Consider the following 57,671-nt stretch of genomic DNA (forward strand, 5'->3'; position numbering starts at 1 on the left):
AACCGGACGGGTAGGCCCGTCACAGCCGTCAGCGAGTGGTCGCGCGCGACCCGGCACCCCCGGGCAGCGAACGGCAAGCGGGGTGGTACCGCGGTGTCACCGGGTCGCAGGGCCCGGGGTCGTCGTCCCCGTGGGTCCGCCACGCACCGCGCCCGCACCCCGGGTGCCGACCACAGGAGAGCCAGTCGTCATGGCCTACCCGCTGCACCGCACGCCCTCCGGCAAGCACGCCGCGCCCACCGCCCCCGGCGCCTCGTTCGGGCTGCCCGCGTCGCCCGACCTGCCGGCGCTGGAGAAGGACGTCCTCGCCTACTGGGACGCCGACGGGACGTTCCAGGCGTCGATCGACGCGCGGGAGACGGGCCAGGACGGCGCGAACGAGTTCGTGTTCTACGACGGCCCGCCGTTCGCCAACGGCCTGCCGCACTACGGGCACCTGCTGACCGGGTACGCGAAGGACATCGTCGGCCGCTACCAGACGCAGCGCGGCCGCCGGGTGGAGCGCCGGTTCGGCTGGGACACCCACGGGCTGCCGGCGGAGCTCGAGGCGGAGCGGATCCTCGGCATCACGGACAAGTCCCAGATCGAGGAGATGGGCATCGAGGCGTTCAACGACGCCTGCCGGACCTCGGTGCTGCGGTACACCGACGAGTGGCAGGTCTACGTGACCCGCCAGGCGCGCTGGGTGGACTTCGAGCGCGACTACAAGACCCTGGACCCGACGTTCATGGAGTCGGTGATCTGGGCGTTCAAGCGGCTCTACGACAAGGGCTGGGCGTACGAGGGCTACCGCGTGCTGCCGTACTGCTGGAACGACCAGACGCCGCTGTCCAACCACGAGCTCAAGATGGACGACGACGTCTACTCCGACGTCCAGGACCAGACGGTCACGGTGACGTTCCCGCTGACCGGCGCGCGCGCGGACGAGCTCGGCCTGACCGGCGTCGCGGCGCTGGCGTGGACGACGACCCCGTGGACGCTGCCGACCAACTCGGCGCTCGCGGTCGGGCCGGACGTCACGTACGTCGTGCTGCCCGCGGGCCCGGACGGGACCAGCGCCGCCGCCACGCAGCTGCTGATGGCGCGCGAGCTCGTGAAGGGCTACGCGAAGGACCTGGGCTACGCGTCGGCCGAGGACGCGCTGGCGGCCGTGACCCGCGAGGTGCGCGGCGCGGACCTCGCGGGCGTGCGCTACGAGCCGCTGTTCGACTACCTGGCGGACCAGCCGGGCATGGCCGAGCACGGGTTCCAGGTGCTGCTCGCCGAGTACGTGACCACCGAGGACGGCACCGGTGTCGTGCACCAGGCGCCCGCCTACGGCGAGGTGGACCAGGAGACCTGCGAGGCCGCGGGCATCCCCACGGTGCTGAGCGTGGACGAGGGCGGGAAGTTCACCGTGCTGGTCCCGGACTTCCAGGGCCTGCAGGTGTTCGAGGCGAACAAGCCGATCACCCAGCGGCTGCGCGCCGACGGCCGGCTGCTGCGCCAGGCGTCGTACGTGCACTCGTACCCGCACTGCTGGCGCTGCCGCAAGCCGCTGATCTACAAGGCCGTGTCGTCCTGGTTCGTCAAGGTGACGGCGTTCCGCGACCGGATGGTCGAGCTGAACCGCGACATCTCCTGGGTGCCGGACCACATCAAGGACGGCCAGTTCGGCAACTGGCTCGCCGGCGCCCGCGACTGGTCGGTGTCCCGCAACCGGTACTGGGGCACGCCGATCCCGGTGTGGGTGAGCGACGACGACCGGTACCCGCGGATCGACGTCTACGGCTCGTTCGCGGAGCTGGAGGCCGACTTCGGCCGGCTGCCGCTGAACGCCGCCGGTGAGCCGGACCTGCACCGCCCGTACATCGACGACCTGACCCGCCCGAACCCCGACGACCCGACCGGCGCGTCCACCATGCGCCGCATCCCGGACGTGCTGGACGTGTGGTTCGACTCCGGGTCGATGCCGTACGCCCAGGTGCACTACCCGTTCGAGAACACCGAGTGGTTCGAGCACCACTACCCGGGCGACTTCATCACGGAGTACATCGGGCAGACCCGCGGCTGGTTCTACGTGCTGCACGTGCTCGCGACCGCGCTGTTCGACCGGCCGGCGTTCCGCACGTCGGTGTCGCACGGCATCGTGCTGGGCTCCGACGGCCGCAAGATGAGCAAGTCGCTGCGCAACTACCCGGACGTGTCCGAGGTGTTCGACCGCGACGGCTCCGACGCCATGCGCTGGTTCCTCATGGCGTCGCCGATCCTGCGCGGCGGGAACCTGGTGGTCACCGAGGAGGGCATCCGCTCCGAGGTGCGCCAGGTGCTGCTCCCGCTGTGGAGCACCTGGTACTTCTTCGCGCTGTACGCCAACGCGGCGGACGGCGGGGCCGGGCTGACCGCGGGGCGCGTCACCGCGAGCACGCCGCTGAGCACGATGGACCGGTACGTCCTGGCCCGCACGCGTCGCCTCGTCGAGCAGGTCACCGCGCAGCTCGACGCGTACGACGTGCCCGGCGCCTGCGAGACGGTGCGCGTGCACCTGGACCTGCTGACCAACTGGTACGTCCGCACCCAGCGGGACCGGTTCTGGGACGAGGACCCCGCGGCGTTCGACACGCTGTGGACCGCGCTCGAGACGCTCACCCGCGTGATGGCGCCGCTCGCGCCGCTGCTGTCGGAGGAGGTCTGGCGCGGCCTGACCGGCGGGCGCTCGGTGCACCTGACCGACTGGCCGACCCTCGGCGACGGGTCGGCGGACGACGTGGCGCTCGCGGCCGACGACGACCTGGTCGCCGCGGTCGACGGCGTGCGCGAGGCGGTGTCCGCGGCCCTCGGCCTGCGCAAGGCGAACGCCCTGCGCGTGCGGCAGCCGCTGCGCGAGCTGCGGGTGGCGACGGCCGACCCGACGGCGCTCGCGCCGTTCGTGGACCTGCTGGCCGCGGAGCTCAACGTCAAGCACGTCGTGCTGTCCACGGTCGAGGAGGCCGCCGCCGGTGGTGTCGCGGTCCGCCGCGACCTCGCCGTGAACGCCCGCGCCGCCGGCCCGCGCCTGGGCCGGGGGGTGCAGGCCGTGATCCGCGCCGCGAAGGCCGGTGCGTGGTCGACGGACGCCGAGGGCACCGTGGTGGTCCGGACCGACGACGGCGACGTGCCGGTGCTGGCGTCCGAGTACGAGCTCACGACGGCGATCGACGTCGTCGGCGGCGCGGACGGGACGCTCGCCGCGGGGGTGCTGCCGTCCGGCGGGTTCGTCGTGCTCGACCTGGAGCTGGACGACGCGCTGCGCGCCGAGGGCTACGCCCGCGACGTGGTCCGGGCCGTGCAGGACGCGCGCAAGGCCGCGGGCCTGGCCGTCACCGACCGGATCCGGCTGACGCTGACCGTGTCGGCGGCCGACGAGGCCGCGGTCCGCACCCACGAGCAGTTCATCGCGTCCGAGACGCTGGCCACCACGGTCGACGTCCGGACCACCGAGCAGGCGGGGACGCTGGACGTCGCCGTGGAGAGGACGGACGCGTGAGCCGCCAGGACCGGCACGAGCACGACGACGACCAGCAGGACGACCAGCGTGAGGACGAGCCCCAGGACGTCCGCGAGCGCGAGATCACGGGCGAGCACGACGGCGTCCGCACGGGCAGCGGCTCCGACCGCGACCAGCCGGGCACGAAGGCGCCCAGCGGCGCGGCGCACCTGAAGGACGAGGCCGCGCGCGCGGCCCGCCGTGCGGCGGACGAGGTCTACGCGGGCATCCTCGAGCGGGCGCCGGAGCACGACATCGACCCGACCCTCGACCGGGTGCGGGCGGTCTGCGAGCTGCTGGGCGACCCGCAGCGCGCGTACCGCGTCGTGCACGTCACCGGGACCAACGGCAAGACGTCGACGGCCCGGATGATCGAGCGCCTGGTGCGCGAGCACGGGCTGCGCACCGGTCGGTTCACCAGCCCGCACCTGACCCGGGTGACCGAGCGGATCGCGGTCGACGGGGAGCCGATCTCCGACGAGCTGTTCGTCGCGACCTGGCAGGACGTCGCCCCGTACGTGCACATGGTCGACGTGCAGGAGCAGGCCGCGGGCCGGCCCCGGCTGTCGTTCTTCGAGGTGTTCACGGTGATGGCGTTCGCCGCGTTCGCGGACGCCCCGGTGGACGTCGCGGTGATCGAGGTCGGCATGGGTGGCCGCTGGGACGCGACCAACGTCGCCGACGGCGAGGTCGCGGTGATCACCCCGGTGGCCTACGACCACGAGCGCTGGCTCGGTCACACCCTGGTGGAGATCGCGGGGGAGAAGGCGGGCATCGTCAAGGACGGCGCCACGCTGGTGCTCGCGACCCAGGACGAGGACGCCGAGGGCGTGATCCTCCAGGCGGCCGCCGAGCGCGGGGCCCGGGTGATCCGCGAGAGCATCGACGTCGACGTGGTCGAGCGCCGCGTCGCCGTCGGCGGCCAGCTGCTGACCCTGCGCGGCACCGGTGGCGTCTACACCGACGTGTTCCTGCCGATGCACGGCGAGCACCAGGCGCACAACGCGCTCGCGGCGCTGGTCGCGACGGAGGCGCTGATGGCCGGCGGCGCCGCGCTGGAGGGCGGGATCGTCGAGGTCGCGTTCGCCGACGTGGACTCCCCGGGCCGGCTCGAGATCGTCCGGACCAGCCCGACGATCCTGGTCGACGCGGCGCACAACCCCGCGGGCGCGCAGGCGCTGGTCACCGCGGTCGAGGAGGCCTTCGCGTTCCAGCGGGTCGTCGGGGTGTTCGGCGTGATGGCCGACAAGGACCCCGAGAACATCCTCGCGGTGCTCGAGCCGGTGCTGGACGAGATCGTGCTCACCCGGGCGTCGACCCCGCGGGCGATGGAGGTCGACGACCTCGCGGAGATCGCCGAGGACGTGTTCGGCGAGGACCGGGTGCACGTGCGCGAGCGCCTGGACGACGCGGTGACGCTCGCGGCCGACCTCGCGGAGCGGGACGTCGAGCGCGGCGCGGCCGTGCTGGTGACCGGCTCGATCCTGCTCGTCGCGGAGGCGCGGACGCTGCTCGGCCGCTCCTGACGGACTTCGCCCGGCGGGCCTGCACCGATGTGCAGGCCCGCCGCACGTCTGCCCCTTGACGCCCACGACCTGCGGGGCGAGTGTGAGGTCTGCGCGGCGAGGGCGCCGCGCACCGCCCCCGCCGAAGGGAACCACCGACGTGAAGAAGCTCATCAACGACCCGCACACCGTCGTCGCCGAGTCCGTCGAGGGGTTCGGCCTCGCGCACGCCGACGTGGTGCAGGTGCACACCGACCCGCTGTTCGTGTCCCGGGCCGGGGGCGTCGTCGCCGGCAAGGTCGGCCTGGTCTCGGGCGGCGGCAGCGGGCACGAGCCGCTGCACGCCGGGTTCGTCGGCGACGGCATGCTCGACGCCGCGGTCCCCGGCCCGGTGTTCACCTCGCCCACGCCCGACCAGATCGCCCCGGCGTTCGCGGCCGCGGACGGCGGCGCGGGGGTCGTGGCGATCGTCAAGAACTACACCGGTGACGTGCTCAACTTCGAGACGGCCGCCGAGCTCGCGGACGCCGAGGACCTGACCGTGCGCACCGTGCTGGTGAACGACGACGTCGCCGTCGAGGACTCGCTCTACACCGCCGGGCGGCGCGGCGTCGCGGGGACGGTCGCGGTGGAGAAGATCGCCGGGGCCGCGGCCGCGCGCGGCGACGACCTGGACGCGGTCGTCGCGGTGGCCGAGAAGGTGGTCGCCAACGTGCGGTCGATGGGCGTCGCCCTGACGGCGTGCACCGTCCCGCACGCCGGCAAGCCGTCGTTCGACCTGCCGGACGACGAGATCGAGATCGGCATCGGCATCCACGGCGAGCCGGGTCGGCGACGCATCCCGCTGGCCGGCGCGGACGAGATCACCGAGCTGCTGCTGACGCCCGTCGCCGACGACCTGGCGCTCGCCGCGGGGGAGCGGGTGCTGCTGCTCGTCAACGGCATGGGCGGTACGCCGCTGTCCGAGCTCTACGTCGTCTATCGTCAGGCACGCAGGCTGCTCGAGGGCCGCGGGGTCGAGGTGACCCGGTCGCTCGTGGGCAACTATGTGACATCACTGGAGATGCAGGGTGCGTCGGTCACCGTCCTCCGGTTGGACGACGAGCTCACCGCGCTCTGGGACGCGCCGGTGCGCACGGCCGCGCTGCACTGGTAGCCCGGCCGGGTCCGACACCGGGGGCGTGACCGTTCGGCTCGACGGCGGAGGTGGGAACGCAGGATGACCGGATCCCTGGGTGCGGCGTGGGCGGTGGCCTGGACGCGGCGGACGGCCGAGGTGGTGACCGAGCACCGCGAGGAGCTCGATCGAGCTCGACCGGCAGATCGGCGACGGCGACCACGGCGAGAACCTCACGCGGGGGTTCACCGCGGTCGTCGCGAAGCTCGACGCGCTCGAGGAGCAGCCCGCCGACGTCGGCGCGGTGCTCAAGCTCGTCGCGACCACCCTGATGTCGACGGTCGGCGGCGCCGCCGGGCCGCTGTACGGGACGGCCTACCTGCGCGCGGCGAAGGTGACCGGGCTGCCCGAGCTGGACAGCGCGGCCGTCGTCGCCCTGCTGGAGGCCGCGCTCGAGGGCATCGTCGTGCGGGGCAAGGCGTCCCCGGGCGAGAAGACGATGGTCGACGCGTGGACCCCCGCGGTCGAGGCGGCGGTCGCGGCGGCCGACGCGGGCGCGTCCCCGGCGGCGGTGCTCGCGGCGGCGGCCGAGGCGGCGCGCGGCGGCGCGGCGGCGACGATCCCGCTGGTCGCCACGAAGGGCCGGGCGTCCTACCTCGGCGAGCGGTCGGCCGGGCACCAGGACCCGGGGGCGACCTCGACGGCGCTCCTGCTCGAGGCCGCGGCGGCCACCGCGGCGCAGGCGTCCGCATGACCGCGCCGGTCGCGCTGGTGCTGGTCTCGCACTCGGCGCGGCTCGCCGACGGCGCCCGGGAGCTCGCCGCGCAGATGGCCCCGGACGTGCTGATCGTGGCCGCGGGCGGCAACGGCACCGGGGAGCCGGGCGACGCGGGGCTGGGCGCCAGCTTCGACCTGGTGGAGTCGGCGCTCGTCGAGGCCACGGCGGAGGGCCGGTCCGCGGTGGTGCTGACCGACCTCGGCTCGGCGGTGCTCACCACCGAGTCGGTCGTCGAGATGCTCGACGAGGACGTGGCGGCGCGGGTGCACCTCGCGGCGGCCCCGTTCGTCGAGGCGGCGGTCGCGGCGGCCGTGACGGCGGCGGGCGGCGCGCCCGTGGGCGAGGTCCTCGGCGCCGCGACGGCCGCCGGCGCGACGTTCGCGCACGACGCCGGGGCCGGCCCGGGTGCGGGCGCGGGCGGTGGGGTGGTCGGCGGCGAGGGCGAGGGCGCTCCCGAGATCCCGACCCCGCACGCCGCGGGGGACCAGGCGACCGTCATCACCGCCCACGTCCTGGTGCGCAACCCGATGGGCCTGCACGCCCGGCCCGCGGCGGTCCTGGCGCGGATGATGGCGGGCTTCGACGCCGCCGTGCAGGTCGACGGCGTGAACGGTGCGAGCGTGCTCGAGCTGATGCAGCTCGGCGCCACGCAGGGCCGGACCCTGGAGGTCTCCGCCACGGGCCCCCAGGCGCGCGTCGCGGTGGACGCGTTCGTCGGCGCCGTCGACGAGGGCTTCGGCGAGCTCTGACCCGCCCCACCCACCGCACCCGCACCCGCACCCGCAACCCGCCACCCCGCCGGGCGCGAGGGCGTACGAGACACCGCGAGGGCGTATTCCGCGGAGTGCGCCCTGGCGGCGTCTCGTACGCCCTCGCGGACCTGGGAGCGGGAGCGGGTGCAGGGGCGGGTGAGAATGCTGCGCGGTGTGCAATAATGCATGGCGTGCAGGAATCCACCGGTCAGGACGAGGGGCTGCGGGCCCGCAAGAAGCGCGCCCGCCTGGAGGCGTTCGTCGACGCCACCCACCGCCTCGCGGGGGAGCACGGCCTCGACAACGTCACCGTCGAGCAGATCTGCGCCGAGGTCGGTGTCTCGGTGCGCACGTTCTTCAACTACTTCGACTCCAAGGACGACGCCGTGCTCGGCCTGGAGCACTGGCGCATCGAGGGCGCCGCCGCCGAGGCGTTCGCCACCGGCGGCCCGACCGGCGACCTGCTGCCCGACATGCAGGTCCTCGTCGCCAGCGCCCTCGACCACCCGCCGCTCGGCAAGGAGCGGATGGCCCGCGCGTTCGAGGTCGCCAAGGGCAACCCCGACCTGTTCCTGCGCGCCTACACCCACGTGCAGGGCCTGCACGACGAGATCGAGGCCCTGGTCCGGCGCCGGCTCGGGGACTCCGCCGACGAGGCGGTCCTCCTCATGGTCGGCGCCCTGCTCGTCGTGCTCTCGCACGCGAGCTTCCTGCGCTGGGACGCCGCCGGCGGCGAGGGCGACGTGCACGCGCAGCTGCCGTCCGTCGTCGCCGACCTCGCGCAGGTCCTCGCCCCGCGGACCTGACCGACCCGTCCGCGCCCGCCCCACGCCCCCGCGCGGTGGCTCTGCCCGCCCCGCTCCCGCACCAGACGCACCACCGCCGACGACGGCGCCACCGGCGACCGACCGTCGCGCGTGGCGGCGCGCCGGCCCGACCCGAGAACGGACCACGCCCATGGCGACCACCGCCCCCGCCCCCGACAAGCCGCTGGTGGAGCTGAACCAGCGCACCATCTGGACGATCTTCGGCGCCCTGCTCGCGAGCATGCTGCTGTCCTCCCTCGACCAGTCCATCGTCGGCACCGCGATGCCCACCATCGTCGGCGAGCTCAACGGCGTCGAGCACCAGGGCTGGGTCGTGACGATCTACATCCTGGCGATCGCGATCGTCATGCCGCTGTACGGCAAGTTCGGCGACCTGTGGGGACGGCGCTGGCCGTTCCTCGTCGCGATCAGCCTGTTCACGCTGGCCTCCGCGGGCGCGGGCTTCGCGCAGTCGTTCGGCGAGCTCGTCGCGTGGCGCGGCGTCCAGGGCCTCGGCGGCGGCGGGCTCATCATCCTGTCGCAGGCGATCATCGCGGACATCGTGCCCGCCAAGGAGCGCGGCAAGTACATGGGCCCGATGGGGGCCATGTTCGGTGTCGCGGCCGTCGCCGGCCCCCTGCTCGGCGGGCTGTTCACCGACCACGCCGACTGGCGCTGGTGCTTCTGGATCAACATCCCGATCGGCATCGCCGCGTTCGTCACGGCCTGGTTCACCCTCAAGCTGCCGAGCCACCGCTCGGGCCGGCGGCTGGACGTCGCGGGCATCGTGCTGCTGACCCTGGCGACGTCGGGGATCGTGCTCGTCACCTCGTGGAGCTCGATCTCCGGCGAGGCCGGCTACGACTGGTCCGACGGCCGCCTCATCGGCCTGCTGGTCGGCACCGTCGTCGCCGCCGTCGCGTTCGTGCTCGTCGAGCTGCGCGCCCAGGAGCCGATCCTCCCGCTGCGCCTGTTCAAGAACCCCACGTTCACGCTGGCCACCGGCGTCGGCCTGGTCATCGGCATGGGCATGTTCGCCTCGCTGGCGTTCCTGCCGACGTTCCTGCAGATGTCGACCGGCTCCGGGGTCACCGAGTCCGGCCTGCTCATGCTCCCGATGACCGTCGGGGTGATGCTGACCGCGATCGGCTCCGGCATCGCGATCACGAAGACCGGCCGGTACAAGGCGTTCCCGATCACGGGCATGGGCATCGCGACCCTCGGGCTCGCGTGGCTGACCACCATCACCGGCGACATGTCGATGGTGCTGTTCGGCGTGATGATCTTCGTGCTCGGCGCCGGCCTCGGCCTCGTGATGCAGACGATCGTCCTGGCGGTGCAGAACTCGGTCGACCCGCACGAGCTCGGCACCGCGACCTCCGCGAACAACTTCTTCCGCGAGATCGGCGCGGCGGTCGGCACGGCGCTGTTCAGCACGATCTTCACCAGCCGGCTGTCCGAGCGGCTCGAGGGTGTGTTCGCCGGTGCCCCCGCGGGCGTCGACCCGACGGGCAGCGCCGAGTCGCTGACGCCCGCCCTGGTCGCCCAGCTGCCGCAGCAGCTGCACGACGGCGTGGTGACCGCCTACACCGAGGCCCTGGCCCCGGCGTTCTGGTACCTGGTGCCGCTGCTGGCGCTCGGGTTCGTGCTCACGCTGTTCCTGCGCGAGGTCAAGCTTCTCCGACGTCGCCGGCATGGTGGCGCGCGGCGAGGCCACGGCCGGCACGTCCGCCGACCCCAGGTAGCCTCGGCGCGTGAGCATGCACGCCGGGCGGCCCCCACGCAGGAAGCGTCCCGCCAAGCCCCAGTTCGCCTCGATGATGCTCGTCCTCGAGGGCGTCCTGGTGCTGTTCGCGGCGCTGACCGCGTACGGGCTGCGGTCGGCCCCCCCGATGACGCTCTGGGTCGTCGCGGGCTCGATGTTCCTGGTCCTCGTGGTGCTGTCCCGCCTCGTGACCGCCCCCGGCGGCTACGTGGCGGGCAGCGTCGCGCAGGTCCTGGTGATCGCGTGCGGCGTCGTGATCCCGCTGATGTACGTGCTCGGCGCGCTGTTCGCGGTGCTGTGGTTCGTCTCGCTGCGGCTCGGCGGGCGGATCGACGCGGAGCGGGCGGAGTTCGACGCCGCCTACCCCGACCAGACGCCGCAGGGCGGCCTGCCGCCGCGGGCCCTGCCGCCGACGGCCGAAGCGCCCGGGAACGACGGTCCCGCGGAGCCCGGCGCCGCCCGTTAGGGTCGTCCGCATGAGCGACATCCAGCGCACCCTGGTCCTGGTCAAGCCCGACGGCGTGAGCCGCGGCCTCTCCGGCGAGGTCCTGCGCCGCATCGAGGCCAAGGGCTACACCCTGGTGGCCGTCGAGCTCCGCACCGCGGACGACGCCCTCCTGCACGCCCACTACGCCGAGCACGAGGGCAAGCCGTTCTTCCAGCCGCTCGTCGACTTCATGAAGTCCGGCCCGGTGCTCGCCGTCGTGGCCGAGGGGCACCGCGTCATCGAGGGCTTCCGGTCGCTGGCCGGCACCACCGACCCGACCGTCGCCGCGCCGGGCACCATCCGCGGGGACCTGGGCCGCGACTGGGGCCTGAAGGTCACCCAGAACCTCGTGCACGGCTCGGACGCCGAGGAGTCCGCCGCCCGCGAGATCGCGCTCTGGTTCCCGAACCTCCCGGCCTGACCGCCGTCGTCCCGGGGCACGGGCCGCAGCCGCACTAGGCTGCGGCCCGTGCACCTCAAGACGCTCACCCTGCGCGGGTTCAAGTCGTTCGCCTCGGCGACGACGCTGAACCTGGAGCCCGGGGTGACCTGCGTCGTCGGGCCGAACGGGTCGGGCAAGTCCAACGTCGTCGACGCGCTCGCCTGGGTGATGGGGGAGCAGGGCGCCAAGTCGCTGCGCGGCGGCAAGATGGAGGACGTCATCTTCGCCGGGACCGCCGGCCGCCCGCCGCTGGGTCGCGCCGAGGTGTCGCTGACCATCGACAACACCGACGGCGCCCTGCCGATCGAGTACACCGAGGTCACGATCTCGCGGACGCTGTTCCGCAACGGCGGCTCCGAGTACGCGATCAACGGCCGGGCGTGCCGGTTGCTGGACATCCAGGACCTGCTGTCCGACTCCGGCCTGGGCCGCGAGATGCACGTGATCGTCGGCCAGGGGCAGCTCGACGCCGTGCTGCGGGCGACGCCGGAGGAGCGCCGGGGCTTCATCGAGGAGGCCGCGGGCGTCCTCAAGCACCGCAAGCGCAAGGAGAAGGCGCTCCGCAAGCTCGACGCGATGCAGGCCAACCTGACCCGGCTGACCGACCTCACCGGCGAGCTGCGGCGCCAGCTCGGCCCGCTCGGCCGGCAGGCGGAGGTCGCGCGGCGGGCGCAGACCGTGCAGGCCGACGTGCGCGACGCCCGGGCCCGGCTGCTCGCCGACGACCTCGCGCAGCTCACCGCGACCCTGGAGCAGGAGGTCGCCGACGAGACCGCGCTGCGGGCCCGGCGCGCGGAGGCCGAGCAGGCGCTCGACTCCGCGCGGGCCCGGCTGGCGCACCTGGAGCGGGAGGCGGCCGAGGCGGCGCCGGCGCTGGGCGAGGCGTCCGACGTCTGGTACCGGCTGTCCTCGTTGCGCGAGCGGCTGCGCGGCACGGCCTCGCTGGCCACCGACCGGGCGCGGCTGCTCGGCTCGGCCGCGCCGGAGCGCACCGGCGGGCAGGACCCGGCGGACCTGGAGCGGCAGGCCGAGCGGGTCCGCGTCGCGGAGGCCGAGCTCGTCGCCGAGGTGGACCAGGCCCGCGCCCGGCTGGAGTCCGCGCAGGCGGCGCGCCAGGAGGCCGAGCAGGCCGCCGCGGCCGCGGAGAAGGCGCTGGCGACGGTGCTGCGCGGCGCAGCGGACCGTCGCGAGGGCCTGGCCCGGCTCGCCGGCCAGGTCGCCGCGCGCCGCAGCCGGCTCGAGGCGACCGAGGCGGAGATCGGCCGGCTCCGGGACACGCTGACCGAGGCGGAGCGCCGCGGGCAGGACGCGTCGGTCGCGTTCGCCGCGCTGGAGTCGCAGGTCGCCGGGGTCGAGGAGGGCGAGGAGGGCCTGGACGCCGCGCACGAGGCCGCGACCGAGGCCGTGGAGTCCGCGGCCGCGCGCGTCGAGGAGCTGGCTGCCGCGCTGGGTGCGGCCGAGCGCGACGGCGCCGCGCTGGCGTCCCGGATCGAGACCCTCGAGCTCAGCCTGACGCGCAAGGACGGCGCCGGGGCGCTGCTGGCGTCCGACGAGGTCGCGGGCGTCGTCGGCTCGCTGGCCGCGCTGATCGGCGTCGCGACGGGCGACGAGGACGCGATCGTGGCGGCGCTCGGCGCGTCCGCCGACGCGGTGGCGGTCGAGTCCGTGGGCGCCGCCGTCGACGCGATCCGGTACCTGCGCGACCAGGACGCGGGCCGCGCCGGCCTCGTCGTGGCGGCGGGGGCGGACGCCGGTGGGGGCGCGGACGAGGCCCGCGGCACCGCCCCCGACGGCGCCGCCTGGGCGCTGGACCTCGTGCAGGCGCCGCCGGCCGTGCTGCCCGCCGTCCGCCGCCTGCTGCGGGACGTGGCGGTCGTCGACGACCTCGTGGCCGCGCGGGCGCTGGTCGCGGACCGGCCGGACCTGGTGGTGGCGACCCGCGCGGGCGACGTCCTGGCCGCGCACCGGGCGTCCGGCGGCTCGGCGACCGCCCCGAGCGCCCTGCACCTGCAGGCCGCGCTCGACGAGGCCCGCGCGGGCGCCGCGGACGCCGACGCGCGCGCCGCGGCGGCCCGCGAGGCGCTGGTCGGGGCCCGTGAGGCCGCCGCGACCGCCCGCGCGGAGCACGAGCGCACCCTGGAGCAGCTGAACGAGTCCGACGCCGCGCTCGCCGCCGTCGCGGAGCAGCTGGGTCACCTCGGCGCCACCGCCCGCGCCGCCGGGGCCGAGGCCGACCGGGTGCGGGCGTCGCTGGCGACCGCCGAGCAGGCCCTCGCCGCGGGGGGCGCGGAGCTCGCCGAGCTGACCGAGCGGCTCGCCGCGGCGGAGGCGGAACCCGCCGACACCGACACCGCGATCGAGGACCGCACCCGGGAGCGGGACGCCCTCGGGGAGGCCGCCGCCGCCGCGCGCGGCCGCGAGACCGAGGCGCGCCTGACGCTGCGCACCGCCGAGGAGCGCGCCCGCGCCCTGTCCGGCCGCGCGGAGTCGCTGGACCGCGCAGCCCGGACCGAGCGCGCCGCGCGCGAGCGGGCCGCCGAGCGCGAGCAGGCCCGGGCCCGGCACGCCGCGGTCGCCACCGCCGTCGCCCTCGGCGCCGGTCAGGCGCTCGGTGCCCTCGACCGTGCCCTGGCGCAGGCCGCCGACGAGCGCGACGCCGCCGAGGCCGCCCGCACCGAGCGGGAGGCGGCCCTGACGGAGGTCCGCGCGCAGGTCGACCAGCGGCAGCGCGAGGTCGCCCAGCTCACCGACGCCGCGCACCGCGACGAGGTCGCCCGCGCCGAGCAGCGGCTGCGCATCGAGCAGCTGCAGACCCGCTCGGTGGAGGACCTCGGGATCGACCCCGCGGTGCTCGTCGAGGAGTACGGACCGCACCGGCCGGTCCCGGTGCTCACGGCCCCGCCGAAGGGCGCCGCACCCGATCCCGACGCCGAGCCGGAGCTCGCGCCCTACGTCCGCTCCGAGCAGGAGAAGCGCCTGCGGTCCGCGGAGCGGGCCCTGTCGCAGCTCGGCAAGGTCAACCCGCTGGCGCTCGAGGAGTTCGCGGCCCTGGAGGAGCGGCACCAGTTCCTGGTCGAGCAGCTGGCCGACCTCAAGAAGTCCCGCGCCGACCTGCTGGAGATCGTCCGCGACATCGACGAGCGCGTCGAGCAGGTGTTCACCGAGGCGTACCGCGACACCGCCGCGCAGTTCGACCTGGTGTTCCCGCGGCTGTTCCCCGGCGGCGAGGGCCGCCTGGTGCTGACGGACCCCGACGACATGCTCACCACGGGCATCGAGATCGAGGCGCGGCCGGCCGGCAAGAAGGTCAAGCGGCTGTCGCTGCTGTCCGGCGGGGAGCGGTCGCTGACCGCGGTGGCGCTGCTGGTGTCGATCTTCAAGGCCCGGCCCAGCCCGTTCTACGTGATGGACGAGGTCGAGGCGGCCCTGGACGACGCGAACCTCGGGCGGCTGCTGGAGATCTTCACCGAGCTCCAGCGCGACTCGCAGCTCATCGTCGTGACGCACCAGAAGCGCACCATGGAGATCGCCGACGCGCTGTACGGCGTGACGATGCGCGGGGACGGCGTGACGACCGTGATCAGCCAGCGGCTCCGGGACCCCGCGGGCGTCTGACGGGCCGGCTGACGCCCGGCCGACCCCCTGCTGACGCCCCGCTGGCGCCCCGCACCGCGGCCCGGTGTGAAGGTTCGGTGCCGGTTCGGCACAGTTCCGCCCGGACGGGTGCGGCGCCGTGCGCCGGGCCCTCCCGGCGGCGGAAGATGGGACCCATGGGCGTGGGTTTCGTGGTGGTGATCGGGGTGGCTGTGCTGGCGGCGCTGGGGGTGCTCGCGGTCGCGGGCCGCGGCGGGGGGCGGCCGGACGTCCGGACGTTCCTGACCGACTTCCGCAACGGCGTGCGCCGCCGGGACGACGCCGCCCCGGCCGCCGACGCCGAGCCCGACCCGGTGGACGTGTCGTTCGCGCAGTTCTTCGCCGAGGCGCCGCAGGTCGACGACCGCGGCGGCTACCTCCGGCTCGACGAGCTCGCCGGGGTCATCGAGCGGACGGGGGAGCGCGCGGGCCGGATCCGCGAGCACCTGCCGCACCCGCGTACCGGGTCGACGGGCGCCGACGCCCCGCACGACGACGCGGCCACGCCGGCCCCCACGACCACGCCGGCCCCCACGACCACGCCGTCCGCCGCGCGTCGCACCGGCCACGTCCCGGTCGGCACCGTCCCCGCCCCGCCGGCCGTGCCCCCGCGGCGCAGCGACGGCTGACGCAGGCTGACACACTGTCCCCGTGGACTCGAACGACCTCCTGAACCTGCTGTACGTCGCCGTCCCGGCCCTCGCGGTCCTGGGCGGCGGCGCCGCGCTGCTGCGACGCCGCTCCGGCGGCCGGCCCGAGGACCCCGCGGGACGCGGCACGGGCACCGGCACCCTGGACCGCCCGGACGCCCCGACGGCCGAGGCGCCCGCCGCCCCCGGCGCCACGGAGCCCGCCACGGCGCCGGACGGGGCCCCGGACCTGGTCGACGACCCCGCGGCCGCCCCGGCGCTCGAGGTCCCCGCGCCCGCGACCGGCCGCCTGGCCCGGCTGCGCGACCGCCTCGCCCGGTCCGGCTCGCCGCTGGGCGCGCGGATGCTCCAGGTCCTGTCCCGCGACCACCTCACCGAGGACGACTGGGACGAGCTCGAGGAGACGCTGCTGCTCGCCGACGTCGGCGCCGGCCCGTCGACCGAGCTGGTCGAGGCGATCCGCACCCAGGCCCGCGTCCAGGGCCTGAAGGACCCGGCGCAGGTCCGCGCCCTGCTGCGCGAGCAGCTGCTCGCCCTCGTCGACCCGACGCTGGACCGCTCCCTGGCCACCGCGCCCGGCACCGCCGAGGACGGCAGCGCCGTGCCGTCGGTGGTGCTGGTCGTCGGGGTCAACGGCACCGGCAAGACGACGACGGTCGGCAAGCTCGCGCGCGTGCTCGTCGCCGAGGGCCGCACGGTGCTGCTCGGCGCGGCGGACACGTTCCGCGCCGCCGCGGCCGACCAGCTCGAGACCTGGGGCTCGCGGGTCGGCATCCGCACCGTGCGCTCCGACCGGGACGGCGCGGACCCGGCGTCGGTCGCGTTCGAGGCCGTCCGCGAGGGCGTCGCCGGGGGCGTGGACGTCGTGCTGGTGGACACCGCCGGCCGGCTGCAGAACAAGGCCGGCCTGATGGACGAGCTCGGCAAGATCACGCGCGTCATCACCCGCACCGCCCCGCTGGCCGAGGTGCTGCTGGTCCTGGACGCGACCACCGGGCAGAACGGCCTCAACCAGGCCCGCGTGTTCGCGGAGGTCGCCGGGGTCACCGGCATCGTGCTGACCAAGCTCGACGGCACCGCCAAGGGCGGCATCGTCGTGGCGGTGCAGCGCGAGCTGGGCGTGCCGGTCAAGCTCGTCGGGCTCGGCGAGGGCCCTGACGACCTGGCGCCGTTCGACGCCGCGGAGTTCGTCGACGGCATCCTCGGCTGAGACCGCCGCGACCGCGGGCTGAGACACCGGGGCGTCGGCAACACAACGTTTACCCCGCGCGGCGGCCCGTCACACGCGTGTAACGCGCGCCGTCACGCCCCGAAATCCCCGACCACGACGCTGATCACCGATCCGGCCGCACGGCTGGCGAGGGGAGAGGCGTTCCACATGGATCTGGACACCGGAGCCACAGCCTGGATGCTGATGTCAGCGTCCCTGGTGCTGCTCATGACGCCTGGTCTGGCGTTCTTCTACGGCGGCATGGTGCGCGGCAAGTCCGTGCTCAACATGATGATGATGTCGTTCATCAGCATCGCGGTCGTCGTGGTCGTGTACGTGTTCTGGGGCTGGTCGATGTCCTACGGCAGCGACGTGGGCGGGCTGTTCGGCAACCCGTTCGACCAGTTCGGGCTCGCGGGCACGATCTGGGACGACAACGGCGAGTTCCTGATCGACGGCTTCGGCGTGCCGGTCGTGGTCGGCGTCGCCTTCCAGGTGACGTTCGCGATCATCACCGTCGCCCTCATCAGCGGCGCCATCGCGGACCGCGTCAAGTTCGGCACCTGGGTCGCGTTCACCGCGCTCTGGGCGACCGTCAGCTACTTCCCCCTGGCGCACATGGTCTGGGGCGGCGGCCTGCTCAGCGGCCTCAACGAGAACGGCGTCGCCGCGCTCCTGTTCGGCTGGGACGCGGAGGCCGGTGCCGCGGTCGTCTCGCCGATCGACTTCGCCGGTGGCACGGTCGTGCACATCAACGCCGGTGTCGCGGGCCTGGTGCTCGCGCTGATCGTCGGCCGTCGCAAGGGCTTCGCCAAGGAGCCGATGCGTCCGCACAACCTGCCGTTCGTCATGCTCGGCGCCGCCCTGCTGTGGTTCGGCTGGTTCGGCTTCAACGCGGGCTCGGCGTTCACCGCCGACGGCAACGCGGGTCTGGCGTGGGTCAACACGACCGCCGCCACCGCCGCCGCCATCATCGGCTGGCTCGTCACGGAGAAGATCCGCGACGGCCACGCCACGTCGCTCGGTGCCGCGTCGGGCATCGTCGCCGGCCTGGTCGCGATCACCCCGGCGGCCGGCGCCCTGCGCCCGGTCACCTCGATCATCCTCGGCGTCGTCGCCGGCGTGCTCTGCGCCCTGGCGGTCGGCCTGAAGTACAAGTTCAACTTCGACGACTCGCTCGACGTCGTCGGCGTGCACCTGGTCGGCGGCCTCGTCGGCACCATCGGCATCGGCTTCCTGGCCGCCGACGGTGGTCTGTTCCTCGGTGACGGCGTCAAGCTGCTCGTCGTGCAGATCGTCGTCGCGCTGCTGGCGCTGGTGTTCTCCGGTCTGGTCACCGCCGTGATCGGCTTCATCCTCAAGGCCACGATGGGCTGGCGGGTCAGCGAGGAGGCGGAGGTCGGCGGGATCGACCTCGCCGTGCACGGTGAGACCGCATACGAGACGCTGGGCGGCGCCCGCGTGGTGACGGAGGTGAAGTGATGACGAAGCTCGTGAGCGCGGTCATCCAGCCGCATCGGCTGGACGACGTGAAGTCGGCCCTGGAGGCCGCCGGGGTCCGCGGTCTGACCGTGAGCGAGGCCAGCGGCTACGGCCGCCAGCGCGGCCACACCGAGGTCTACCGCGGTGCGGAGTACACCGTGGACCTGGTCCCGAAGGTCAAGATCGACGTCCTGGTCGGCGACGAGGACGCCGCGACGGTCACCGAGGTGATCGTCAAGGCCGCGCAGACCGGCAAGATCGGCGACGGCAAGGTCTGGGTCGTCCCGGTCGAGGACGTCGCCCGGGTCCGGACCGGCGAGCACGGGGTCGACGCCCTGTGACCGTGGTCCCCACGCTCCGTGGCTGACAGCCCCGAGGTCCCGCACCCCCACGCCAGCGTGGGGGTGCGGGACCTCCGCTCTGAGCGGATGGACCTCGCGGCCCGGCTGTCGGGGCCCGAGCGGGACGGGGCCACCCGCCGCCGGGCGATGTCGGACCTGGTGCTGCTGCGGCTCGTCGAGCTCTGGGAGCAGGCGACCGAGGGGCAGCAGACCCCGGGCATCGGGCTCGGCGCGGTCGGGAGCGTGGGGCGCGGCGACGCGAGCCCCGCGAGCGACCTCGACCTGCTGCTCGTGCACGACGGGCGCGGCCACACCGCGGACGAGCTGACCCGGCTCGCGGAGCGGCTCTGGTACCCCGTCTGGGACGCCGGCCTGGACCTCGACCACGCGGTGCGCTCGCTGGCGCAGTGCCGGCAGGTCGCGTCCAAGGACCTGCCCGCCGCCGTCGGGCTGCTGGACCTGCGACCCGTCGCGGGCGACCCGGGGATCGTGCACCGGGCCCGGTCCGCGCTGCTCGCCGACTGGCGTTCCGCGGCGCGCCGCCGGCTCCCCGAGCTGCTCGCGTCCACCCGGCAGCGCGCCGACCGGCACGGCGAGCTCGCCTATCTCATCGAGCCCGATCTCAAGGAGGCCCGCGGGGGCATCCGCGACGCCGTCGTGCTGTCCGCGCTCGCCGCCACGTGGCTCACCGACCGCCCGCACGGGGCGGTCGACCGCGCCCACGCGCACCTGCTCGACGTGCGCGACGCGGTGCAGACCGTCAGCCGGCGGCACACGAACCGGCTGCTGCTGGCCGACCAGGACGAGGTCGCGGAGCTGCTGGGCATCGGTGACCGCGACGACCTGCTCGCGAGCCTCGCCGAGGCCGGGCGGGTCGTCTCCTACGCCCTCGACACCACGGCCCGCAACGCCCGGCAGGCGCTCGCGCGGCCCGCGCGCCGTCCGGTGCTGGTCCGTGGCCGCCGGACCCCGCCGCGCCTGCGGACCGTCGGGGAGGGCCTGGTCGAGCACGACGGCGAGCTGGTGCTCGCGGCGGACGCCCAACCGGCGACCGACCCGCTGCTGTCCCTGCGCGCCGCCGCGACCGCCGCCCGCACCGGCCTGACGCTGTCGCCGATCACGATCGCCAGCCTCACCCGCACGCCGCCGCTGCCCGAGCCCTGGCCGCGCGCGGCCCGGACCCTGCTGGTGCAGCTGCTCGCCACCGGACCCGCGCAGGTACCGGTCTGGGAGGCGCTCGACCTGGCCGGGGTCGTCACCACCTGGATCCCCGAGTGGGCCGGGGTCCGCAACCGCCCGCAGCGCTCGCCGATCCACCGGCACACCGTCGACCGGCACCTCGTCGAGGCCGCCGCGCGGGCCGCGGGGCTGCGGCGTGGCGTCGAGCGGTCCGACCTGCTGCTGGTCGCGGCGCTGCTGCACGACATCGGCAAGCGTGCGGGCGCGGGGGACCACTCGGTGGCCGGCGCCCGGCTGATCGGGCCGATCGCGCACCGGATGGGGTTCGGGGCGCAGGACGCCGCCGACCTGGAGCTGCTGGTCCGGCACCACCTGACGCTGTCCGAGCTGGCCACCGGCGCCGACCCGGACGACCCCGCGACCGTCGACGCGCTGCTCGACGCGGTCGCGCACCGGGCGGACCTGCTGGCCCTGCTGCGGGCGCTCACCGAGGCCGACGCGTCCTCCGCCGGGCCCACCGCCTGGACCTCGTGGCGCGCACAGCTCGTCGACGACCTGGTGGCGCGGGCGTCGGCTCGGCTGACAGGTACCCTGGGACGTCACTGACCGCCGAGAGAGCGTGAGGATCGCGCGGTGTTCGCCACCCTGTCCGACCGACTGACGTCGACCTTCAAGAACCTGCGCTCCAAGGGGCGGCTGTCCGAGGCGGACATCGACGCCACCGTGCGCGAGATCCGCCGGGCGCTGCTCGACGCGGACGTCGCCGTGCCCGTGGTGCGCCAGTTCACCGGTGCCGTCCGGGAGCGGGCGCTGTCCGTCGAGGTCTCCGGCGCCCTCAACCCGGCGCAGCAGGTCGTCAAGATCGTCAACGACGAGCTCGTCGCGATCCTCGGCGGCGACAACCGCCCGCTGCACCTCGCGAAGAACCCGCCGACCGTCATCCTGCTCGCCGGCCTCCAGGGCGCGGGCAAGACGACGCTGGCCGGCAAGCTCGCCCTGCACCTCAAGGGCCAGGGCCACACGCCGATGCTGGTCGCCGCGGACCTGCAGCGGCCCAACGCCGTCACCCAGCTCCAGGTCGTCGGCGAGCGCGCGGGCGTCCCGGTGTTCGCCCCGCACCCCGGCAACCAGGGCAGCGAGGCCGACGTCGTCGTCGGCGCCGACCCCGTCGCGGTGGCCCGCGAGGGCCTCGCGACCGCGACCTCCCGGCAGCACGACGTCGTCATCGTCGACACCGCCGGCCGCCTCGGCGTGGACGCCGAGCTCATGCGCCAGGCCGCGGACATCCGCGACGCCGTCGACCCCGACGAGATCCTGTTCGTCATCGACGCGATGATCGGCCAGGACGCCGTCGCCACCGCCACGGCGTTCCAGGAGGGCGTCGGGTTCACCGGCGTCGTCCTGTCCAAGCTCGACGGCGACGCGCGCGGTGGTGCCGCGCTCTCCGTCGCGTCGGTCACCGGCCGGCCGATCCTGTTCGCCTCCACGGGTGAGAAGCTCACCGACTTCGAGGTGTTCCACCCCGACCGGATGGCGTCCCGCATCCTCGACATGGGTGACGTCCTCACCCTCATCGAGCAGGCCGAGAAGGCGTTCGACGCCGACGAGGCCGAGGCGATGGCCGGCAAGCTGGCCTCGGGCCAGGGCTTCACGCTCGCGGACTTCCTGCAGCAGATGCAGCAGCTGAAGAACATGGGCTCGATGAAGAAGATGCTCGGCATGCTCCCCGGCATGGGGCAGATGCGCGAGGCCATCGAGAACTTCGACGAGCGCGAGGTCGACCGCGTCGAGGCCATGATCCGCTCGATGACGCCGGGGGAGCGCGACAACCCGAAGATCATCAACGGCTCGCGCCGCGCGCGCATCGCCGCGGGCTCCGGGATGCAGGTCTCGGACGTCAACGGCCTGCTCGAGCGGTTCGCCGCCGCGCAGAAGATGATGCAGCAGATGGCCAAGGGCGGGGGCATGCCGATCCCCGGGATGGGCAACCTGCCGGGCACGGGCAAGAAGGGCCGCGGCCGCGTCGCCCCCGCCAAGAAGTCCAAGGGCAAGTCGGGCAACCCGGCCAAGCGCGCCCTGGAGGAGAAGGCCGCGGCCGACCGCGCCGCCGGCCTGACCCCCGCGGCGGCCCCGGCCCCGAAGGGCTCCGCGTTCGGCGTGGGCGGCGGCGCGCCGCAGCAGCAGCCCGACGCCTTCGATCCGTCGTCGCTCGAGGACCTGCAGAAGTTCCTCGGGCGCTGAGGTCGGCGGACCCGCGCGTGACCGACGTCCTGCACCTGCGGGGCCCGGTCGTCCTCGACGACGACCGGGTCGTCGGCGAGGCGTGGGTAGTCGGCGGGCGGCTGACGCTGACCCGGCCCGCCGGGGGAGGCGGCACCGCCGTGGACGGCTGGGTGCTGCCCGGGCTGGTCGACGTGCACTGCCACATCGGGCTCGCTGCCGAGGGCGCCGTCGACCGGGCGACCGCCGAGGCGCAGGCCGTCGCCGACCGCGACTCCGGCGTGCTGGTGGTCCGGGACGCCGGGTCGCCCGCCGACACCGGGTGGGTGCACGACCGCGACGACCTGCCCCGGCTGATCCGCGCCGGCCGGCACCTCGCCCGGCCGAGGCGGTACCTGCGGCACTACGGCCGCGAGCTCGACGCCGTGACCGACCTGCCGCGCGCGGTCGGCGAGGAGGCGGCGCGCGGCGACGGGTGGGTCAAGCTCGTGGCCGACTGGATCGACCGCGACCTCGGGCCCGACGGCGACCTGCGACCGCTGTGGCCGGACGACCTGCTCGCCTCGGCCGTCGCGACCGCGCACGCCGCGGGGGCCCGCGCCACCGCGCACACGTTCGCGGGGGAGGCGCTCGACGGGCTGCTCGACGCCGGGGTCGACTGCCTGGAGCACGCGACGGGGGCCGACGCCCGGCAGGTCGAGCGGATCGCCGCCGCGGGGATCCCGGTGACGGCGACGCTGCTCCAGGTCGCGCAGTTCGGTGCCATCGCCGACCGGGCGGACCGGTACCCGGTCTACGCGGCCCGGATGCGCCGGATGCACGCCCGGCGGTACGCCCACGTCCGCGACCTGCACGACGCGGGGGTGCCGCTGCTGGTCGGCACCGACGCCGGCGGGACGATCGCGCACGGCCGGATCGCCGACGAGGCCGCCGAGATGGTGGCCGCCGGCCTGCCCGCGCGGGAGGTCGTCGCCGCGGCGTCGTGGCGCACCCGAGAGTGGCTCGGCGTCCCGGGCCTCGACGAGGGGGCGGACGCCGACCTGGTCGTCTACGACGCCGACCCGCGCGCCGACGTGCGGGTGCTGGGCGCACCGCGGGCGGTCGTGCTGCGCGGCCGGCGGGTCGTCTAGCGGGCGCCGAGGCGTCCACAGGTGCAGCGGCCGCGCGTCGTCCCCAGGCCGCCGGGGTCCGGCCGAGGGCGTGTCGGTGGAGGCGTCTACGGTGGTCGTATGCCTCCTGACCAGCACGGACACCGTCCCACGACGCCCCTCGGCGCCGTGCGTCCCGGTGCCGTCGCCGCGTCGACCCCTGGCCGCCGCGGGATGGGCCCGGCACGGCGACCGGTGCCCGCCGTACCGGTTCCCGCGGAGCCCGCTGCGCTGGTGCCCGGCGTGCCCGGCGTGCCCGCGCCTGCCGCGTCCGGCGTGCCCGCGCCTGCCGCGTCCGGCGTGCCCGCGCCTGCGGCGTCCGGCGTGCCCGCGCCTGCGGCGTCCGGCGTGCCGGTCCGTGAGTCGTTCGGTCCGGGCTCGAGCCTGGGCGCGCGGTCGGCCGCCCACGCGGGGGCGGGCGCGCCCGACTGGGAGTCGCTGCCGGTCCCCGCGGACGTGCGGGCCCGGTGGCGCGCGGCCGTCGCGGCGGTGCCGTCCGAGTCGCGGGACCGCATCGGCGTCGACCGGTTCTGGGAGGTGGCGCTGCTGGAGTCCGCGGTCGTCGGGCCCGAGCTGGCCGCGTGGCTCGACGCGGTGGACCCCGCGTCGCTGACGGTGACCGGGCTCGTGGAGGCGGTCGCCGCGTCCGCCCGGGTCGAGGCGTGGGCGCACGCGCGCACCGCCCGGTGGGCGGGCCTGCTGGGGCGCGACCCGGAGATGGACCCGCAGTGGAACCGCCTGGCCGGTCCGCCACCCCGGCAGCGCTCCGTGGCGGGCGACGAGATCGCGATGCGGCTCGGCCTGTCGGGGGCAGGTCGACGCGGCCCGGGCGCGCCTGCTGGTCGACCGGCTCGCGGACGTGCCGTGGGAGGTCGCCACCCGGGTCGAGGACGAGGTGCTGCCCGAGGCGGCGCGGTGGACGGTGACCCGGATGGACCGGGAGATCGCGCGCGTGCTGCTCGAGGTCGACCCCGACGGCGTCGGCGACCTGCACGACAGGGCCGTCGCGGACCGGCGGGTGCAGCGACCGCGCGCCCTGCCGAACGGGATGGCGTCGCTGTCCGTGCTGCTCGAGGCGCAGGACGCGCTGCGGGTCGACGGAGTGCTCCACCACCAGGCCCTGGCGGCGAAGAACGTCGGCGACCCCCGCACGATCGACCAGCTGCGCGCGGACGGTCTCCGCGACCTCGTGGTCGGTGTCGACGTGCCCACGAGCGGGCCCGTCTGGGAGGTCGGCGCCGACGAGGTGCGCCTCGACGGGCAGCAGGTGGCGGTGACGGTGTACCAGCGTGTCCGCGCCGGCGACGCACCCGGGTCCGACGTGGCCGACCACGCGGACGACCCCCGTGACCTCTCGGACGAGGAGCCCGACCCCGGCCCAGACCCCGACCCCGAACCCGGAGCCCCCGACCCGGACGCGGACCCCGACCCAGCCCCCGACCCCGGAGCCCACGACCCGGCCCCGGACCTCGGTGCCACCGCCACCGACGACCTCGAGCCCAGCGGTGCCGCCGCGGCCCAGGACGTCCTCGTGGTCGACGCGTCGGGCGCCGGTGCGGTCCTTGCGACCACCGTCGCGCCGCGACGCCCAGGAGCGCGGGCCGGCGCGCAGGTGCACGTCACGATCTCGGCCGCGACCCTCCTCGGCCTGGACGACCGGCCCGCGGAGCTGCACGGCTACGGCCCTGTCGACGCCGTGCGTGCGCGCGCGATCGCGGCGGGCGGTACCTGGCGCCGGATCGTGACCGACCCTCGGTCCGGTGCGGTCCTGGACGTCGGTCGCACCCGCTACCGGCCGACAGCGGCCATCGCCGACCACGTGCGCGCACGCGACCGGACCTGCGTGCGCCCGGGCTGCACCGTGCCCGCCGAGCACGGGGAAGCTCGACCACACCGTCGAGTTCCACCGCCGGTGCGGCCACCCGCCCGGCCGGCTCGGGACGACCTGCGTGGCGAACCTCGCCCCGCTGTGCGGCCGCGACCACCGGCTCAAGACCGACGGCGGACACACCCTGCACCAGTACGCCCCGGGACGGTTCGAGTGGATCACCGCGGCGGGGCACCGGTACCGGACCAGGCCGGGGACCGGCGAGCAGGTCCGTACCACCGCGTGGCTCGACGACGACCCGCCACCGTTCTGACGTCGGCGCCGTCCTGACGACGGACGTCCGCGGTCGTCCCGGACGACGCGGACGTCCGTCGCTCGCCCCCGCCGGGTGTGACCCACGACTGGTCGCACGCACGCGCCCGCATCTGGCAGAATGACCCGCTGTACTCGGCGCGCGCGGCCCCTCTACCCGCTCGATGCCGTGTCCTTCAGGTCCGACCGCACCGCATGCCCCACGTGCGAACCGCGAGGACCGCCCCGTAGACACCCAGGAGAGACCACACTGTGGCCACCAAGATCCGCCTGAAGCGCCTCGGCAAGATCCGGGCGCCGTACTACCGCGTCGTCGTCGCGGACTCCCGCACCAAGCGTGACGGCCGCGCCATCGAGGAGATCGGGAAGTACCACCCGACCGAGGAGCCGTCGCTCATCGAGATCTCCTCCGAGCGTGCGCAGTACTGGCTCAGCGTCGGCGCGCAGCCGTCCGAGCAGGTCCTCGCGCTCCTCAAGGTGACCGGCGACTGGCAGAAGTTCAAGGGCCTGCCGGGCGCCGAGGGCACCCTGCGCACCAAGGCCGCGCCGGCCGACGTCAAGGCCGCGGTCGAGGCCGTCGCCGCCGACGCCGAGAAGGCCAAGGCCAAGGCGTCCGAGAAGAAGGCCGCCGCTGCGTCCGCCCCGGCCGCTGACGAGGCGCCGGCCGAGGACGAGCAGGCCTGATGCTCGCCGACGCGCTGGAGCACCTGGTCCGGGGCATCGTCGACCACCCCGACGACGTGCAGGTGGACGCCCGCACGCTCCGTCGTGGTGACCTGCTCGAGGTCCGGGTGCACCCCGAGGACCTCGGCCGCGTCATCGGCCGCAACGGCCGGACCGCCCGCGCGCTGCGCACCGTCGTCGGTGCGCTGTCGGCGGACGGCCCGGTGCGTGTGGACGTCGTGGACGTCGCCCGGCGGTGAGCCGCGCGTCCGGGCCGTCACCCTCGGGTGACGCCGCCCGGTAGATCAGCCGGTCGCAGGCCCGGTCTCCCTCGGGGGACCGGGCCTGCGCCGTGCCACCCCTGCGCCGTGCCACCCCTGCGCCGTGCCACCCCTGCGCCGTGCCACCCCTACGCTGATCCGGACAGACCCGGACGCCCCGAGAGGAACCCCATGCTGCTGACGGTCGCCCGGATCGGCCGCGCGCACGGCCTGCGCGGCGAGGTCGCCCTCGACCTGCGCACCGACGACCCGGCCGGCCGGCTGCCGGTCGGCGCCGTCCTGCCCACCGGTCCGCAGGGGCCCGGCTCGCTCACCGTCGAGCGCACCCGCGAGGCCCAGGGTCGGTGGTACGTCACGTTCGCCGAGGCGCCCGACCGCACCGCCGCCGAGGCCCTGCGCGGGGTCGAGCTGCTGGTCGAGGTCGCCGAGGACGACACCACCGACGACGACGAGGACGCCTGGTACCCGCACGAGCTCGCCGGTCTGCGCGCGGAGCACGTCGACGGCCGCGTCCTCGGCGAGGTCGTCGGCCTCGAGCACCTGCCGGCCCACGACGCGCTGGTGCTCCGCGAGCCCGACGGCGCGCGCACCCTCGTGCCGTTCGTCCGCGCGATCGTCCCCGTGGTCGACGTCCCCGGTGGCCGCGTGGTGCTCGACCCGCCGGGCGGCCTGCTGGCGGCCGACGCGGCGAACCTCGTCGTCAGCGACGAGACCACCGGCGTCGCGCCGAGCGGGGACGACGACTGACGTGCGTATCGACATCGTCTCGATCTTCCCGGACTACCTGAGCCCGCTGGCGCTGTCGCTCGTCGGCAAGGCCCGCACGACCGGCATCCTCGACCTGCGCGTCCACGACCTGCGGGACTGGACGACCGACCGGCACCGCACGGTGGACGACACGCCCTTCGGCGGCGGGGCGGGCATGGTCATGCGCCCCGACGTCTGGGGGACCGCGCTCGACGACCTCGTGGTCGACGGCGCGCACCTGCTGCTGCCGACGCCCTCGGGCGCCCCGCTGACCCAGCGGCACGCCGAGCAGTGGGCTCAGGACGAGCACCTGGTCATCGCGTGCGGCCGGTACGAGGGGATCGACGCGCGCGTCGCCGAGCACTACGCGACGCGACCGGGAGTGCGGGTCAGCGAGTACTCGATCGGCGACTACGTGCTCAACGGCGGCGAGGCCGCGGCGCTGGTGCTCGTCGAGGCCGTCGTGCGGCTGCTGCCCGGCGTCGTCGGCAACCCCGAGTCGCTCGTCGAGGAGTCGCACGGCAGCGCGGGGCTGCTCGAGTACCCGGTGTACACGAAGCCGCCCGCCTGGCGGGAGCTCGAGGTCCCCGAGGTGCTGCTCTCGGGCCACCACGGCCGGGTCGCGCGCTGGCGCCGGGACCAGGCGCTGGCCCGGACCGCCGCCCGGCGCCCCGACCTGCTGCGCCTCCTCGACCCCGCCGGCCTCGACCGTGCGGACCGCACCGCGCTGGCGGAGCTGGGCTGGGCCGTGGGCGACGACGGCCTGGGCCCGAGCACCGACGGCTGACGGCACCCGGGGCCCGGACCGCAGCGCCCGTGTCGCCCATCGGTCCGCGGCTGTGGCAGACTTGTGCGCTGGTGCGCGACGGTCGCGTCTCTGCCACAGGGGAGACGACCCACGACCTGCCGAGCTTCTCGGCCGCGGACCACCCACTGCCATCCCGGCGCCGCAGGGTGCCGACGACGACGCGCGTGACCTGTGGCACGGCGAGAAAGCGACACACGATGTCCCACATCCTCGACCACGTCGACGCGGCTTCGCTCCGCTCCGACATCCCGGACTTCCGCGCCGGTGACACCCTCAAGGTCAACGTCAAGGTCGTCGAGGGCAACCGCTCCCGCGTCCAGGTCTTCCAGGGCGTCGTGATCGCCCGCCAGGGCGACGGCATCCGCGAGACCTTCACGGTCCGCAAGGTGTCGTTCGGCGTCGGCGTCGAGCGCACGTTCCCCGTGCACTCCCCGACGCTCGAGTCCGTCGAGGTCGCCACCCGCGGTGACGTCCGTCGCGCGAAGCTCTACTACCTGCGCAACCTCCGCGGCAAGAAGGCCAAGATCAAGGAGAAGCGCGACGCGGTCCCGGCCAAGAAGGCCTGAGACAGCACCCGCTGCACCCCCGACGGGCGGCCCCGGTTCACGCCGGGTGCCGCCCGTCGGCGCGTGCGGGGAGGAATCGTGCACGCCCGCCGCGGTGGTGGGCAGCGGGTCGACGACGTGGGAGAGTGATGCGGTGACGGACCAGGACGCGGCACCCGCCAGCCAGGAGGCGCGCTCCGGCGGCGCCCGCAGCGACGACCGGCGGCGCGGTCCGGTCGCCTCGTTCCTCCGGGAGACCGCGATCATCCTGGTCAGCGCCGTGGTGCTGTCCTGGGTGGTCAAGACGTTCCTCGCGCAGGCGTTCTTCATCCCCAGCGCGTCGATGCACGACACCCTCCTCGAGGGCGACCGGGTCCTGGTGAACAAGCTGGTCCCCGGCCCGTTCGACCTGCACCGCGGCGACATCGTGGTGTTCTCCGACCCGGGCGGCTGGCTCGACCAGCAGACCGTCCCGGAGACCAACGTCGTCCAGGACGCGCTGATCGCGATCGGGCTCATGCCCCAGCAGTCCGAGGACCACCTCATCAAGCGCGTCATCGGCCTGCCCGGGGACCGGGTCCGGTCCGCGGGCGACGGCTCCCCGCTCACGGTCAACGGCCAGCCGATCGACGAGACCACCTACCTGGCGCCGGGTTCGAGCCCGAGCGGGCTGACGTTCGACGTGACCGTCCCCGAGGGCTCCCTGTGGGTCATGGGCGACAACCGGCAGCAGTCCGCCGACTCGAGCTACCACCTCGGCGACCCGGGCGGCGGGTCCGTGCCGGTGTCCGACGTCGTCGGGACCGCCTTCGTCACCCTCTGGCCGGTCGACCGCATCGGCGCCCTGCGCAACCCCGGCGACGTGTTCGACGCGGTGCCCGACCCGTCATGACGCCGCTCCACGGCGCAACGAACCCCGACGGCGCCCCGGACGGCGCGGCTGTCGAGCGGGACGCTGCTGTCCCGGCGGGCAGTGCTGTCCAGGCGGGCACTGCTGCCCCGGGAGGATCCGCTGTCCCGGAGCGCACGGAGGCCGTCGCGGTGCCGGCGCTCACCGTGGGCGCTCCGGGGACCGTGCGGTCCCGCGTGCCCCGCTCGGCGGCACCCCGCCGGTCCGCACGGCCGGTGCCGCACCTGCGCCACGAGCGCGCACTGCTGCGCGACGGCGCGCTGCGGGTGGCGGGGATGGACGAGGTCGGGCGGGGTTCGCTGGCCGGCCCGGTCAGCGTCGGCGTCGTGGTCGTCGACGCGACGACCCGCAGCGGCCCGCGCGGGGTGGCCGACTCCAAGCTGCTCACCCCGGCGGCGCGCACGGCGCTCGTGCCCGCGCTGCAGCGGTGGGGCGTCGCCCGGGCCGTCGGGCACGCCAGCGCCGCCGAGATCGACGCCCTGGGCATCATCGCCGCGCTCCGGCTCGCGGGTCAGCGCGCCCTCGCCGCCGCGGCTGCGGTCGCCGGCCCGGTCGACGTGGTGGTGCTCGACGGCGCGCACGACTGGCTGACGCCGCCGGCCCAGGCGTCCCTGTTCGACGACGCGCTGCTCGACGCCCCGCTGCTCGACGCCCCGCTGCGGGCCGCCTCCCCGCGCGAGGACGCGCCCTCGGCAGCCCCGTGCGTCGACGGCGCGCCGGACCTCGCGCTCGTGGGCGAGCCGCGCGTGCACCTGCGGGTCAAGGCCGACCAGTCCTGCGCGTCGGTCGCGGCGGCGTCCGTCCTGGCCAAGTGCGAGCGCGACGCCCTCATGGTCGAGCTCGCGGCGGAGCACCCGGAGTACCGCTGGGACTCGAACAAGGGCTACGCGTCCGACGACCACGTCGCCGCGCTGCGCGCCCTCGGTCCGAGCCCCTGGCACCGGCGGTCCTGGCGCCTGCCGGTCGGCACCTGAGCACGGTCCTGCCCCCTGCCGGTGGGGTGTGCGGTCCGCTCACGCCGCCGGACGTCCCGGGATGGGGGATGATGGTCGGGTGAGCGCGGAGGACCTGGAGAACTACGAGACCGACATGGAGCTCGCGCTGTACCGCGAGTACCGCGATGCCGTGGGGCTCTTCTCCTACGTGGTCGAGACGGAGCGCCGGTTCTACCTGGCGAACCACGTCGACCTGCAGGTGCGGTCCGCGGCGGGCGAGGTCTACTTCGAGCTGACCCTCGCGGACGCCTGGGTCTGGGACGTGTACCGCTCGGCGCGGTTCGTGAAGTCGGTGCGCGTCGTGACGTTCAAGGACGTCAACGTCGAGGAGCTGGTCAAGGCGGACCTCGACCTCGGCAGCGGCAGCGGCTTCGCCCGCTGACCTTCGCCTGGTGACTCCGGCGGGCCCTTCCGCGCCCTGAGCGGGCACCGAGCCCTCCACAGGCACCACTGCCGCGCGTCGTCCCCAGGGCGGGCGCCGCGGGCCCCCACCTCCCCGGCCCTCCCCGGCAGCCTGCTGCCAGGAGGTGACGCGGATGCGATCACGGCAGGAGGTCGGGCGGTCGGGGGAGGACCTCGCCGTCACGTACCTGGAGCAGCGCGGCTGGCAGGTCCTCGACCGGAACTGGTTCGGGCGGGGCGGGGAGCTCGACGTCGTCGCGCTCGACGTCGCGTGCGACACCGTCGTCGGCGTCGAGGTGAAGACCCGGCGCAGCACCGCGTACGGGCGGGCGGCGGAGGCGGTCACCCCGGTCAAGCTTCCGGCGGATGCGCTCGCTCGTCGCCCAGTGGCTCGACGCCCACGACCTGCGCTGCGACGGGGTGCGGCTCGACGTCATCGCGATCGAGCACCTGCGCGGCGCCCCGCCGCACCTCGAGCACCTGCGAGGTGTCTGATGGCGCTGGGCCGCACGTTCGCCGTCGGGCTGGTCGGTCTCGCGGGGACGCTCGTGGAGGTCGAGGCGCACCTCGCGGCGTCCCTGCCCGCGTTCGTCCTGGTGGGCCTGCCCGACGCCTCGCTCGCCGAGGCCCGCGACCGGGTGCGCGCCGCCGTCGGGTCGACCGGCCTGGCCTGGCCGAACCGGCGCGTCACGGTGAACCTGTCCCCGGCGGCGCTGCGGAAGTCCGGGCCTGCGTTCGACCTGGCGGTCGCGGTGGCGGTGCTCGCCGCGGCACAGGCGCTGGACCCTGAGCGCGCAGCGCGCACCGTCCACCTGGGGAGCTCGGGCTCGACGGCCGCCTGCGCCCCGTGCGGGGGGTGCTGCCCGCGGTGGCGGCCGCCGTCGCCGCCGGCCGACCCGATGTCGTCGTGCCCGCCGCGGACCTCGCCGAGGCGTGCCTGGTGCCCGGCGCGCGGGCGACCGGGTGCGCGACGCTCGCCGAGGTCGTGGCGCGGCACGGCGGGACCGTCGCCGTGCCCGACGTCGCGCCCGTCGCCCCCGACCGACCGTCCGGCGCGCGCCGGCACGACCCCGGCGACCTCTCCGACGTCCTCGGCCAGGACGAGGCGCGCTGGGCGGTGGAGGTCGCGGCGGCGGGCGCGCACCACGTCCTGCTCCTGGGCCCACCCGGGGCGGGCAAGACCATGCTCGCGTCGCGGCTGCCCGGGCTGCTGCCCGACCTCACGGAGCCCGAGGCCGTCGAGGTGACGGCGGTGCACTCGGTCGCGGGCGTCTTCGACCCGGCGGGCGGGCTGCTGCGCCGGCCCCCGTTCGAGGACCCGCACCACACGGCGACCCCGGCGAGCATCGTCGGCGGCGGGTCCGGCATCCCGCGCCCCGGTGCGGCGTCGCGGGCGCACCGCGGCGTGCTGTTCATGGACGAGGCACCCGAGTTCTCCTCGGCGGTCCTCCAGACGCTGCGTCAGCCGCTGGAGCACGGCGAGCTGGTGATCCACCGCACGGGCGGCGCCGCGCGCTACCCCGCGAGGTTCCAGCTGGTGATGGCGGCGAACCCGTGCCCGTGCGGGTACGCGTTCGGCAAGGGGCTGCTGTGCCGGTGCACGGCGCTCGATCGTCGTCGCTACCTCGGCCGCCTCGACGGGCCGCTCCTCGACCGGGTGGACGTCCAGGTCGAGGTCCCGCCCGTGCGCCGGACTGCGCTCACCGGTGAGGCGGGTGAGACGACCGCCGAGGTGGCTGCCCGGGTCGGAGCAGCACGGGCGGCGCAAGCCGATCGGTGGCGGGGGACGCCGTGGCGTGTGAACTCCGACGTCCCCGGCCGGGCCCTGCGCGAGCGCCTGCGGGCCCGCGCCGGCCTGCTCGCGGACATCGACGGCGCCGTCGAGGCTGGTCGGCTGACCCTGCGCGGCGCGGACCGGGCCCTGCGCCTGGCGTGGACGGTCGCGGACCTGTCCGGCCGGGCCGCTCCTGACCGGGACGACGTGGGCCGCGGCGTCGCGCTGCGCACCCGAGGGCAGGGGGGAGCATGAACGGCACGGGGGACACAGCCGGCGCGGGAGGCGCTGGTGACACGGCTGGCCCGGGTGGCGCGCACTGGCTCGCCGGCTCTGGAGGCGCCGAGGAAGCGGCTGGTGCTGGCGGCGCAGCGGCACCGGGTGGGCCCGGCGATCGGTGTCCCGACGACCCGGAGGTGCTCGCCCGTGCGGCCTGGAGCCTCGTGGCCGAGCCCGGCGACGCGACGGCGGGGGCGGTCGTCGCGGCGCTCGGCGCGCCGGCCGCCCTGCGCTGGGCCGCCTGGGCGGTCGGGGTCCCGACCGAGCAGGCCGCGGCGCGGCTCCGGCGGCTCGCCGGGGAAGCGTCGTCGACCCGGGGTGGTAGGGCTCCGACTCGTGCCGCGGAGCCCGACGCCCCGGTCATGGCCCGGGTCCTCGCCCGCGCGCTGCCCCGGTGGGCGCCGAGGCTGGCGGTGCTCGACGTGCGACCTGCGCTCGACGCGCTGGCGGCGTGCGGTGGGACGCTGCTGGTGCCCGGGCAGGCCGGGTGGCCCGCTCGGCTCCCGGACCTGGGCGCCGCCGGACCGCTGTGCCTGTGGGTGCGTGGCGCCCCGTCGCTCTCCGTGCTCGCGCGGCGGTCGATCGCGGTCGTCGGAGCACGCGCCGCGACCTCCTACGGCGAACGGGTCGCCGCGGACCTCGCCGCGGGCGTCGTCGACCAGGGCGTGACCGTCGTGTCCGGCGGTGCGTTCGGCATCGACGTCGCGGCGCACCGGGCTGCGCTCGCGGCCGACGGCGCGACGGTGGCCCTGCTGGCCGGCGGGGTCGACCGTCCGTCTCCCGAGGGGAACCGGAACGTGCTGGAACGGCTCCTCGACCACGGCGGGGCGCTCGTCGCGGAGAGCCCACCGGGGACCCCGCCGACGCGCTCACGCTTCCTGCAGCGCAACCGGCTGATCGCCGCGCTCACCGGGGCGACCGTCGTGGTCGAGGCCGCGTGGCGGTCCGGTGCCCTGAGCACCGCGACGCGCGCCGCCGAGCTGCTGCGCCCGGTCGGAGCCGTTCCCGGGCCGGTCACCTCGATGGCCTCCGCAGGCTGCCACCGGCTCCTGCGGGACGGCGCGGCGGTCTGCGTCACCGACGCGGCCGAGGCGCTGGAGCTGCTCGGGCCGGCTCCGGGCCGCGGGGACGACGGCCCGCTCGGGGTCGACGGCCCGCTCGGGGACGCTGGACGCGACGCGTCCGGTGGACCGGGGTGGCGCGACAGGTCCGACGGCGTCCCGGCCCGGGTGCTCGACGCACTGCCCCGCCGCGGCGGAGTGCCGGTCGACGAGATCGCCCGTCGCGCCGGGCTGGCGGTGCGGGAGGTCTCCGGCGCGCTCGGGCGTCTGGAGCTCGAGGGTGCGGTGCGCCGGGAGGACCGGCTCTGGGGGCGCGGGGGCGGCGGGCGTGCGGGGGGCGGTCGGCCGTCGTGATGCACATTCCGGGCGCCGGCGGGGTCGCGGAAACCGCATTCACACCCACGGCCCACGCCGGGCGGGGCCGGGAGCCGTCCAGCAGGCGGACGCGGGGGCCGGCCCGGGGCCCGGAAACAGGGGCGAAACCGGACATCGAATCGGACATATCCCCGTGATTCGTACAGGGGTGGGTGAAACGCGCCACAGACGCCTTGTCGCCCGGAGGGGTGACAGGCGACCGTAGTCCCGTGCAGACGGGGGCTGAGGCGCAGACGGTACGGGGGGACACCCCCGAGACCGACGCGTTCGCACTCCACCTGCGGGCTCAGCGCGGACTCTCGGACCACACCGTCCGTGCCTACCTCGGCGACCTCGAGGACCTGGCCGGGTACGCGCGGCGGCACGGCGTGGCCGACCTCACCGGGGTCGACATCACGGTCCTGCGCGGGTGGCTGGCCGCGATGGCCGCCACGCAGCGCAGCCGCGCGACGATGGCGCGCCGGGGTGCGGCGGTCCGCACGTTCTTCGCCTGGGCAGTCCGCACCGGTCGCGTGGCGCAGGACCCGGCGCTCCGGCTCGCCAGCGCCCGGCCGGCGTCGCACCTGCCGACCGTGCTGGACCAGGCGTCGGCAGCGGCGCTGCTCGACACGGCGCGGGTCCGCGCGGACGACGGCGACCCGGTCCACCTGCGCGACTGGGCGGCCCTGGAGCTGCTGTACGCCACGGGTGCGCGCGTCGGCGAGCTGTGCGGCGCCGACGTCGACGACCTGGACCTGGGCGAGCGCCTGCTGCGCGTCACCGGCAAGGGCGACAAGCAGCGCGTGGTCCCGGTCGGTGAGCTCGCGGTCGAGGCCGTCGAGGCGTGGCTGACCCGGGGTCGTCCTCGGCTCGCCACGGACGTCTCCGGTCCGGCGCTGCTGCTCGGCCGCCGCGGTGGCCGGGTCGACCAGCGGCAGCTCCGCGAGGCGGTGCACGCCGTCTCGCGCCTCGCGGACGTCGAGGACGTGGCCCCCCACGCTCTGCGACACTCGGTGGCGACGCACCTGCTGGAGGGCGGCTCCGACCTCCGCAGCGTGCAGGAGGTGCTCGGTCACGCGAGCCTCGCCACCACCCAGCGCTACACCCACGTGACCGCGGACCGCCTCCGCGCGTCCTTCGAGCAGGCCCACCCCCGCGCATGACGTCCGAGATGGAGAGCTCCATGTCAGTTCCGGCTGAGGACACGGTCCAGCTGGCTGCCTCGCAGCGCCGCGCCACGAGCGCGCCCCTCGGTGTCATCCCGCGGCAGCAGGCGCTCGACCCGCAGCTGGAGTCGGAGCTCGAGGCGGTGGCCGCGCTCGTCGAGGCCGAGGTCGACGCCGACGGCGACGCCACCGGGCTCGACGGCGCCGCCGCGGTGCTCGCAGCGGTCCCCGACCTCGAGGTCGAGGCGGACGAGGTCGACCTCGCCGAGGCGCCGGTCTCCCCGGTGGCCGAGGACTGGCGGCTGTTCAAGGCCGGCGGCGACCGCCTGGTCCGCGAGCGGCTGATCCTGCACTACGCCCCGCTGGTCACGTCGGTCGCGGCGCGGGTCGGCATGCGCCTGCCCGCGATGGTCGAGCAGGCCGACCTGGTCTCGTACGGGATGTTCGGCCTCATCGACGCCATCGAGAAGTACGAGCCCGGTCGCTCGGTGAAGTTCGAGACCTACGCGAGCTCCCGCATCCGGGGCGCGATCATCGACGAGCTGCGCGCCATGGACTGGATCCCGCGCTCCGTCCGCACCAAGGCCCGTGCCGTGGACCGCGCGTACGCCGAGCTCGAGAGCGAGCTGCACCGCGTGCCCACGGAGTCCGAGGTCGCCTCGCGGCTGCAGATCGAGGTCCGCGAGCTGCGCGCGCTGTTCACGCAGCTGTCGACCGTCAACGTCGCGGCGCTCGACGAGCTGCTGGGCGGCGGCGAGGACCGCGGTGACCGGCTGTCGCTCCTGGACACGCTCGGCGACGACCGGACTCCCGACCCCGAGACCTCGTTCGAGGCGCAGGAGACGAAGTTCCTGCTCGCCCGCGCGATCGACCAGCTCGGCGAGCGCGAGAAGCTCGTGCTGGTCCTCTACTACTACGAGGGCATGACCCTGGCGGAGATCGGCCGGGTGCTCGGGGTGACCGAGTCGCGGATCTCGCAGATGCACACCGCCGCGATGCTCCGGCTCCGCGCCCGTCTCACCGAGGCCGACCGGGGCTGACGCCTCCGCGCCGAGCCGGTCCGGCGGCGGCGCCCGGGACAGCAGCACCACCGGCCCGCCGCGCAGCAGCAGCTCCGGGTCGAGGTAGACCTCGCCGTCCCGCACGCCCCAGTGCAGGCACGACCCGGGGTCGCAGTGCGTCCGGGCCCCCGCGACGACCCCGACCGGGTGCCCGGCCCCGACCCGGTCGCCCACGGAGACGCCCGGGTCGACGGGTTCCAGGGAGCTGCGCAGCCCGTCGTCGTGCCGGACGGTCAGGACCGGGCGGTCCACGACGACCCCGGCGAACGTCACGGTGCCGGCGCGCGGGGCGAGGACCACCGAACCGGCGGGCGCGTCGAGGTCGAGCCCTCGGTGGCCCGCGAGCCAGGGCTGCGCCGGCCCGTCGAACGGCTGGACGACGTGCTCCGGCTGGACCGGCGCGGTCCAGGGGTCGGTCGAGGCGGCGGCGGGCAGGGGAGGAGGGGTGCCGCGCGCGCCGGGGGCCGGCCTGGCGAGCGCGGGCGCGAGGACGACAGCCAGCACGGCGATGATCACGGCGGCGACCACCCGGGGAGTCCGGGGTGCGCCGTCCGTGCCGGACGTCGGGTGCGCGAGGCGCGTGCGGTGCGGTGCCATGCGGCGAGCGTGCCGTGCGCCGGGTCCGCGCAGCGCGTCGCCGCGGGCGCGGCTGGGGACGACGCGCGGGGGAGCGGCCTGGGGAGGGCTCGGTGCCCGCTCGTGGTGCGGTGCCGGTCGAGGGGGGCGAGGCGGGTCGTGCGACGTGCCCGTGGTCACGTGCGGGACGTGTCCGGGGGCTCGCGCCGGTCCGGTAGACTCCTTCCTGCGACCGGTGCGTGCCGGTCGACATCGCGCGTCACCACCAAGGTGGTCGCCCGTGGTCCTCTGCGAGGGCCGGGGCGCCGTCGAGGGCCGACGTCGGCAGCGGTCCGGGTTCGTCCCGGCGTCGACGTGGGCGTGGCGCCAGGGGTGCCGCCCGTCCCGGGAGGCGCCGACAACCGGACGAGCGGACCTGCCCCGGCGGGCCCGTGAACATGCGCGCGCCCCTCGCGGGGCGCGTCGGAAGGACGTGCCATGGCCGTCGTGACCATGCGCCAGCTGCTCGAGAGCGGTGTCCACTTCGGGCACCAGACCCGCCGCTGGAACCCCAAGATGAAGCGCTTCATCTTCACCGAGCGCAACGGCATCTACATCGTCGACCTCCAGCAGTCGCTGTCGTACATCGACCGCGCCTACGAGTTCGTCAAGGAGACCGTCGCCCACGGCGGCACCATCCTCTTCGTCGGCACCAAGAAGCAGGCGCAGGAGCCCGTCGCCGAGCAGGCCGCCCGCGTCGGCATGCCGTACGTGAACCAGCGCTGGCTCGGTGGCATGCTCACCAACTTCCAGACGGTGAACAAGCGCCTGCAGCGCCTCAAGGAGCTCGAGCTCATCGACTTCGACGACGTCGCGGGCAGCGCCTTCACGAAGAAGGAGCTCCTCATCATGCGTCGCGAGAAGGACAAGCTCGCGAAGACGCTCGGTGGCATCCGGGACATGACCCGCACGCCGTCCGCCGTGTGGATCGTGGACACCAACAAGGAGCACCTGGCCGTCGACGAGGCGCGCAAGCTCGGCATCCCGATCGTCGCGATCCTCGACACCAACTGCGACCCCGACGTCGTGGACTACCCGATCCCGGGCAACGACGACGCGATCCGCGCCGTGCAGCTGCTGACCCGCGTGATCGCGGACGCCGCCGCCGAGGGCACGATGAAGCGTCACTCCGCCCGTCAGGGTGGCGGCGCCGAGGCCGCTCCGGCCGACGCCGAGCCGCTGGCCGAGTGGGAGCGCGAGCTCCTGGCCGGTGCCGAGGAGTCGGTGGCCGCCGAGGCCCCCGCCGCGACCGAGGCGCCCGCCGCCGAGGCCCCCGCCGCGACCGAGGCCCCGGCCGAGGCCGAGGCGCCCGCCGCTGCCGCCGAGACCGCCGCGACCGAGGGCGACGCCGAGTCCAAGTGACCCGGTCCGCCACTCCCACGCACTGACGAGAAGGACGGAAGCACAGATGGCAAACCTGGCTGACATCAAGGCGCTGCGCGAGAAGACCGGCGCCGGCATGCTCGACGTCAAGAAGGCCCTGGAGGAGGCGGGTGGCGACGCCGACAAGGCGCTCGAGATCATCCGCGTCAAGGGCCTGAAGGGCGTCTCCAAGCGCGAGGGCCGCTCGGCCTCCGACGGCCTGGTGGCCGCCGAGGTCGTCACCACCGCCGACGGCACCGACGAGGTCGGCGTCATCGTCGAGGTGAACTCGGAGACGGACTTCGTCGCCAAGAACACCACCTTCATCACGCTGTCGGAGAAGGTCCTCGCGACCGCCGTCGCCAGCGGTGCCCGCGACGCCGACGCGCTGCTCGCGGCCGACGTCGACGGCAAGTCCCTGCAGGAGGTCGTCGACGAGACCGCCGCCGTGCTGGGCGAGAAGGTCGTCGTCCGCCGCGTGGCCCGCGTCGCCGGCGAGAAGGTCTCGGTCTACCTGCACAAGGTGAACAAGGACCTCCCCCCGCAGGTCGGCGTGCTCGTCGCGACCGACGCCAAGGGTGCCGAGGTGGCCCGGGACATCGCGACGCACATCGCCGCGTTCTCCCCGGCCTACCTGACGCGCGACGAGGTCCCGGCCGAGACGGTGGAGAACGAGCGCCGCATCGCCGAGGAGACCGCCCGCAACGAGGGCAAGCCCGAGGCCGCCCTGACGAAGATCGTCGAGGGTCGTCTGACCGGCTACTTCAAGGACGTCGTCCTGCTGGACCAGCCGTTCGCGAAGGACTCGAAGAAGTCCGTCGCGCAGGTGCTCGCCGAGGTCGGCGGCACCGTGACCGGCTTCGTGCGGTTCCGCGTCGGCGCCTGACGACGCACCACCCGGTGGCCCCGGCCCGCGAGGGCCGGGGCCACCGGCGCGAGATCGTCTCGCACCATCCCCGCCGACGACCTGGAGGTTCCCCGTGACCGACGAGACCCATGCCCGCCGGGTGCTGCTGAAGCTCTCGGGCGAGGCGTTCGGCGGCGGCTCGATCGGCCTGGACCCGCACGTGGTCCGGCGGGTCGCGGCCGAGATCAGCGCGGCGGTCGCCGACGGCGTCCAGGTCGCGATCGTCTGCGGCGGCGGCAACTTCTTCCGGGGCGCCGAGCTCGCGCAGAACGGCCTGGACCGGGCGCGTGCCGACTACATGGGCATGCTCGGCACGGTCATGAACTGCCTGGCGCTGCAGGACTTCCTGGAGCAGGCCGGCGTGGACACGCGCGTGCAGACCGCCATCACGATGGGCCAGGTCGCCGAGCCGTACATCCCGCTGCGTGCCATCCGGCACATGGAGAAGGGCCGCGTCGTCATCTTCGGCGCCGGCGCCGGCATGCCGTACTTCTCGACCGACACCGTCTGCGTGCAGCGCGCCCTCGAGACGCACTGCGACGAGGTGCTGATGGGCAAGAACGGGGTGGACGGCGTCTACTCCGCGGACCCGCGCACCGACCCGACGGCGGTCAAGCTCGACCACCTGACCTACACCGAGGCGATCGTCCAGGAGCTCGGGGTCATGGACTCGACGGCCCTGTCGATGTGCCGCGACAACGGCGTGCGGATGCGCGTCTTCGGGCTCGAGGAGCCCGGCAACGTCACCCGCGTCCTCCGGGGTGAGAAGATCGGCACGCTGGTCACCGAGGACTGACGAGCCAGACGCCAGCACCCAGCAACGCTAAGGAGCAACCGTGATCGACGAGATCCTCCTCGAGGCCGAGGAGAAGATGGACAAGGCCGTCGAGGTCGCCAAGGAGGACTTCGCCGCCATCCGCACCGGTCGTGCGAACGCGGCGATGTTCAACAAGATCACGGTCGACTACTACGGCAGCCCGACGCCGCTGCAGCAGCTGGCGTCGTTCAACGTGACCGAGGCGCGCACCATCCTCATCACGCCGTTCGACAAGTCGGCCATGCAGGGCATCGAGAAGGCGCTGCGCGACTCCGACCTGGGCGTGAACCCGACGAACGACGGCAACGTCATCCGGGTGAGCCTGCCCGCGCTCACCACGGAGCGCCGCAAGGAGTTCGTGAAGCTCGCCAAGACCAAGGCCGAGGACTCGCGCGTCTCGCTGCGCAACGTCCGTCGTCGGGCCAAGGACGAGCTCGACCGCCTGGTCAAGGACGGCGAGGCCGGCGAGGACGAGGTCACGCGCGCCGAGAAGGAGCTCGAGGCCCTGACGAAGCGGCACGTCGACCTGGTCGACGCGCTGCTCTCCTCCAAGGAGAACGAGCTGCTCGAGGTCTGATGTCGTCCCACCCCGCCGTCGCCCCGGCGCCCGGCACCTCGCGTGCCGGGCGCGACCTCCCCGTCGCCGTCGCCGTCGGCGTCGCCCTGCTGATCGCCGTCGCGGCGTCCCTGTTCCTGCGCAAGGAGCTGTTCGGCGTCGTGGCGGTCGTCGCCGTCGGCGCCGGGCTCTGGGAGCTCGCGAACGCCTTCGCCCGTCGCGGCGTCGGGATCCCGGTCGCGCCCCTGATCGTCGGTGACGTCGGGATCCTGGTCTCCGCGTACGTCGCGGGCATGGAGGCGCTGTTCGTCGCGTTCGTGCTCACCGTGGGCGGCATCGTCGTCTGGCGGGTGCTGGACGGGAGCGGGCCGCGTGCGGTGCGCGACGCCACCGCGGGGGTGTTCGCCGCGGCGTACCTGCCGCTGATGGCCGGCTTCGTGATGCTGCTGCTCGCGGAGGAGGACGGCGCCCTGCGCGTCGCCCTGTTCATCCTGCTCTGCGTCGCGAACGACACCGGCGGCTACGTGGTGGGCGTCCTGATCGGACGGCACCCGCTGGCGCCGTCCGTCAGCCCGAAGAAGACCTGGGAGGGTCTGCTCGGCTCGGTGGTCCTGGCGTGCGTGATCGGCGTCCTCGGGATCCACTTCATGTTCGACGGGGACCCCGCCCTCGGTGCGCTGCTGGGCGTCGCGACGGTCGCCGTCGCCACCCTGGGCGACCTGGGGGAGTCGATGATCAAGCGGGACCTCGAGCTGAAGGACATGGGCACGCTCCTGCCCGGCCACGGCGGCGTGCTCGACCGGATCGACTCGATGCTGCTCGCCGCCCCCGTCGTGTTCCTGCTGCTGCACACGCTCCAGCCCGTCGTCTCCTGACGGCCACCCCGCACCACCCGCACCCACCCGCTCGAACCACCCCGAGGAGGACCGCGTGAGCGCCACGCCCGTCGCACTCAACCTGTCGGCCCCCACCCGGGGAGCCCGCGGCAAGCCGCCGAAGCACTTCGTCGACCTCACCCCCGAGGAGCGCATCGAGGCCGTCACCGCGCTCGGCGAGAAGCCGCTGCGCGCCAAGCAGCTGGCGACGCACTACTTCAGCCACCTGACCGCGGACCCGGCGGCGATGACCGACCTGCCCGCGGCGAGCCGCGACACGCTCGTCGAGGCGCTGTTCCCCGAGCTGCTGACCGCCGCCCGGACGATGCAGGCGGACGGCGGCACCACCGTCAAGACGCTGTGGCACCTGTTCGACGGCGCCAAGGTCGAGTCGGTGCTCATGCGGTACGCGCATCGTTCGACCCTGTGCGTGTCCAGCCAGGCGGGCTGCGGGATGGCGTGCCCGTTCTGCGCGACCGGCCAGCTCGGCCTGACCCGTAACCTGTCGACGGCCGAGGTCGTCGAGCAGGTGCGCCGAGCGGCGGCGTCGCTCGCGGCGGGGGAGGTCCCCGGCGGCGAGACCCGGCTGTCGAACGTCGTGTTCATGGGCATGGGGGAGCCGCTCGCGAACTACAAGACCGTGATGGAGACCGTGCGCCGCATGGTCGCGCCGGTGCCCGAGGGCTTCGGGATGTCGGCCCGCAACATCACGGTGTCGACCGTCGGCCTGGTGCCCGCGATGCGCAAGCTCGCGAAGGAGGGCATCCCCGTCACCCTCGCGCTGTCGCTGCACGCCCCCGACGACGAGCTGCGCAACGAGCTCGTGCCGATCAACACGCGGTGGAGCGTCAAGGAGACGATCGACGCCGCCTACGAGTACTTCCAGGCGACCGGTCGCCGGGTGTCCATCGAGTACGCGCTCATGCGGGACATCAACGACCAGGCATGGCGCGCCGACCTGCTCGGCACGGAGCTCAACCGCCGGGGCCGCGGCTGGGTGCACTGCAACCCCATCCCGCTGAACCCGACGCCCGGCTCGAAGTGGACCGCGAGCGATCCCGCGGTCGAGGCCGAGTTCGTGGCACGCTTGCGCGCACACGGGATCCCGACCACCGTCCGCGACACCCGTGGCAGCGACATCGACGGTGCATGCGGCCAGCTGGCCGCGGAGGAGGACGCATGAGCGGCGGGGCCATGTTCCGGCGGGTGACCGGGGTGCGGACGGGCTACCACCCCGAGGAGGTCGACGACTTCTTCACGCACGCGCGGACCGTGTACGAGCAGGGCCCCGCCGGCGCGCTGTCCAGCAAGGACGTGCGCACCGTCGCGTTCGACCTGGTCCGGCACGGCTACTCGACGACCGCCGTGGACGCGGCGCTCGACCGGCTCGAGGCCGCGTTCGTCGCGCGCGCCCGTGCCGACTTCATCGCCGAGCGCGGGCGGCAGGCCTGGCTCGAGCACCTCGCCGAGCAGGCCCGCACCCTGTACGGCCGGCTGACCCGCGCCGACGGCGAGCGGTTCGACGCGCCGAAGGGTCGGCAGGCCGGGTATCTCGCCTCCGACGTGGACGCGCTGTGCCACCGGCTCGTCGCGTACTTCGACTCGAACGCGCCGCTGGCCGCGCAGGACGTGCGCTCGGCGGTGTTCGCGCGGAAGAAGGGCGCGGGCGCGTACGCCGAGGCGCCCGTGGACGCGTTCCTCGAGCGCGCCGTGGACGTGCTGCTCGCCGCCGAGTAGCGAACCGTCCGGCAGGATGGGGCGGATGAGCCCCCGTACTGTCGTCCTGCTCGGCTCCACCGGATCGATCGGCACCCAGGCCGTCGACGTGATCGCGCGGAACCCCGAGCGGTTCCGGGTCACCGGCCTCAGCGCCGGCGGCGCCGACCCCGCGGCCCTCGCGCGGCAGGCGGTGGCGCTCGGCGCGCAGACCGTCGCGGTCGCCGACCCGGACGCCGCAGGCACCGTGTTCGCCGAGCTGGTCCGCGCCTCCGCCGACGCGGGGCTGCGGCAGATGGGCGTCGAGGTGCTGACCGGGCCCGACGCCGCCGCGCAGCTCGCCGCCCGGGGCGCGGACGTGGTGCTCAACGGCATCACCGGGTCGGTCGGTCTGGGCCCGACGCTCGCCGCCCTCGGCGCGGGCAGCACGCTGGCGCTGGCCAACAAGGAGTCCCTGGTCGCCGGCGGGCCCCTGGTGCGCGCCGCGGTCCAGCGCCCGGGCCAGGTCGTGCCGGTCGACTCCGAGCACTCCGCCCTGGCGCAGGCCCTGCGCGGCGGCACCCGCGGGGAGGTGCGCCGGCTCGTGCTGACCGCGTCGGGCGGGCCGTTCCGGGGCAGGACCCGTGCCGAGCTCGCCGACGTCACGCCGGAGCAGGCGCTCGCGCACCCGACCTGGTCGATGGGCCCCGTGGTCACGGTGAACTCCGCGACGATGGTGAACAAGGGGCTGGAGCTGATCGAGGCGCACCTGCTGTTCGACGTGCCGGTCGCGGACATCGAGGTCGTCGTGCACCCGCAGTCCGTCGTGCACTCGATGGTCGAGTTCGCCGACGGGTCGACGATCGCCCAGGCCTCGCCGCCGGACATGCGGCTGCCGATCGCGCTCGGGCTGTCCTGGCCCGAGCGGCTGCCCGACGCGGTCCCGGCGTGCGACTGGACGCGGGCGGCGTCGTGGACGTTCGAGCCGCTCGACGAGGACGTGTTCGGGGCGGTCGCGCTCGCGCGGGCCGCGGTCGCCGCGTCGCCGACGCACCCCGCGGTCTACAACGCCGCCAACGAGGAGGCGGTCGCGGCGTTCCTCGACGGCCGGCTCGGGTTCCTGGACGTCGTCGCGACGGTCGAGGCGGTGCTCGCCGAGCACGACGGCGGCCCGGTGCGGGACCTCGCCGACGTGCACGCGGCCGAGGACCGCGCGCGGGCCCGGGCCCGGGAAGCTCGTCGCGGCGCGCTGACGGACCCGGCCACGCCGGGCGCCTGCGTCCGCGGGCAGCGGGTGATCCGGGGCTGGCACCCTGCCGACGGCGCCCGCACGGCGGTACCGTGCGTGCACCTGCCGACCGAGAGCGCCTCGCCCATGACCGCCTCGCCCACGCCCGCCCCGCCGAGCACCGCCACGCCCGGCACGCCCACGCCCGGCACCGCCACGCCCGGCACGCCCACGCCCGGCACCGCCACGCCCGGCACCGCACCCGCCCCGCCGCACCGCGAGCTGCCCCTGGCCCGCCGGTCCGGGGACCCGACGACCGGGCTGATCCGGCGGGTGCTGCTGGCGTGCCTGGGGCTGGGTGCCGTCGCCGTGGTCGCCGTCCTGGTGCTGCGGTGGGACGACGCGCTGCTGCGGGGTGTCTCGCCGTTCCTGCTCGCGGTGGTGCTGCTGTTCGGGTGGCTGGTGCTGCGCCGGCCCGAGGCGACCGTCGTGGTGTCGCGGCTGGTGCTCGCGGGCCTCGACACGCTGTGGCTCGCGGTGATGGCCGCACGCCTGCTGAGCAGTGCGGACGGGTGGGCCGCGCTGTTCCCGACGACGTTCATGGGGTTCGCCCTGTTCGTCGTGATCGGCTACCTCGTCTACCCGACGCGGTTCGCCGTGCTGCACGCCGGGGCCCTGGTCGCGCTCGCCGTGGTCGCCGGGCTGGTCGGCCTGCTGCGGGGCCCCCGGACGGCCGCGAGCGGTGACCACGTCGTCGACCTGCTGCGCTACGCGGTGTACCTCGCGGTGCTCGCGGCGATGGTCTGGGTGCTGTCCCGGACCAAGGAGCACGCGGCCCGGGCGTTCCTGGTCGCGGAGGTCGCCAGCGCGGAGGCCGCGTCGATGCGGGAGATCGCGTCGCGCGACCCGCTGACCGGCGCGGCGAACCGGCGCCGGCTGGAGGACGAGATCGCCTACCAGGCGCGGGTCGTGGGCTCGGGGCTGCCGGTCGCGCTGGTGTTCCTCGACCTCGATCGGTTCAAGGCGGTCAACGACCTGCACGGCCACGCCGTGGGGGACCGGGTGCTGGTGGCCGTCGCGCAGGCCCTGGAGGGGCAGGTGCGCTCGGGCGACCTGGTGGCGCGGCTCGGTGGCGAGGAGTTCCTGGTCGTCGCCCCGGGCATGGCGGTGGCGGACGGTGCCGTGCTGGCCGAGCGGCTCCGCGCCGCGGTGCCGGTCGCGGTCCGGCGCGAGGTGCCCGTCGACGTGACCGCGAGCCTCGGCGTCACCGCCCTGCGCCCGGGGGAGGACCCGCGCGCGGCGATCGCCCGCGTCGACGCGCTGATGTACCGGGCCAAGCGCGCCGGGCGGGACCGCGTCGAGGTCGAGCCCGACGAGCCCGATCACGCGGGCCCCGCCGATCACGCGGATCACCCGGAGCACGCGGGCCACGCGGCCGACGTCCAGCCGGCGTCCAGCCGGACGGGGCAGGATGGGGGGTCGGCCGCACCCGGGTCGGCCCGCTGAACCACGGTCCCCGCGCCGTGCACCACCTTCCGAACGGAGCGTCATGGCGTACGTGATCGGCGTCGTCGTCCTCGTCCTGGGCATCCTCGCGTCCATCGCCCTGCACGAGGTCGGCCACATGGTCCCCGCGAAGCGGTTCGGCGTGCGGGTGAGCCAGTACTTCGTCGGGTTCGGCCCGACGCTGTGGTCCCGCGCCCGCGGGGAGACCGAGTACGGCGTCAAGGCGATCCCGCTGGGCGGCTACGTGCGGCTGATCGGCATGTACCCGACGCCCGAGGCCGTCGGGAACCCGCCGGTGCGCGGGTTCTTCAGCCGGATGGCCGCCGACGCCCGTGAGGCGAGCGCGGAGGAGATCCGGCCGGGGGAGGACCACCGGGCGTTCTACCGGCTGTCCACGCCGAAGAAGCTCGTCGTCATGCTCGGCGGACCGGTGATGAACCTGGTGATCGCCGTCGTGCTGCTCGCGGTCGTCTACGTCGGCATCGGCACGCTCGGGTCCAGCACCACGCTGTCCGCGGTCAGCCAGTGCGTCCTGCCCGCGTCGTCCACCGCCACGGAGTGCACCGACGCCGATCCCGCGGCCCCCGGCGCCGAGGCCGGCCTGCGACCCGGAGACACCGTCGTCGCCTACGACGGCGCCCCGGTGGAGTCCTGGGAGCAGCTGAGCGGCATGATCCGCGGCACGGGCGCCGAGGCGGTCCCGGTGGTCGTGGAGCGCGACGGCGAGCGGCTCGAGCTGACCGTGACGCCCGTGGTCGCCGAGCGGCCCGTGGTCGGCGACGACGGCGCCGTGGTCCTCGACGACGCGGGCGACCCGGTGACCTCCGAGGTCGGGTTCCTCGGGATCAGCCCCGGGACCGAGCTGCAGCGCCAGCCGGTGTCCGAGGTGGTCACCGTCACCGGCGACGCGCTCTGGCAGACCGGCAAGGCCGTCGTCACCCTGCCGACCAACCTGGTCGGCGTCGCGCAGAGCGCCTTCGGCGGCGCCGAGCGGGACTCCAGCAGCGTGCTCGGCCCGGTGGGCGTCGTCCGGCTCGCCGGCGAGGTCGCGTCCGCGGACGTGGCCGGGCTCGGCGTCGCCGAGCGGGTCGCGTCGATGCTCTCGATCCTCGCGTCGCTCAACATCGCCCTGTTCGTGTTCAACCTGATCCCGCTGGTGCCGCTCGACGGCGGCCACGTCGCCGCGGCGCTCTGGGAGGGGCTGAAGCGGCAGGTCGCGCGCCTGCGCCGGCTGCCCCGCCCGCGGCCCGCGGACGCCGCCCGGCTGCAGCCGCTGGCGCTCGCGGTGTTCGTCGTGCTCGGCGGGATGGGCCTGCTCCTCGCGTACGCGGACGTCGTCGCGCCGGTGTCGCTGGGTTGACGGGCCGCGGCCCCGGCGCGGTGCGATGATGACCCGGTGAGCATCCCGATCAGCCTCGGCATGCCGGAGGCGCCCGCACCCGTGCTGGCCCCCCGGCGTCCGACCCGCAAGATCCGCGTCGGCACCGTCGAGGTCGGCGGTGACGCCCCGGTCAGCGTGCAGTCGATGACCACGACGCCGACCACCGACGTCAACGCGACGCTGCAGCAGATCGCCGAGCTGACCGCCGCGGGCTGCGACATCGTGCGGGTCGCCGTCCCGACCCAGGACGACGCCGACGCGCTGCCCGCCATCGCCCGCAAGTCGCAGATCCCGGTGATCGCGGACATCCACTTCCAGCCGCGGTACGTGTTCGCCGCGATCGACGCCGGCTGCGCGGCCGTCCGGGTCAACCCGGGCAACATCCGCAAGTTCGACGACCAGGTCGGCGAGATCGCCCGCGCCGCGCAGGCCGCGGGGGTGTCGCTGCGGATCGGCGTGAACGCCGGGTCGCTCGACCCCCGCCTGCTCGAGAAGTACGGCAAGGCGACCCCGGAGGCGCTTGTCGAGTCCGCGGTGTGGGAGGCGTCCCTGTTCGAGGAGCACGACTTCCACGACTTCAAGATCTCCGTGAAGCACAACGACCCGGTCGTCATGGTGCGCGCCTACGAGCTGCTGTCCGAGCGCGGCGACTGGCCGCTGCACCTCGGGGTCACCGAGGCGGGCCCGGCGTTCCAGGGCACGATCAAGTCCGCGACCGCGTTCGGCGCGCTGCTGAGCAAGGGGATCGGCGACACGATCCGCGTCTCCCTGTCCGCGCCGCCGGTCGAGGAGGTCAAGGTCGGGATCCAGATCCTGCAGTCGCTCAACCTGCGCCCCCGCAAGCTGGAGATCGTGTCCTGCCCCTCCTGCGGCCGGGCCCAGGTCGACGTGTACTCCCTGGCCGAGCGGGTCACCGCGGGCCTGGAGGGGCTGGAGGTGCCGCTGCGCGTCGCGGTGATGGGCTGCGTCGTCAACGGCCCCGGCGAGGCGCGGGAGGCCGACCTCGGGGTGGCGTCCGGCAACGGCAAGGGGCAGATCTTCGTGCGCGGGCAGGTCGTGCGCACCGTGCCGGAGCACGCGATCGTCGAGACGCTGATCGACGAGGCGATGAAGCTGGCGGACGAGATGGCGGCCGCCGAGCCCGACGCCGTCGGCGGCCCCGTGGTGACGGTCGGCTGACGCGCCGTGCGTGGGCTGTGGGAGGGCCCGGCCTCCGGTGACGTCCGCGTCGGCCCCGGTGCGGGCCGGGTGCTCGGCGAGCAGGACCTGGCCCGCGCGCTCGCGGTCTGCGGCCGCGACCCGGTGGCGGCGGTGCTGGCCACGGCCCGGCTCGAGCAGGCGACGCTCGCGGGGCTCCGGCGCGTCGGAGGGCAGCTCTGGGGCTACGAGGTCGACGGCACGCTCGCCGCGGTCTGCTGGGCGGGCGCGAACGTCGTCCCCGTGGTGCCCGACCCGACCGTCCGCGCGGACGCCCTCGACGCGTTCGCCGCGCTCGGGCGCGCGCAGGGCCGGCGGTGCTCGTCGCTGGTCGGCGACGCCGCGGTGGTGCTCGGGCTCTGGGAGCGGCTGCAGCCGGCGTGGGGGTCGGTCCGCGAGGTGCGCGCCGACCAGCCGTCGATGGTGATCGACGGCGACCCCCGCGTGCCGGCCGACCCGGCGGTACGCCGGTCCACCCCCGACGAGTACGACCTCGTGCTGCCCGCGTGCGTGCGGATGTTCACCGAGGAGGTCGGGTACTCGCCCGTCGGCGGCACGGGCGGGGCGTACGAGTCCCGGGTGCGGTCGCTGATCCGGGACGGCCGGTCGTTCGTCCGGCTGGAGCCCGGCGCGTCCGGCCCGCAGGTGGTGTTCAAGGCGGAGATCGGCGCGGTCGCGGGCGGGGTCGCGCAGGTGCAGGGCGTGTGGGTCGAGCCCTCGCGTCGCGGCGAGCGGCTGTCGGAGTCGGGCATGGCTGCCGTCGTCGCGGCCACCCGCCGCGACCTGGCGCCCACGGTGTCGCTGTACGCGAACCACTACAACGAGCGCGCGCTCGCGGCCTACCGCGCCGTGGGCTTCCGCCAGGTCGGGACGTACGCGACGGTGCTGTTCTAGCTCGGCTCCTGCTCCGCCCGGGCAGCGCGGCGGCGTGCCGCTTGCAGTGTCGCCGTCCCGAGCCCGACCGAGGTCACGGCGAGCAGGAGCCAACCGAGCACCGCCGAGCCCGTGGTGGCGAGAGCGAGATCGGCCCCGGGACCGGGGGCCGGGGCGCTCGGTCCCGCCACGGACGGTGCCGTCGGTTCCGCCGGTGCCGGGGTCAGGACGACGGTCGCGCGGTCCGTCGCGGTGCTGCCGGCGCAGCTGGTGAACACGGCCCGCAGGTCTGCGTCCGCGTCCAGCCGGGTGGTGAGCGTCGGGCTCGTCGCGCCGGGGACGTCGGTCCAGGCGCCGCCCTCGTGCGCGACCTGCCAGCGGACCGTCGTCGGGTCGTCGCTCGTGGCTGCGGCTTCCAGGGTCACCTCGGTGACTCCTGCGGCGAGCGTCGTGCCGGTGGGGTGGCGCGTGACGGTGGGCGCGCTGCCGAACGTGAACGCACCGGGGAACGTCTGGGTGTGCACCGCGAGCTCGGTGTAGGTCACGGTGACGTCCACGGTGCCGCACCCGGGCGGTGCGGTCACTGTCCACCCGGCTGCGCTCTGGGCGAGGTCGGTGCCCGCGACGCCGCCGAACGCGACCTCGGTCACCGTGATCGTCGGCCAGAAGGGCACCGGTGTCGGCGCGTCGACCAGGGCGCCCGTCCCGAGCTCACCGCTCGTCCCGAGGCCCCAGGCCCAGGTGTTGCCGTCCGCCGTGGTGGCGAACGAGGAGCGGTTCCCGGCAGCGAGGGACGTGACCGGGGACGTCGAGGGCAGGGCGACACGGCCGGGGATCGGTGTCGCGACACCGGTGCCGTGCCCCAGAGCGGCGGCACCGTCGCTGTGGCCCATGGCGCCCCAGGAGTACACGTGCCCGTCCGAGCCGAGGGCGAGCACGTGCGAGCCTCCCGCGACGAGGTGCGTGAAGGTCACGCCCTCGGGCGCGAGCACCGGTGCCGCGTCCGGGTTGGGCGCGAAGGGCTCCGACGTCGTGCCCCGGCCGAGCGTCCCGTGGCTGTTCTCGCCCCAGGCGTACGTCTGCCCGTCCGACCCCGTGGCGAGCGTGTAGGAGTGACCCGCGACGGCGGACGTCCACGTGACGCCGGGGGGTGTGCTGAGCGCGACCGGGGTCGTCACGCGGGTGCCGTAGCTGGTCGGCGCCGCTGTCCCCAGCGGCGCGCCGAGCTGGTTGGAGCCCCAGCCGTAGGAGCGGCCGTCGGATCCCACCGCGACCGCGTGGCGGGATCCGGCGGACGAAGCCGTGAGCGTGACGCCGGCGGGAGCCGCCACCCGGACCGGGAGCGGGCGGTCCTCGAGGGTACCGTCGCCGAGCTGACCGTAGTCGTTGGCACCCCAGGAGTAGAGGTGCCCGTCCGCGCCCTGAGCGAGCGTGAAGGAGTCGCCCGCGCTGACCGAGGTGAACGTCACCCCCGCCGGCGCCTGCACCCGGGTGGCGGCGGGCGAGCCGGACGTCGAGCCGGTGCCGAGCTCGCCGCGCGTCCCGCGGCCCCACGCCCAGAGGTCGCCGTCCGACGTCAGCAGCACCGCGTGGCTCGCGCTGGCGGACACCTGCGTCACCGTCACCCCTGGCGGCAGGGCCACGGCGAGCGGCACCGCGGAGCGCTCGGTGGCCGACTCGTCGCCCAGGCCCAGTGACGAGTCGGCGTTGCCCCACGCGTACACGACCCCGTCCGAGCCGACGGCGACGGTGCGGACGCTCGACCGCATGCTGCCGCTGACGGTGAGGACCACGTGGCCGAGCGGTGGCAGGGGTGCGCTCACCACCGTGCCGCCGGCCGACGGACCGTCCGCGGGCGAGACGGCTCTCGCGGGAGCGGCGGTCGCCGGGCCGAGGGCGACGACGAGTGCGAGCAAGGCGGGTCGGAGGAGGCGCTTGAGGTGCATGAGTCCCGTTCGGTGAGTCGTTGCCGTGGCGCTCACCGTAGGTCCGGTCGACTACTCAGTCCGGCCGGCCGCGGCGCCTCGCCGCACCTGGGTAGGTGGAGCGTGCGCGACGCTCCCCCTGGCCGGGCGTCCCTCCCCGCGTGCCCGGTTCACCCGTTCCAGCGGTCCAGTCACGGGCACCGCTTTCCGATGGGGGAGGCATGCGCGGCGGCCAGGAGGGACCGGGGGAGGACCCCGAGGTCTCGGCGCGCGACCACCTCGTGATCGGGCTGCTGGTGATGGCGGTGGTCACGGCGCTGGGCGGAGTGTGGCCCGCCGACCCGTACTCGCCCACGCAGTGGTGGCTCGTGGTGTCGGCCGTCGACGTCGTGCTCTGCGCGGTGCTCCTCGCGCTGCCGGTGCACCAGCGCAGCACGCAGGCCGTGCTGATCGCGGGCATCGTCGTCTCGGCCGTGCTGGTCACGACGTGCCGCACCGCGCAGGGGGTCGTGGTGTTCGCGCTCGGGTTCGTCGTCGCGGGCCAGTTCGCGGCCTACGCGCTGGAACGACGGCGGGCCGCCGTGGTCGCCGGGGTGGTGGTGGCTGCGATCGCCCTGTCCGCGACGTTCGCCCCGGCGCCGGTGCACCCGGTCATCGTGGTCGTGTCCAGCGCGATGGCGCTGCTGTCGTCGTGGCTGATGGCGCACCAGTCGGGCCGGTTGCGGCAGCAGGCCCGCACCGACCACCTGACCGGGGCGCTGAACCGGGGTGCCTTCTACGACCGCGTGGTCGACGTCGTCCCGCGCGCCCTGCGGACCGGGGCGCCGCTGAGCGTGGTCGCGTTCGACGTCGACGACTTCAAGGTCGTGAACGACCGGTACGGCCACCTCGGCGCCGACGACCTGCTGGCGGAGCTCACGGCGGCGTGGCGCGCGGCGCTCCCGCCGGCGGCGTTCCTCGGGCGGGTCGGTGGCGACGAGTTCATCGTGGTGCTGCCGGGGCGCGACGAGGACGCGGCCCGCCGGTGGGCGGCGGGCGCGGCACCTCACGTGGCGCTCTCGACCAGCGCGGGGGTCGCCTCGCTCGGTCCCGACGACTCGGTGCGCAGCCTGCTCGACCGCGCCGACGCGGACCTGTTCGTCGCGAAGGACGCCCGCCGCACGGTCGCGGGGAACGTCTGACCTACGGCGTCGCGGAGGTGGTGCCGGTCGCCGTGCCCGTCGCGGTGGGGTCCGGTGCGTCCGCCAGCGGCTGGTCCGCGGCGAGCCGGGCCCAGATCTCGTCGGCCTCGTCGGTCCACTCGACCCGGTACCTGTCCGACGCGGCGGGGACCGTCGGCACGGTGACCGGCGCGAGGCTCGCCGGGTCCACGTCCCGCAGCGTCAGCGCGAGGCCCGCGAGCGACCGCACGTCGGCCAGGCCGGAGCTGATGGACAGCGAGCGGGTGACGCTGGTCAGCAGCGGGAGCAGGCTGCCGGCGTCGGACAGCACGTCGGTGCCCTGGACCTCGGCGGCGAGCGCGTCGACCAGCTGCTGCTGCCGCTCGATCCGGGACAGGTCCGATCCGGTCTCCAGCCCGTTGCCGGTGCCGGTCCGCGCACGCAGGAACGCGAGCGCGGTGGTGCCGTCGAACACCTGCGGGCCCGCGGGCACGTGCAGGTTGGCCTTGGGGGAGTCCATCGCCTCGGGCAGGTCCATCGGCACGCCACCGAGCGCGTCGATGACGTCCCGGACGCCGTCCATCTTCACGACGATGCTCTCGTCGGTCCGCAGACCCGTGTTCTCCTCGAACGTGAGCCGGGTGCACGCGGCCGCGGCGGCGAGGTTCCCGGTGTCCCCGGCGCCGACGGTGAACGCCTCGTTGAACATCACGGAGCCGCGCGGCTCGGTCGTGGTCCCGTCCTCGAGCGTGCAGGACGGCATGCGCACCAGGGAGTCGCGGGGGACCGAGACCAGGTCGACCCGGCTGCGGTCCGCGGACAGGTGCACGAGCACGGTGGTGTCGGACCGCATGCCGTCCGTCTCGCCCGCGAGGGCGGCGTTCTCGCCGTCGCGGGAGTCGGTGCCCATCACCAGGATGTTCAGCGCCCGCCCGGCGTACCCGTCGACGGGGTCGGCCTCGGGCTCGGGTGCGCGGTCGTCGCCGAGGAAGGCGTCCACGTCGGCCTTCTCGATGCCGCCGGTCACCTGCGCGTACATCGCGGCCGCACCGGACGTGCCGCCCAGTGCCAGCACCGCGGCCGTCAGGGCCGCGGTCCGGGCGACGCGGCGGCGCGCGCGCGGCGGTCGGGCGTGGCGCACCTGCCGGGTGACGGCGCGGCGGTGCCGGGTGATCGCAGAGGCCATCCTCCGAGGCTAGGGACCGGGGCGGTGCCGTCGCGCGGCGGCGGGGTGCAGCCTCCGGTCCGATCCTGTGCGCGTGCGGTGAAGGGTCCCGGGGTCAGCGCAGCAGCCGCGACATCCGCCGGTCGGCGAGCGGCGTCCCGCCGGTCTGGCAGGTCGGGCAGTACTGCAGCGACGAGTCCGCGAACGAGACCTCGTGCACGGTGTCCCCGCACGGCACGCCGTCCCAGCCGGGGCACGGCTCGCCGGTGCGGCCGTGCACCCGCATCCCGCGCCGCTTGGCGTCCTTGAGCTCCGCCGCCGGGCGGCCCGCGGCGGTCGCGACGGCCTCGCGCAGCACCCCGACGGTCGCGGCGTGCAGCCGGGCGACCTTGTCGGCGTCGAACGACCGGGTCAGCGCGAACGGGCTGGTGCGCGCGACCAGCAGGATCTCGTCGGAGTAGGCGTTGCCGATGCCCGCGATCGTGCCCTGGTCCCGCAGCAGCCCCTTGACCTGCTGGTTGCGGGCGGCCATCAGCTCGCCGAGCCGCTCGGGCGTGAACTCCGGGGACAGCGGCTCGACGCCCAGCGTCGCGACCGGCGGGACCTGCGCCGGGTCCGCGACCACGTGCACCGCCAGCCGCTTGCGGGTGCCGGCCTCGGTCAGGTCGAACCCGGACCCGTCGTCGAGCCGGACGCGCAGCGCGAGGGGCGACCGCCCGGGGCGCACGGGGTTCGTCGACAGCTCCTCGGACCAGCGGAGCCAGCCGGCCCGGGCGAGGTGGAACACCAGGTGCAGCGCGTCCCCGCCCGACGCGGGCCGCACGCCCAGGTCGAGCCACTTGCCGTGCCGGTCGGCGGAGACGACCTCGCCGCCGACCAGGTCGTCCGGGCCGGGTCGGAACGTCTTCAGCGCGCTGATCGCGCCGACCTCGACCCCGGTGACGGTGCGTCCCACCGTGCGACCGCGCAGGAACACGACCAGCGACTCGACCTCGGGCAGCTCGGGCATGCCCTCATGGTGGCGCAGACCCCGGCCGCGCGGCACCCCGGCGCGCGGCACCCCGGGGCCGGTGCGCGCACTAGGCTGCGGGGCATGCTGCTACGCCTGTCCACGCTGTTCGTCCGCACCCTGCGCGAGGACCCGGCCGACGCGGAGGTGGCCAGCCACCGGCTGCTCGTCCGCGCCGGGTACATCCGCCGCGCCGCCCCCGGCATCTACACCTGGCTCCCGCTGGGCCTGCGGGTGCTGGGCAAGGTCGAGCAGGTCGTGCGCGAGGAGATGGCCGCCGCGGGCGCCCAGGAGGTGCACTTCCCGGCGCTGCTGCCCCGCGAGCCGTACGAGGCCACGGGCCGCTGGACGGAGTACGGGCCGAACCTGTTCCGGCTGCAGGACCGTCGCGAGAACGACTACCTGCTCGCCCCCACGCACGAGGAGATGTTCACGCTCCTGGTCAAGGACCTGTACTCCTCGTACAAGGACCTGCCGCTGACGCTGTTCCAGGTGCAGACCAAGTACCGCGACGAGGCCCGCCCGCGCGCGGGGCTGATCCGCGGGCGCGAGTTCATCATGAAGGACGCGTACTCGTTCGACCTCGACGACGAGGGCCTGGAGGCGTCCTACCAGGCGCAGCGCGCCGCGTACCAGCGGATCTTCGAGCGCCTCGGCCTCGAGTACGTCATCGTCGCGGCCACGTCCGGCGCGATGGGCGGGTCGCGGTCCGAGGAGTTCCTCAACCCGACGGCGATCGGCGAGGACACCTTCGTGCGCTCGCCCGGCGGCTACGCGGCGAACGTCGAGGCCGTCACCACCGTCGTGCCCGACGCGCTGCCCTACGACGACGCCCCGGCGGCGCACGTCGAGGACACCCCCGACACCCCGACGATCGACGCGCTCGTCGCGGTCGCCAACGAGCGGTTCGCCCGCGCCGACCGGCCGTGGACCGGTGCCGACACGCTGAAGAACGTCGTGCTCGCGCTCGCGCACCCGACGGGGGAGCGCGAGCTCCTGGTCGTCGGGCTGCCCGGGGACCGCGAGGTCGACCTCAAGCGCCTGGAGGCCGCCGTGGCCCCCGCCGAGGTCGAGCCCGCCGTCGAGGCCGACTTCGCCGCCCACCCCGAGCTGGTCAAGGGCTACATCGGCCCCGGCGTGCTCGGGCCGAACGCGCAGGGCCTGGCCCTCGGCGAGGAGGGGCGCACCGCGGTGCGGTACCTGCTCGACCCGCGCGTCGTGGCCGGGACCCGGTGGATCACCGGCGCGGACCAGCACGGCAGGCACGTGTTCGACCTCGTGGCCGGCCGCGACTTCACCGCGGACGGCACCGTCGAGGCCGCCGAGGTGCGCGCAGGCGACGAGGCACCCGACGGCTCCGGCCCGCTGGAGCTCGCGCGCGGCATCGAGATCGGCCACATCTTCCAGCTGGGCCGCAAGTACGCCCAGGCGCTCGGCCTGACGGTCCTCGACCAGAACGGCAAGGCCCGGGTCGTCACGATGGGCTCGTACGGCATCGGCGTGACCCGGGTGCTCGCGGCGCTCGCGGAGGCGAACAACGACGACAAGGGCCTCGCCTGGCCCGCCGGGGTCGCGCCGGCCCACGTGCACGTCGTCGCCACCGGCAAGGACGCGGCCGTGTTCGAGGCCGCCGAGTCGATCGCCCGCACGCTCGACTCCCGCGGCGTCGAGGTGCTCTACGACGACCGCCCGAAGGTCTCGCCCGGCGTGAAGTTCGCGGACGCGGAGCTGCTGGGCGTGCCGCTGGTCGTGGTCGTGGGCCGCGGGCTCGCGGACGGCGTCGTCGAGGTGCGCCCGCGCGTGGCGGTCGAGGGCGGGCCGCAGGCCGAGCAGGTGCCGGTCGCGGACGTCGCGGACCGCGTCGCCGAGCTGGTGGACGACCTGCTCGCCCGCTGAGCGACACGGGTCCGCGGCCGCCACCGGTCGCGGACCCGGGCTCGGGCGGGTGCCGCTCGGCGCCCTCGGGCCCCGGCGGGTGCTGCTCGGCGCCCTCGGGTCAGGGGACCGCGGGCAGGCCCGGCAGCGCGGCCGGTGCGGCGCCCCAGCCCAGGGCCGCCACCGCCGACGTCCGCAGACCGTCGACGACCGCGGTGCGGTCCGTCGTGCCGGCCGCGGACTCCAGCACCGCGTCGGCGTGCACCGCGGCCAGGTCGACCAGCAGCGCGGCGCAGGCCGCCCGGACGCCCTCGGGCGTCGTCAGGTCCCCCTCGACGGCGTAGCTCACCCGGCGGGGGTCGTCGGCGGTCCCGGCGACTCCGGCGGCCGCGGCCCAGGCGGACGCCGCGGCACGGTGCTGCGCGCCGGCGGTGCGGGCCCGGTCCCGGGCGTCGTCGGACAGCCGTGCGGCCGCGACCTCGAACCCCTGGCCCGCCTGGTCCTCCGCGAGCACGAGCGCGACGAGGGTCGCCCGGCCCAGGTCGGTCCCCGCGGCGTCGGGGTCGGGCCCGGGCGACGCGGTGGGCGAGGACGACGGCGACGGGCTCGCGGTGGCCGCGCCCGGGTCGGTGGCCGCGCCCGGGTCGGTGGCCGCGCCCGGGTCGGCGGCCGCGGCGGGGTCGGCGTCGACCGCCGGGGCCTCGACGCCGAGCGCCGCGGCGAGCAGGTCGACCAGCTGCGCGCGGGACGCGGCGACCGACGCCAGCAGCCGGGCCAGGCCGGGGTCGGTGGCCGTGCGCGCGTCGGTGCGGGCGGCGGATGCGGCCGCGCCCAGCAGGGCCAGCACCTCGGCGGGCGTCGCCGGCGTTGCCGTGGCCGTCGCGGTGGGGGTGGGGGTCGCGGCGGGCAGCCCGGAGTCGTAGACCCCGCCGAGCGCCGCCTCCTGCGTCGCCGCGGTGGTGCCGACGAGCGCCAGCAGCCCGGCGACGGGCTCCGCGGCGCCCTGCGCCGCGCCCGCGGCGGCGAGCCGCAGCTCCGTGGCGTCCGTCACGGCCGTCCGGCGCGCCTGCTCGACCGCGTCGGGCACCGGCTCGCCCGGGGGCGGCGTCTCCCACCGAACCCCGCAGCCGGTGAGCAGCAGGGCCGTCCCCGCGGCGAGCGCACCGGCGAGGGCGCGGGTGGCGAGCGGGTGGCGGTGGCGGTGGCGGGTCGTGGGCATCGGGGGCGATCCTCCCACGCCGGGGCCCGCGCACGGGCGCAGCGGCACCCCGCGGCGGCCGGGCGTCGCCGGAGTCAGTAGGCTGGTCGCAGCACGCGGT

44 protein-coding genes and 7 pseudogenes are annotated in these 57,671 nt (G+C 75.3%); 46 read left to right on the plus strand and 5 right to left on the minus strand.

What is annotated here, in order from left to right; all coding sequences use genetic code 11:
• Positions 1 to 190: 190 nt before the first annotated feature.
• From ileS to whiG, 32 genes and pseudogenes are all read left to right on the plus strand, one after another.
• Entirely contained in the window at positions 191 to 3,505 is a 3,315-nt protein-coding gene (gene ileS / locus AC1VL8_RS11425) for an isoleucine--tRNA ligase (protein WP_483075247.1), read from the plus strand.
• A 170-nt stretch (positions 3,506 to 3,675) separates the two neighbouring features.
• A complete protein-coding gene (locus AC1VL8_RS11430) occupies positions 3,676 to 5,031 on the plus strand; it encodes a bifunctional folylpolyglutamate synthase/dihydrofolate synthase (protein ID WP_483076240.1) in 1,356 nt (451 codons plus the stop codon).
• Between the two features lie 139 nt (positions 5,032 to 5,170).
• Positions 5,171 to 6,166, plus strand: coding sequence for a dihydroxyacetone kinase subunit DhaK (gene dhaK, locus AC1VL8_RS11435; RefSeq protein WP_483075248.1), 996 nt, complete (start codon positions 5,171 to 5,173; stop codon positions 6,164 to 6,166).
• A gap of 63 nt (positions 6,167 to 6,229) precedes the next feature.
• Positions 6,230 to 6,881 (plus strand): annotated as a pseudogene (gene dhaL, locus AC1VL8_RS11440) (dihydroxyacetone kinase subunit DhaL).
• Complete coding sequence (gene dhaM, locus AC1VL8_RS11445; RefSeq protein ID WP_483075249.1) at positions 6,878 to 7,654, plus strand: dihydroxyacetone kinase phosphoryl donor subunit DhaM; 777 nt, start codon at positions 6,878 to 6,880, stop codon at positions 7,652 to 7,654. Before dhaL ends, dhaM begins: the two are co-directional and overlap by 4 nt.
• 194 nt (positions 7,655 to 7,848) lie before the next feature.
• Positions 7,849 to 8,463, plus strand: a complete 615-nt coding sequence (locus tag AC1VL8_RS11450; RefSeq protein ID WP_483075250.1) for a TetR/AcrR family transcriptional regulator — start codon at positions 7,849 to 7,851, stop codon at positions 8,461 to 8,463.
• 151 nt (positions 8,464 to 8,614) lie between these two features.
• Positions 8,615 to 10,208: pseudogene (locus AC1VL8_RS11455) on the plus strand (MDR family MFS transporter).
• A 75-nt stretch (positions 10,209 to 10,283) separates the two neighbouring features.
• The gene (locus AC1VL8_RS11460) at positions 10,284 to 10,694 is read left to right on the plus strand and encodes a DUF4233 domain-containing protein (RefSeq protein ID WP_483076241.1); all 411 of its coding nucleotides are present in this window, start codon (positions 10,284 to 10,286) and stop codon (positions 10,692 to 10,694) included.
• A gap of 10 nt (positions 10,695 to 10,704) precedes the next feature.
• Positions 10,705 to 11,136, plus strand: a complete 432-nt coding sequence (gene ndk, locus AC1VL8_RS11465) for a nucleoside-diphosphate kinase (protein ID WP_389227269.1) — start codon at positions 10,705 to 10,707, stop codon at positions 11,134 to 11,136.
• Positions 11,137 to 11,184: 48 nt separating this feature from the next.
• Positions 11,185 to 14,772 (plus strand): chromosome segregation protein SMC, encoded by a 3,588-nt coding sequence (smc, locus tag AC1VL8_RS11470; RefSeq protein ID WP_483075251.1) that lies wholly within the window; start codon positions 11,185 to 11,187, stop codon positions 14,770 to 14,772.
• 155 nt (positions 14,773 to 14,927) lie between these two features.
• On the plus strand, positions 14,928 to 15,419 hold the full coding sequence (locus AC1VL8_RS11475) for a hypothetical protein (RefSeq protein WP_483075252.1): 492 nt from the start codon (positions 14,928 to 14,930) through the stop codon (positions 15,417 to 15,419).
• A gap of 22 nt (positions 15,420 to 15,441) precedes the next feature.
• Positions 15,442 to 16,650 (plus strand): signal recognition particle-docking protein FtsY, encoded by a 1,209-nt coding sequence (ftsY, locus tag AC1VL8_RS11480; RefSeq protein ID WP_483075253.1) that lies wholly within the window; start codon positions 15,442 to 15,444, stop codon positions 16,648 to 16,650.
• Between the two features lie 168 nt (positions 16,651 to 16,818).
• Positions 16,819 to 18,132: an ammonium transporter gene (locus tag AC1VL8_RS11485; protein ID WP_389227279.1), complete on the plus strand. Its 1,314-nt coding sequence runs from the start codon at positions 16,819 to 16,821 to the stop codon at positions 18,130 to 18,132.
• Positions 18,132 to 18,473, plus strand: coding sequence for a P-II family nitrogen regulator (locus AC1VL8_RS11490; RefSeq protein ID WP_389227282.1), 342 nt, complete (start codon positions 18,132 to 18,134; stop codon positions 18,471 to 18,473). The genes AC1VL8_RS11485 and AC1VL8_RS11490 overlap by 1 nt, the downstream gene beginning before the upstream one ends.
• Positions 18,474 to 18,491: 18 nt before the next feature.
• A complete protein-coding gene (locus AC1VL8_RS11495; RefSeq protein ID WP_483075254.1) occupies positions 18,492 to 20,258 on the plus strand; it encodes a [protein-PII] uridylyltransferase in 1,767 nt (588 codons plus the stop codon).
• Positions 20,259 to 20,285: 27 nt separating this feature from the next.
• Positions 20,286 to 21,893, plus strand: a complete 1,608-nt coding sequence (gene ffh, locus AC1VL8_RS11500; RefSeq protein WP_389227289.1) for a signal recognition particle protein — start codon at positions 20,286 to 20,288, stop codon at positions 21,891 to 21,893.
• 17 nt (positions 21,894 to 21,910) lie between these two features.
• Positions 21,911 to 23,002 (plus strand): amidohydrolase family protein, encoded by a 1,092-nt coding sequence (locus AC1VL8_RS11505; RefSeq protein ID WP_483075255.1) that lies wholly within the window; start codon positions 21,911 to 21,913, stop codon positions 23,000 to 23,002.
• 835 nt (positions 23,003 to 23,837) lie between these two features.
• A pseudogene (locus tag AC1VL8_RS11510) lies at positions 23,838 to 25,178 on the plus strand (DUF222 domain-containing protein); the annotation flags it as partial.
• Positions 25,179 to 25,412: 234 nt separating this feature from the next.
• Positions 25,413 to 25,844, plus strand: a complete 432-nt coding sequence (rpsP, locus tag AC1VL8_RS11515; RefSeq protein WP_389227298.1) for a 30S ribosomal protein S16 — start codon at positions 25,413 to 25,415, stop codon at positions 25,842 to 25,844.
• Complete coding sequence (locus AC1VL8_RS11520; protein WP_389227301.1) at positions 25,844 to 26,083, plus strand: RNA-binding protein; 240 nt, start codon at positions 25,844 to 25,846, stop codon at positions 26,081 to 26,083. Before rpsP ends, AC1VL8_RS11520 begins: the two co-directional genes overlap by 1 nt.
• A gap of 192 nt (positions 26,084 to 26,275) precedes the next feature.
• Positions 26,276 to 26,851: a ribosome maturation factor RimM gene (rimM, locus tag AC1VL8_RS11525; protein ID WP_483075256.1), complete on the plus strand. Its 576-nt coding sequence runs from the start codon at positions 26,276 to 26,278 to the stop codon at positions 26,849 to 26,851.
• A 1-nt stretch (position 26,852) separates the two neighbouring features.
• Positions 26,853 to 27,638 carry a tRNA (guanosine(37)-N1)-methyltransferase TrmD gene (gene trmD, locus AC1VL8_RS11530; RefSeq protein WP_483075257.1) on the plus strand — a complete coding sequence of 262 codons (786 nt, stop codon included), beginning with the start codon at positions 26,853 to 26,855 and terminating at the stop codon, positions 27,636 to 27,638.
• 218 nt (positions 27,639 to 27,856) lie between these two features.
• Complete coding sequence (rplS, locus tag AC1VL8_RS11535) at positions 27,857 to 28,225, plus strand: 50S ribosomal protein L19 (RefSeq protein ID WP_389227310.1); 369 nt, start codon at positions 27,857 to 27,859, stop codon at positions 28,223 to 28,225.
• 133 nt (positions 28,226 to 28,358) lie between these two features.
• The gene (gene lepB, locus AC1VL8_RS11540) at positions 28,359 to 29,096 is read left to right on the plus strand and encodes a signal peptidase I (RefSeq protein ID WP_483075258.1); all 738 of its coding nucleotides are present in this window, start codon (positions 28,359 to 28,361) and stop codon (positions 29,094 to 29,096) included.
• Between the two features lie 194 nt (positions 29,097 to 29,290).
• Positions 29,291 to 30,088 carry a ribonuclease HII gene (locus tag AC1VL8_RS11545; protein WP_483075259.1) on the plus strand — a complete coding sequence of 266 codons (798 nt, stop codon included), beginning with the start codon at positions 29,291 to 29,293 and terminating at the stop codon, positions 30,086 to 30,088.
• A gap of 79 nt (positions 30,089 to 30,167) precedes the next feature.
• The gene (locus AC1VL8_RS11550; RefSeq protein ID WP_389227319.1) at positions 30,168 to 30,491 is read left to right on the plus strand and encodes a DUF2469 domain-containing protein; all 324 of its coding nucleotides are present in this window, start codon (positions 30,168 to 30,170) and stop codon (positions 30,489 to 30,491) included.
• 154 nt (positions 30,492 to 30,645) lie between these two features.
• Positions 30,646 to 30,810, plus strand: a pseudogene (locus AC1VL8_RS11555) (YraN family protein); the annotation flags it as partial.
• A gap of 67 nt (positions 30,811 to 30,877) precedes the next feature.
• Complete coding sequence (locus tag AC1VL8_RS11560) at positions 30,878 to 31,006, plus strand: hypothetical protein (RefSeq protein ID WP_483076281.1); 129 nt, start codon at positions 30,878 to 30,880, stop codon at positions 31,004 to 31,006.
• A pseudogene (locus tag AC1VL8_RS11565) lies at positions 31,006 to 32,540 on the plus strand (YifB family Mg chelatase-like AAA ATPase). Before AC1VL8_RS11560 ends, AC1VL8_RS11565 begins: the two are co-directional and overlap by 1 nt.
• A 161-nt stretch (positions 32,541 to 32,701) precedes the next feature.
• Positions 32,702 to 33,979 (plus strand): DNA-processing protein DprA, encoded by a 1,278-nt coding sequence (gene dprA, locus AC1VL8_RS11570; RefSeq protein ID WP_483075260.1) that lies wholly within the window; start codon positions 32,702 to 32,704, stop codon positions 33,977 to 33,979.
• A 230-nt stretch (positions 33,980 to 34,209) separates the two neighbouring features.
• A complete protein-coding gene (locus AC1VL8_RS11575; protein WP_483075261.1) occupies positions 34,210 to 35,142 on the plus strand; it encodes a tyrosine recombinase XerC in 933 nt (310 codons plus the stop codon).
• Between the two features lie 20 nt (positions 35,143 to 35,162).
• Positions 35,163 to 36,185, plus strand: coding sequence for an RNA polymerase sigma factor WhiG (whiG, locus tag AC1VL8_RS11580; protein ID WP_483075262.1), 1,023 nt, complete (start codon positions 35,163 to 35,165; stop codon positions 36,183 to 36,185).
• A gap of 87 nt (positions 36,186 to 36,272) precedes the next feature.
• Here the strand turns inward: whiG and AC1VL8_RS11585 are convergent.
• Positions 36,273 to 36,803: pseudogene (locus tag AC1VL8_RS11585) on the minus strand (peptidoglycan DD-metalloendopeptidase family protein); the annotation flags it as partial.
• Between the two features lie 456 nt (positions 36,804 to 37,259).
• Here AC1VL8_RS11585 and rpsB point away from each other — a divergent pair.
• From rpsB to AC1VL8_RS11645, 12 genes and pseudogenes are all read left to right on the plus strand, one after another.
• Positions 37,260 to 38,183, plus strand: coding sequence for a 30S ribosomal protein S2 (gene rpsB / locus AC1VL8_RS11590; protein WP_389227337.1), 924 nt, complete (start codon positions 37,260 to 37,262; stop codon positions 38,181 to 38,183).
• A gap of 46 nt (positions 38,184 to 38,229) precedes the next feature.
• Positions 38,230 to 39,069, plus strand: coding sequence for a translation elongation factor Ts (gene tsf, locus AC1VL8_RS11595; RefSeq protein ID WP_483075263.1), 840 nt, complete (start codon positions 38,230 to 38,232; stop codon positions 39,067 to 39,069).
• Between the two features lie 94 nt (positions 39,070 to 39,163).
• The gene (pyrH, locus tag AC1VL8_RS11600; protein ID WP_389227343.1) at positions 39,164 to 39,886 is read left to right on the plus strand and encodes a UMP kinase; all 723 of its coding nucleotides are present in this window, start codon (positions 39,164 to 39,166) and stop codon (positions 39,884 to 39,886) included.
• Positions 39,887 to 39,926: 40 nt separating this feature from the next.
• Complete coding sequence (frr, locus tag AC1VL8_RS11605) at positions 39,927 to 40,484, plus strand: ribosome recycling factor (RefSeq protein ID WP_483075264.1); 558 nt, start codon at positions 39,927 to 39,929, stop codon at positions 40,482 to 40,484.
• A complete protein-coding gene (locus tag AC1VL8_RS11610; RefSeq protein ID WP_389227349.1) occupies positions 40,484 to 41,338 on the plus strand; it encodes a phosphatidate cytidylyltransferase in 855 nt (284 codons plus the stop codon). Before frr ends, AC1VL8_RS11610 begins: the two co-directional genes overlap by 1 nt.
• A 55-nt stretch (positions 41,339 to 41,393) precedes the next feature.
• A complete protein-coding gene (gene rlmN / locus AC1VL8_RS11615) occupies positions 41,394 to 42,521 on the plus strand; it encodes a dual-specificity RNA methyltransferase RlmN (RefSeq protein WP_483075265.1) in 1,128 nt (375 codons plus the stop codon).
• Positions 42,518 to 43,075: a DivIVA domain-containing protein gene (locus AC1VL8_RS11620; RefSeq protein ID WP_483075266.1), complete on the plus strand. Its 558-nt coding sequence runs from the start codon at positions 42,518 to 42,520 to the stop codon at positions 43,073 to 43,075. The genes rlmN and AC1VL8_RS11620 overlap by 4 nt, the downstream gene beginning before the upstream one ends.
• A gap of 25 nt (positions 43,076 to 43,100) precedes the next feature.
• A pseudogene (dxr, locus tag AC1VL8_RS11625) lies at positions 43,101 to 44,267 on the plus strand (1-deoxy-D-xylulose-5-phosphate reductoisomerase); the annotation flags it as partial.
• 876 nt (positions 44,268 to 45,143) lie between these two features.
• Positions 45,144 to 45,767, plus strand: a complete 624-nt coding sequence (locus tag AC1VL8_RS11630) for a GGDEF domain-containing protein (protein WP_483076242.1) — start codon at positions 45,144 to 45,146, stop codon at positions 45,765 to 45,767.
• A 43-nt stretch (positions 45,768 to 45,810) separates the two neighbouring features.
• On the plus strand, positions 45,811 to 47,127 hold the full coding sequence (locus AC1VL8_RS11635; RefSeq protein ID WP_483075267.1) for a M50 family metallopeptidase: 1,317 nt from the start codon (positions 45,811 to 45,813) through the stop codon (positions 47,125 to 47,127).
• Positions 47,128 to 47,163: 36 nt separating this feature from the next.
• Positions 47,164 to 48,327 (plus strand): flavodoxin-dependent (E)-4-hydroxy-3-methylbut-2-enyl-diphosphate synthase, encoded by a 1,164-nt coding sequence (ispG, locus tag AC1VL8_RS11640; protein ID WP_483075268.1) that lies wholly within the window; start codon positions 47,164 to 47,166, stop codon positions 48,325 to 48,327.
• Positions 48,328 to 48,333: 6 nt separating this feature from the next.
• Positions 48,334 to 49,239 (plus strand): GNAT family N-acetyltransferase, encoded by a 906-nt coding sequence (locus AC1VL8_RS11645; RefSeq protein WP_483075269.1) that lies wholly within the window; start codon positions 48,334 to 48,336, stop codon positions 49,237 to 49,239.
• Here AC1VL8_RS11645 and AC1VL8_RS11650 read toward each other — a convergent pair.
• Positions 49,236 to 51,041: an RCC1 domain-containing protein gene (locus AC1VL8_RS11650; protein WP_483075270.1), complete on the minus strand. Its 1,806-nt coding sequence runs from the start codon at positions 51,039 to 51,041 to the stop codon at positions 49,236 to 49,238. The two genes, AC1VL8_RS11645 and AC1VL8_RS11650, sit on opposite strands and share 4 nt — an antisense overlap.
• A 323-nt stretch (positions 51,042 to 51,364) precedes the next feature.
• On the opposite strand from AC1VL8_RS11650, the gene AC1VL8_RS11655 reads away from it, so the two are divergent.
• Positions 51,365 to 52,324, plus strand: coding sequence for a GGDEF domain-containing protein (locus tag AC1VL8_RS11655; RefSeq protein ID WP_483075271.1), 960 nt, complete (start codon positions 51,365 to 51,367; stop codon positions 52,322 to 52,324).
• Position 52,325: 1 nt separating this feature from the next.
• Here AC1VL8_RS11655 and AC1VL8_RS11660 read toward each other — a convergent pair whose 3' ends face one another.
• Complete coding sequence (locus tag AC1VL8_RS11660) at positions 52,326 to 53,489, minus strand: LCP family protein (protein WP_483075272.1); 1,164 nt, start codon at positions 53,487 to 53,489, stop codon at positions 52,326 to 52,328.
• 94 nt (positions 53,490 to 53,583) lie between these two features.
• Entirely contained in the window at positions 53,584 to 54,477 is an 894-nt protein-coding gene (locus tag AC1VL8_RS11665; protein ID WP_483075273.1) for an Fpg/Nei family DNA glycosylase, read from the minus strand.
• A gap of 84 nt (positions 54,478 to 54,561) precedes the next feature.
• Between AC1VL8_RS11665 and AC1VL8_RS11670 the strand changes: the two genes are divergently transcribed.
• Positions 54,562 to 56,373 carry a proline--tRNA ligase gene (locus AC1VL8_RS11670; RefSeq protein WP_483075274.1) on the plus strand — a complete coding sequence of 604 codons (1,812 nt, stop codon included), beginning with the start codon at positions 54,562 to 54,564 and terminating at the stop codon, positions 56,371 to 56,373.
• Between the two features lie 100 nt (positions 56,374 to 56,473).
• Here the strand turns inward: AC1VL8_RS11670 and AC1VL8_RS11675 are convergent, their stop codons facing one another.
• Positions 56,474 to 57,571 carry a DUF4439 domain-containing protein gene (locus AC1VL8_RS11675; protein ID WP_483075275.1) on the minus strand — a complete coding sequence of 366 codons (1,098 nt, stop codon included), beginning with the start codon at positions 57,569 to 57,571 and terminating at the stop codon, positions 56,474 to 56,476.
• Positions 57,572 to 57,671 lie beyond the last annotated feature (100 nt).

This window comes from Cellulomonas sp. KU4C (assembly GCF_056868065.1).

What these genes read in the sequence shown, in the direction of transcription:
- ileS (WP_483075247.1), top strand. Translation starts at nt 191, where the DNA reads ATGGCCTACCCGCTGCACCGCACGCCCTCCGGCAAGCACGCCGCGCCC.
- dhaM (WP_483075249.1), top strand. Translation starts at nt 6,878, where the DNA reads ATGACCGCGCCGGTCGCGCTGGTGCTGGTCTCGCACTCGGCGCGGCTC.
- AC1VL8_RS11460 (WP_483076241.1), top strand. Translation starts at nt 10,284, where the DNA reads ATGCTCGTCCTCGAGGGCGTCCTGGTGCTGTTCGCGGCGCTGACCGCG.
- ndk (WP_389227269.1), top strand. Translation starts at nt 10,705, where the DNA reads ATGAGCGACATCCAGCGCACCCTGGTCCTGGTCAAGCCCGACGGCGTG.
- AC1VL8_RS11475 (WP_483075252.1), top strand. Translation starts at nt 14,928, where the DNA reads ATGGGCGTGGGTTTCGTGGTGGTGATCGGGGTGGCTGTGCTGGCGGCG.
- AC1VL8_RS11485 (WP_389227279.1), top strand. Translation starts at nt 16,819, where the DNA reads ATGGATCTGGACACCGGAGCCACAGCCTGGATGCTGATGTCAGCGTCC.
- AC1VL8_RS11490 (WP_389227282.1), top strand. Translation starts at nt 18,132, where the DNA reads ATGACGAAGCTCGTGAGCGCGGTCATCCAGCCGCATCGGCTGGACGAC.
- AC1VL8_RS11520 (WP_389227301.1), top strand. Translation starts at nt 25,844, where the DNA reads ATGCTCGCCGACGCGCTGGAGCACCTGGTCCGGGGCATCGTCGACCAC.
- rimM (WP_483075256.1), top strand. Translation starts at nt 26,276, where the DNA reads ATGCTGCTGACGGTCGCCCGGATCGGCCGCGCGCACGGCCTGCGCGGC.
- rplS (WP_389227310.1), top strand. Translation starts at nt 27,857, where the DNA reads ATGTCCCACATCCTCGACCACGTCGACGCGGCTTCGCTCCGCTCCGAC.
- AC1VL8_RS11560 (WP_483076281.1), top strand. Translation starts at nt 30,878, where the DNA reads ATGCGCTCGCTCGTCGCCCAGTGGCTCGACGCCCACGACCTGCGCTGC.
- whiG (WP_483075262.1), top strand. Translation starts at nt 35,163, where the DNA reads ATGTCAGTTCCGGCTGAGGACACGGTCCAGCTGGCTGCCTCGCAGCGC.
- rpsB (WP_389227337.1), top strand. Translation starts at nt 37,260, where the DNA reads ATGGCCGTCGTGACCATGCGCCAGCTGCTCGAGAGCGGTGTCCACTTC.
- tsf (WP_483075263.1), top strand. Translation starts at nt 38,230, where the DNA reads ATGGCAAACCTGGCTGACATCAAGGCGCTGCGCGAGAAGACCGGCGCC.
- AC1VL8_RS11610 (WP_389227349.1), top strand. Translation starts at nt 40,484, where the DNA reads ATGTCGTCCCACCCCGCCGTCGCCCCGGCGCCCGGCACCTCGCGTGCC.
- AC1VL8_RS11620 (WP_483075266.1), top strand. Translation starts at nt 42,518, where the DNA reads ATGAGCGGCGGGGCCATGTTCCGGCGGGTGACCGGGGTGCGGACGGGC.
- AC1VL8_RS11630 (WP_483076242.1), top strand. Translation starts at nt 45,144, where the DNA reads ATGCGGGAGATCGCGTCGCGCGACCCGCTGACCGGCGCGGCGAACCGG.
- AC1VL8_RS11635 (WP_483075267.1), top strand. Translation starts at nt 45,811, where the DNA reads ATGGCGTACGTGATCGGCGTCGTCGTCCTCGTCCTGGGCATCCTCGCG.
- AC1VL8_RS11655 (WP_483075271.1), top strand. Translation starts at nt 51,365, where the DNA reads ATGCGCGGCGGCCAGGAGGGACCGGGGGAGGACCCCGAGGTCTCGGCG.
- AC1VL8_RS11660 (WP_483075272.1), bottom strand. Translation starts at nt 53,489, where the DNA reads ATGGCCTCTGCGATCACCCGGCACCGCCGCGCCGTCACCCGGCAGGTG.
- AC1VL8_RS11665 (WP_483075273.1), bottom strand. Translation starts at nt 54,477, where the DNA reads ATGCCCGAGCTGCCCGAGGTCGAGTCGCTGGTCGTGTTCCTGCGCGGT.
- AC1VL8_RS11670 (WP_483075274.1), top strand. Translation starts at nt 54,562, where the DNA reads ATGCTGCTACGCCTGTCCACGCTGTTCGTCCGCACCCTGCGCGAGGAC.
- AC1VL8_RS11675 (WP_483075275.1), bottom strand. Translation starts at nt 57,571, where the DNA reads ATGCCCACGACCCGCCACCGCCACCGCCACCCGCTCGCCACCCGCGCC.